This is a genomic window from Delftia sp. 60 (genome assembly GCF_002754395.1).
GTDB lineage: Bacteria > Pseudomonadota > Gammaproteobacteria > Burkholderiales > Burkholderiaceae_C > Comamonas > Comamonas acidovorans.
Genome location: NZ_PEFD01000001.1, coordinates 6,223,923 through 6,278,834, shown reverse-complemented (window position 1 = coordinate 6,278,834; position 54,912 = coordinate 6,223,923). Strand labels below are relative to the sequence as shown.

The following is a 54,912-nucleotide window of genomic DNA, read 5'->3' as shown; positions in this document are numbered from 1 at the left end:
AATTTGCGTAAGTCGTGATCCGAACAGTCCACGCACCAGCAGTTGCCCCCACGAGCATGAGCCAGAGCCCCAGTTCCCAACCCATCCGCTTCTATCACCGCGGCCAGATCGTCGAGGTACAGGGGCCGCATCCCACGCGCTCGGTGCTCGACTGGCTGCGCGGCGACGCGCGCTGCACCGGCACCAAGGAGGGCTGCAACGAAGGTGACTGCGGCGCCTGCACCGTGGTCATCGCCGAGCTGGCCGAAGACGGCGCGCCCGACGCGGTGGGCGGCCTGCAGCTGCAGACGGTCAATGCCTGCATCCAGTTCCTGCCCACGCTGCACGGCAAGGCGCTGTTCACGGTGGAGGACGTCAAGGGCCAGTGCGCCGGCAAGCAGGGCTGTGCCACCGGCAAGCCCGCAGGCGGTGCCGAGCTGCACCCCGTGCAGCAGGCGCTGGTGGACTGTCACGGCTCGCAGTGCGGCTTTTGCACGCCGGGCTTCGTGATGTCGCTGTGGTCGGCCTACGAGCACCACCAGCAGGCCGGCACGCGCCCCTCGCGCCAGCAGCTGGCCGACGAGCTGTCGGGCAATCTGTGCCGCTGCACGGGCTACCGTCCCATCCTGGACGCAGGCCAGCGCATGTTCGACCTGCCCGCCACGCGCATGGCCACCGACCCCGTGGTGCAGGCACTGCAGGGCCTGCGCGCGCAGGATGCCGGCTTGGACTACACCGCGCCCAACGCCGCCCAGGGCGGCCGTGTGGACAGCTTCCACGCTCCGCGCACACTGGACGAGCTGGCCGCCGTGTGCGAGGCCAAGCCCCGCGCGCGCCTGCTGGCAGGCTCCACCGATGTGGGGCTGTGGGTGACCAAGCAGTTCCGCGACCTGGGCGACATCGTCTATGTGGGCGACGTGGCCGAGATGAAGCGCGTCGAGGAACGCCGCGGCGCGGGCAGCCTGGACGGCGGCGAGCTGTACATCGGCGCCGGTGCCTCGCTGGAATCGGCCTGGTCGGCGCTGTCGCAGCGCTTCGAGGGGCTGACCGACGTGTGGCTGCGCTTTGCCTCCGTGCCCATCCGCCATGCGGGCACCATGGGCGGCAACGTGGCCAATGGCTCGCCCATTGGCGACTCCCCGCCCGTGCTGATGGCGCTGGACGCGCAGATCGAGCTGCGCAAGGGCGCACGCGTGCGCCGCATGCCGCTGCATGACTTCTATCTGGACTACATGAAGAACCAGCTGGAACCGGGCGAGTTCGTGCAGGCACTGGCCGTGCCGCTGGACGCTGCACGGCGCCAGACCCGTGCCTACAAGATCAGCAAGCGCTTTGACTGCGACATCTCGGCGCTGTGCGCGGGGCTGGCCATCGAGCTCGATGGCGAGGTGGTGAAGTCCGCCCGCCTGGCCTTTGGCGGCATGGCTGCCGTGGTCAAGCGTGCGGCCCTGGCGGAGGCGGCCATCGTGGGCCAGCCCTGGGACCAGGCCGCAGTGAAGGCCGCCCAGGCCGCGCTGGCCCAGGACTTCAAGCCCATGTCCGACATGCGCGCCAGCGCCGACTACCGGCTCAAGGTGGCGCAGAACCTGCTGCAGCGCCTGTGGCTGGAGACACGTCCGCAGCAGCCGCTGCCGCTGCAGGCCACCAGCGTCTGGAGCGTGATGCCCCACGCAGTGCACCAAGGAGCCTGAAATGAACCGCCCCATCGATCCCTCCCTGCTGCACTCGTCCGAGGCCTTTGCGCATTACCTGAAGAACACCGCCTTCCGCGTGGACGAGCGTGCCGAGGCCGGCGCCCACACCCAGGGCCAGCGCGTGGGCATCAGCCGCCCGCATGAATCGGCGCATCTGCATGTGGCCGGCGAAGCCGCCTACATCGACGACCTGCCCGAGCTGGACGGCACGCTGCACTGTGCGCTGGGCCTGTCGCCCGTGGCCCATGGCCGGCTCAATGCGCTCAGGCTGGATGCCATCCGCGCCATGCCCGGCGTGGTGACCGTGCTCACGGGCGAGGACATTCCCGGCGTCAACGACTGCGGCTCCATCATCCACGACGACCCCATCCTGTGCAGCGGCGAGATCCGCTACCTGGGCCAGCCGCTGTTCGCCGTGATCGCCGAAAGCCGCGAGGCGGCGCGCCTGGCTGCGGCCCAGGCCAAGGCGGCGGCCGACATCGCGGCCGAGCCGCCCGTGCTCACGCCCCAGCAAGCGCATGAGCTGGGCCAGTACGTGCTGCCGCCCATGCACCTGGCGCGCAGCACGAATGAAGGCGGCGCGCGCCGCGCCATGGACGAGGCGCCGCACCGCCTGAAGTCATCGTTCTACGTGGGCGGCCAGGAGCAGTTCTACCTGGAAGGCCAGATCAGCTACGCCATTCCCAAGGAGGACGGCGCCGTCCACCTGTACTGCTCCACCCAGCACCCCAGCGAGATGCAGCACCTGGTGGCCCATGCGCTGGGCGTGGCCTCGCACGCCGTGCATGTGGAGTGCCGCCGCATGGGTGGCGGCTTCGGCGGCAAGGAGTCGCAGTCGGCCCTGTTCGCCTGCGTGGCCTCGGTGGCCGCGACGCGGCTGCGCCGCCCCGTCAAGCTGCGCCTGGACCGCGATGACGACTTCATGATCACGGGCCGCCGCCACTGCTTCTGGTACGAGTACGAGGTGGGCTACGACGACGAGGGCCGCATCCTCGGCGCCGAGATCTCCATGGTCTCGCGCGCCGGCCACTCGGCCGACCTGTCCGGCCCCGTGATGACGCGCGCGCTGTGCCACTTCGACAACACGTACTGGCTGCCCGATGTGTCCATGCACGGCTACTCCGGCAAGACCAATACGCAGAGCAATACGGCGTTCCGCGGCTTCGGCGGCCCGCAGGGCGCGATCGCCATCGAGAACATCATGGAGACGGTGGCGCGCGAGCTGGGGCGCGACGCGCTCGATGTGCGCCGCGTCAACTTCTACGGCAAGACCGAGCGCAACGTCACGCCCTACAGCCAGGTCGTGACCGACAACGTGATCCACGAGCTGGTTGCCGAGCTGGAGACCTGCAGCGACTACCGCGCGCGCCGCGACGCCATCGCCGAGTTCAACGCGGCCAGCCCCGTGCTCAAGCGCGGCCTGTCGCTGACGCCGCTCAAGTTCGGCATCTCCTTCAACGTCAAGCACTTCAACCAGGCTGGCGCCCTGGTCCATGTCTACAACGACGGCTCCATCCTCGTGAACCACGGCGGCACCGAGATGGGCCAGGGCCTGAACACCAAGGTGGCCCAGGTCGTGGCGCATGAGCTGGGCGTGGGCTTCGGGCGCGTGCGCGTCACGGCCACCGACACCACCAAGGTGGCCAATACCTCGGCCACGGCGGCATCGACGGGGGCCGACCTCAACGGCAAGGCCGCGCAGGACGCGGCGCGCCAGATCCGCGAACGCCTGGCCGCCTGCGCCGCCGAGCGCCATGGCGGCCGTGCCGAGGACGTGCGCTTTGCCAACGACCAGGTCCACGTCAACGGCAAGGTACTGGATTTCAAGGCCGTGGTGGGCGAGGCCTACATCGAGCGCGTGCAGCTGTGGTCCGACGGCTTCTATGCCACGCCCGGCCTGTCGTGGAACAAGGACACCATGCAGGGCCGGCCCTTCTTCTACTACGCCTACGGCGCGGCCGTGAGCGAGGTGGTGGTGGACACGCTGACCGGCGAGTTCAAGCTGCTGCGCGCCGACGTGCTGCACGACGTGGGCCGCTCGCTGAACCCCGCCGTGGACGTGGGCCAGGTCGAAGGCGCCTTCATCCAGGGCATGGGCTGGCTGACCACGGAAGAGCTGGTCTGGCACCCGCAAAGCGGCAAGCTCACCACGCACGCGCCCAGCACCTACAAGATCCCGACGGCCAACGACTGCCCGCCCGTGTTCAACGTGCGGCTGTTCGAGGGCGACAACTTCGAGGACTCCATCCACCGCAGCAAGGCCGTGGGCGAGCCGCCGCTGCTGCTGCCGTTCTCGGTGTTCTTCGCCATCCGCGACGCCGTCTCGGCCGCGGGCGGGCACCGCAGCAACCCCCCGCTGCAATCGCCGGCCACGCCTGAATCCATCCTGCGCGCCATCGAGGCCGTGCAGGCCGCCGGGAGCTGAGCGGACCGGCGCCGCCCCCTCATTCCTTGAATCCGCGCGCAGCGATGCGCGCCACCAGGTCCATGGCCGCCCGGCAGGGTGCCATGCCTTGTGCCGGCCTGGACAGCCGGTGCTCAACCCTGGGCGCTTTCACAACCGTTGCGCCCCGCATGCGAAAACAACACGGAGACAATGCGATGAACTGGATGGAACGGGTGTTCAAGCTCAGTGAGCACGGCACCAATGTAAGAACCGAGCTGGTCGCGGGCCTGACGACCTTTCTGACGATGGCCTACATCATCTTCGTCAATCCCTCGATCCTGGGGGATGCGGGGATGCCCAAGGGGGCCGTCTTCGTGGCCACCTGCCTGATCGCGGCGCTGGGCACGACCATCATGGCGCTGTACGCCAACTATCCCATCGCGCTGGCGCCGGGCATGGGCCTGAACGCCTACTTCGCCTACGTGGTGGTGCTGCACATGGGCTTCACCTGGCAGGCCGCGCTGGGCGCGGTCTTCGTCTCGGGCTGCCTGTTCCTGCTGGTGACGCTGTTCGGCCTGCGGGAGCTGATCATCAAGGGCATACCGCAGTCCATACGCATAGCGATCACCGTGGGCATCGGCCTGTTCCTGGCGCTGATCGCGCTCAAGAGCGCGGGCATCGTCGCGGCATCGCCGGCCACCTTCGTGACCCTGGGCGACCTGCACAAGCCCGAAGTCATCCTGGCTTCGCTGGGCTTTCTGATCATCGTGGTGCTGGACCGCCTGAAGGTGCCGGGCGCCATCCTGATCGGTATCGTCGCGGTCACCGTGGCCTCGTTCTTCTTCGCGGGCAACGAGTTCCACGGCGTGTTCTCTGCGCCGCCCTCCATTGCGCCCACCTTCCTGCAGCTGGACATCAAGTCCGCGCTGACGGGCGGTATCCTCAACGTGGTGCTGGTGTTCTTCCTGGTCGAGCTGTTCGATGCCACGGGCACGCTGATGGGCGTGGCCAAGCGCGCCGGCCTGCTGGTGCCCAGCCGCATGGGACGATTCAACCGCTCGCTGCTGGCCGACAGTGGCGCCATCTTCGCGGGCTCGCTGCTGGGCACCTCCAGCACCACGGCCTATGTGGAAAGCGCGGCCGGCGTGCAAGCGGGCGGCCGCACGGGCCTGACGGCGCTGACCGTGGCCGTGCTCTTCCTGTGCTGCCTGTTCCTGTCGCCGCTGGCCGGCGTGGTGCCCGGCTACGCCACGGCGCCCGCGCTGTTCTTCGTGGCCTGCCTGATGCTCAAGGAGCTGACCGAGATCGAATGGGGCGAGACCACCGAGGCCATCCCCGCCGCCGTCACGGCCCTGCTCATGCCTTTCACCTACTCGGTGGCCAATGGCCTGGCCTTCGGCTTCATCACCTATGCCGTGCTCAAGCTGTTCACGGGGCGCGCCAAGGAAGTGCACTGGATGGTGTGGCTGATCGGCGGCGTCTTCCTCTTCAAGTTCGTCTATATCGGCGGCTGACGTAGCGCACTGTTTTTGGTGGGGGGCCCGCGCCTGGCAGCAATGCCTTGCGCGGGCCTTTTTGCTGGCGCTGCTTTTCCGCGGTACTCATGCGGGGTGGATGGCGCCCAGGATGCGCGGGCCGCGTGCGCCCGTCACGGCGGGCAGGTTGCCCGGCAAACCCAGCAGGGCCTGGCGCGCCAGCCAGGCAAAGGCGGCGGCCTCCACCTGCTGAGGCGGCAGGCCGCGCGCGGCCGTGGTGTCCACGGCCACGCCGGGCAGCAAGGCGGCGATGCGCTGCATCAGTTGCGTGTTGAAGGCGCCGCCGCCGCAGACCAGCAGCTCGCCGCCGCCACGCCCGAAGCGCTGCACGGCACCGGCGCAGGCGCGGGCCGTGAATTCGGTGAGCGTGGCCTGCACGTCGGCAGGGCGGGCATCGGCGGGGCTGGTTGCACTGGCGGAAAGATGGCCGGCCAGCCAGTCCGCGTGGAACAGGTCGCGCCCCGTGCTCTTGGGCGGCGGCTGCTGCAGGAAAGGCTCGGCCAGCAGGCGGTCGAGCAGGGCGGGCAGCACCTGGCCCGTGGCCGCCCATTGGCCGCCGTCGTCATAGGGCTGGCCGGTGTGGGTCTGGCACCAGCCGTCCATCAGCGCATTGCCGGGGCCGCAGTCGAAGCCCAGCACCGTGCCATCGCCCGCCAGCACGCTGAGATTGGCAATGCCGCCGATGTTGAGCACCAGCACCGTCTCGCCGGGCCGGCCGAACACGCCCTGGTGGAAGGCGGGCACCAGTGGCGCACCCTGGCCGCCCGCGGCCACATCGCGGCTGCGCAGGTCGGCCACCACGGCAACGCCGCTGAGCTCGGCCAGCAGGGCCGGGCTGTTGAGCTGCAAGGTGTAGCCCGTGCCGTCGAACATCTGCGGCCGGTGGCGCACGGTCTGGCCGTGGGCGCCAATGGCGGCGATCTGCGCGGGCGCCAGGCCCGTGGCCTGCAGCAGTTCCCGCACCACCTCGGCATAGCTGCGCGCCAGCGCATTGGCCGCCAGCGCCGCGCGGTGGAGCTCGTCGCGGCCATCGGGGGTGTTCAGCGCCAGCAGCTCGGCGCGCAGCGCGGCGTCGAACCCCCGGCTGGCATGCCACAGCACCTGCGTGCCTTCGGCAAAGTCCACAAGCACGCCGTCCACCCCGTCGAGCGAGGTGCCGGACATCAGGCCTATGCAGTAGCGGTGGGCGATGGGGGAGGGGATGGGCTGGTTCATGCCGGCAATGGTAGCCCTGCGGCCTGGGACCCACGATCACAAAAGGATGCGCCTGAAACAACAAAGGCTGCCAGGGCAGCCTTTGCGTGATCGCAGCGATGGTTCAGCGTTCGCTGGCCAGGGCCAGTGCTTCGTTCGATGCCTGCAGCTCGATGCGCATCTGCGCGGCCATCTTGTCGAAGGCGGCGCGGCCGGCCTTGGAGACGGGGCGGGCGGCATCGGTGGCCTGGACGATGGTCATGGGATCGCGGTGCTCGCCGTTGACGCGGAACTCGAAGTGCAGGTGCGGGCCGGTGGCCCAGCCCGTGGAGCCCACGTTGCCGATGATGTCGCCCTGTTCCACGCGCTGGCCGCGCGTGACGCCGATGTGGCTCAGGTGGGCGTAGACCGTGGTGTGGTTGTTGGCGTGGTCCACGAAGATCACGTTGCCATAGCCGTTCTGCACGCCCGCGAAGGAGACGGTGCCGTCGCCCACGGTACGCACCTTGGTGCCCGTGGCAGCGGCGAAGTCCGTGCCCAGGTGGGCGCGCCAGGTCTTGTGGATGGGGTGCATGCGCATGGCAAAGCCGCTGCTGATGCGCGAGAACTCCACGGGGGAGGTCAGGTAGGCCTGGCGGCGGCTCTTGCCGTCCATGGTGTAGTAGTCGCCCTTGGCCTTGCCCTCGTCCTGGAACCACAGCGCCTGCACGACCTTGCCGTTGTTGTGGAATTCGGCGCTGAGCACGCGGCCTGCGCGCAGCGGCTCGCCATCGGCTTCCAGCGATTCGTAGACCACGGAGAAGCGGTCGCCCTTGCGCAGGCTGCGGCGGAAGTCCACGTCGCCCTGGAAGATGTCGGCCATCTGCATGGCCACGGCATCGGGGATGGAGGCCGCGTCGGTGGCGGCAAACAGCGAGCTGCGGATGATGCCGCCGGCCAGGCGGGGCGAGGCCGTCAGCTTGCCCGTCTCGATGCGGGTGCTCAGTTCATTGTTCTTGCGCTCGACCACAAGGCGGCGGAAGCTGCCGTCCTCGTCGGGCGCCCAGCGCACGGTCAGCTGCGACAGCTGGTGGTCGGGCGTGGTCTCGGCCGTCACCAGGCGGCCGGCGCGGCCCAGCACATGCTGGCGAACCTGGTCGTTGCCGCGCATGAAGGCGGCGGCGGCCGGATCGGCCACGCCCAGGCGCTGGAGCAGGGTTTCGGCGGTGTCGCTGCCGCGCGTGTATTCGGAACGGTACAGGGACATGCCCTGCACGCTGTCGGTCAGCTCGGCCAGGGTCTGGCCTTCGGCCAGCGATTCCACGGGCGTGGAGAGCATGCGCACCGGCAGGTCGGCCGGATCGGGTCCCAGGTTGGCCACGGCGAAGGCACCGCCGCCGCCCGTGAGCAAGATGGCTGCCAGTGCCGCGGTGACACGCTTGGGGTGTTGCTGGATCACGGAGGTCAGCCGCGCAACAAGAGCACCGCTGGCATGGTTCAAGCCATATTTCACAACATCAGATCCTTGGGTTGCGCGCATCCGGCCCTGCGGGGGACGGACAGCATCGCAGCGGCGGGATACGCTCTCCAGACGGGCAACAAGTCCGCGCTCTGCGGTGCGGATAGGCGGGCGTCTAGAATTCGCCGCAGCGGGAAAATCCCCGGAGTATACCGACGCAGTCCTACGCGGCCTGGCGAAAAACCCTTATGAATCAATCTGCTGTTACAACATACCCGGTCACCGACGGTGTAAGCCAAGCGCTTGAAACCACCCTGCGCGGCGTGGATGAGCTGCTGCCCCAGGCGGACTGGGTGCAAAAGCTGGCCCGTTCCGAGGCCACCGGCGTGCCGCTGCGCATCAAGCTGGGCCTGGACCCGACGGCGCCCGACATCCATCTGGGCCACACCGTGGTGCTCAACAAGATGCGCCAGCTGCAGGACCTGGGCCACCAGGTGATCTTCCTGATCGGCGACTTCACCACCCTGATCGGCGATCCTTCGGGCCGCAACAGCACGCGCCCGCCGCTGACGGCCGAGCAGATCAAGGTCAACGCCGAGACCTACTACACCCAGGCCGCCAAGGTGCTGGACCCCGCCCGCACCGAGGTGCGCTACAACAGCGAGTGGTGCGACAAGCTGGGCGCGCGCGGCATGATCGAGCTGTCGGCCAAGTACACGGTGGCCCGCATGATGGAGCGCAACGACTTCCACCAGCGCTTCACCGACGGCAGCTCCATCAGCCTGCACGAGTTCCTCTACCCGCTGCTGCAGGGCTATGACTCGGTGGCGCTGCGCGCCGACCTGGAGATGGGCGGCACGGACCAGAAGTTCAACCTGCTCATGGGCCGCCATCTGCAGCAGGAATACGGGCAGGACACGCAGTGCGTGCTCACCATGCCGCTGCTGGTGGGCCTGGACGGCGAGCACAAGATGTCCAAGTCCAAGAACAACTACATCGGCATCACCGAGGACGCCAACACCATGTTCGCCAAGGTGCTGAGCATCTCGGACACGCTGATGTGGAACTGGTACACCCTGCTGTCGTTCAAGAGCCTGGCCGAGATCGCCGCGCTCAAGGCCGAGGTGGAAGGCGGGCGCAATCCCAAGGACGCCAAGGTGCTGCTGGCCAAGGAAATCACGGCGCGCTTTCACAGCGCGGCGCTGGCCGATGCGGCCGAGCAGGATTTCAACAACCGCAGCAAGGGCGGCATTCCCGACCAGATCGACGAGGTCAGCCTGTCGGGCGCGCCGCTGGGCATCGGTGCCCTGCTCAAGCAGGCCAACCTGGCGCCATCGACCAGCGAGGCCAACCGCCTGATCGACGGCGGCGGCGTGCGCGTGGACGGCACGGCCATCAGCGACCGGGGCCTCAAGCTCGAAGCCGGCACCTATGTGGTGCAGGTGGGCAAGCGCAAGTTTGCGCGCGTGACGCTGGGCTGATGCCCGCGCCGGGCCATGCGCCCGGCTGCACAGGAATGAAGGACGCCGGCATGCCCGCGTCCTTTTTTCATCGCCGGGCCGCCCCAAGATGAAAACGGCCCCTTCTGGGGAGCGTGGGGGCATTTTTCAAGCCGGGGGCGATTCGACGGTTTCGCGCGTGACCTCGGCCTGCTCCTGCAGCCACCGGCAGAAGGCGGCCACCTCGGGACGCGCGGCGCTGCGCGGGCCCACGATCAGCCAGTAGGCCAGCGGCGATTCCAGCCGGTGCGCGGGCAGCACCTCGACCAGGTCGCCAGCCGCCAGCGCATCGGCCACCAGCGGCAGCCGCGCAATCGCCAGGCCCTGTCCGGCCAGGGCGGCCTGCACGATCTGGTGGGCGTAGTTGAAGTACAGCCAGCGCGGCGGCTGCAGCTGGTCGCAGCCCTGCACGCCGAACCAGCGCTGCCAGCCCAGCCATTCCAGCTGGGGCATGCGGTGGGCGTCGCCGGTCTCGATCAGCGTGTAGCGCGCGGCATCGGCCGGCGTCCTGAGCGGCGGGCCGCCGGCCAGCAGGCGCGGGCTGGCCACCACGGCCAGCTGCTCGCCGAACAGGCGCTGCGCCTGGGGCCAGCCGTCGCCCGCGCGGCCGTAGCGCAGGGCCAGGTCCACGTCGGTGGTGTCCAGGTCCATCACGGTGTCGCTGGTGTCGATGCGGATGTCGATATCGGGCCAGGCGCGCTGGAAGGACTCCAGGCGCGGGATCAGCCACATGGCGGCAAAGCTGGCCCAGGTGGTGATGGCCACGCTCTTGCGGCCCACGGTCTGGCGGATCTGGCGCACCGAGGCGTCGATCTGCTCCAGCGCAGGCGCCACCGAGCGCAGCAGCTGGGCGCCGGCCCCGGTCAGCTCCACGGCGCGCGTGTGGCGCAGGAACAGCGGCACGCCGACTTCATCCTCCAGCGACTGGATCTGGCGGCTCACGGCCGACTGCGTCAGCGACAGCTCGTCGGCTGCCGCGCGGAAATTCAGGTGCCGGGCCACGGCCAGGAAGGCACGCAGATGGCCGGCTCCGATGGCGCGTGTGCGCAGCAGGGGAACGGGTGCAGTGGTGGCATGGGGCATGGCGCCGCCAGCATACGTCAATCGTGTGACCGGCCGCAGCCCTTGGCGGGCAGATAATCGGCGGCGTTGCCGGCACAGGTTCTGGCGTTTTGGATGAATCACCTATGACAGCACCTCTGGATCTCGTCATCATGGCCGCGGGCAAGGGCACGCGCATGAAAAGCCGCCTTCCCAAAGTCCTGCAGCGCCTGGCGGGGCGCCCGTTGCTGGGCCATGTGCTGTCCACGGCGGCGCAGCTGGATGCGCGCTCGGCCGTGGTGGTCACGGGCCACGGCGCGGACCAGGTGGAGCCCGCCATGGCGGCGGCCTGCCAGGGCGGCTCCATGGCGCTGAAGTTCGTGCGCCAGGAGCCGCAGCTGGGCACGGGCCACGCGGTGCAGCAGGCCGTGCCCGCGCTGGCGGGCGACGGCATGGTCATCGTGCTCTCGGGCGATGTGCCGCTGACGCAGGCCGACACGCTGCGCGCCCTGGTCGATGCGGCCGATGGCCAGCGGCTGGCCCTGCTGACCGTGCGCCTGCCCGATCCCACAGGCTACGGCCGCATCGTGCGCGGCGAAGACGGCACGGTGCAGCGCATCGTCGAGCAAAAGGATGCCAATGACGCCCAGCGTGCCATCCAGGAAATCTACAGCGGCATCATGGCCGTGCCGGCCCGCCACCTGGCCGGCTGGCTGGCCCGCCTGACCAATGACAACGCCCAGGGCGAGTACTACCTGACCGACGTGGTCGCCATGGCCGTGGCCGACGGCGTGCCTGTGGTCGCGCACTGCATTGCCGACCCGGTGCAGGTGGCGGGCGTCAACAGCCCGCTGCAACTGGCCGAGCTGGAGCGCGCCCACCAGGGCGCCCAGGCCCGTGCGCTGATGGAGCAGGGCGTGCGCCTGGCCGACCCCGCGCGCTTTGACCTGCGCGACGACCCGCGCACGGGCCGCGCCGCACGCCTGGCCTGCGGGCAGGATGTGGAGATCGACGTGGGCTGCATCTTCAGCGGCCATGTGGAGATTGGCGAAGGTGCGCGCATCGGCGCCTATTGCAGCATTGCCAACGCCACGATTGCGGCGGGCGCCGTCCTCCATCCGTACACGCATGTCGATGGCGAGAAGGCCGGCGTCAGCGTGGGCGAGGGCGCCCTGGTCGGCCCGTTTGCGCGCCTGCGCCCCGGTGCGCAACTGGGCCGCGAAGTGCACATCGGCAACTTCGTCGAGGTCAAGAACTCCGTGCTGGCCGATGGCGCCAAGGCCAACCACCTGGCCTACCTGGGCGATGCCACGGTGGGCGAGCGCGTCAACTACGGCGCCGGCTCCATCACGGCCAACTACGACGGCGTGAACAAGCACCGCACGGTGATCGAGGCCGACGTGCACATCGGCAGCAATTGCGTGCTGGTGGCGCCCGTCACCATTGGCGCGGGCGGCACGGTGGGCGGTGGCTCCACGGTCACCAAGAGCACCGAGCCCGGCGTGCTCACGGTATCGCGGGGCAGGCAGGTGAGCATCACCAGCTGGAAGCGCCCAGTCAAACTGCCCAAGTCCTGAGACTTCCGAGACACGTGGGCTCGAGGGCCCGCATCGCCGGCGGGTCCCGTACGGGGTACGCCGATTTGCCGAATCTCCTGACCCTGACCCTGTCCATGCCATGACGGAACCTTTCGCACCCCATCCGCCTCCCGACCCCGCCGCCGACCTGCAGGGCCCTCCCCGCACGTTGCAGGATGCGCTGGAGCGCCTGGCCCAGCGGGAGCAGGAACTGCAGGCCCTGCGCGCCGCGCAGCAGGAATGGCTGCATGCGGTGTCGCACGACCTGCGCGCGCCGCTGCGCCATGTGCTGTCCTTCGGCCCCCTGGTCGATGAGCTGCTGTCGCAGGCCGCGCCTTCGCCGCAGGAGCTGCAAGAGGCGCGCGGCTTCCTGCAGACCATGGACCAGTCGGCGCGCCGCATGGGCGGCATGCTCGATGGCCTGCTGGCCCTGTCGCGCGCCGCGCGCACGCCCATGCAGTGGCAGCCCGTCGCCTTGCAGGAGCTGCTGGAGCAGGCGCGCACGGCGGTGCTGGCGCAGCCGCGCTGGGCGGCCTGCGGCGCGGCTGCGCGGCTGCAATGGAGCCTGCCGCAGCAAAGTCCCGCCGTGCGTGCCGACGCGGCCCTGCTGCGCCAGGTGCTGGAGGCGCTGCTGGACAACGCCGTCAAGTTCACCCGGCCCGTGGACCAGCCGCGCATTGCCATCGATGTGGAACGCCATGCCGACGGCGGCATCACGCTCAGCGTGACGGACAACGGCGTGGGGTTCGATCCCTCGCGTGCGGGAGCGCTGTTCGGCATCTTCCAGCGCATGCACCGCGAATCCGAGTTCCCTGGCCTGGGCACGGGCCTGGCCCTGGTGCGCGGCGTGATGCGCCGCCACGGCGGCGAGGCCACCATCCGCGCCACGCCCGCGGGCGGCTGCTGCGTTTGCCTGAACTGGCCCGGCGGCGAAGTGCGGCGCGCCGATCGCGGGCTCTGAGACCGCCTGCCCTCAGATCAGCGTGTCGTCCGGCTCGGGCTGGTGCGTGGGGCGGGAGTCCCTGGTGTCCGGGCCCGTGTCGGAGCCTGTATCGGGGTCTGCGTCCGAGCCTGTTCCCGCTCGGGCAGGCGCGCTGCCGGCCATCAGCGGCGCGGCGGGAATCACCTGGTCGCGCCCGGCATCCTTGGCGCTGTAGAGCGCGCTGTCGGCCGCATTGATCCAGTCCTTGACCGACAGAAAGCTCGGGTCCGCCGCCGCCACGCCAATGCTGGCGCTCACGCGCAGCTGGGGATGCTCGCGCACGCGCAGCTGGCTCAACTGGTTGCGTATGCGCAGCGCCACCGCATAGGCGTCGTCCAGCTGGGTGTGCATGCACAGCACGGCGAACTCGTCACCGCCATAGCGGCCCGCCGCGTCGTGCGAGCGCAGGCAGTGCCGGATGGTCAGGCCTATGGCCTGCAGCACCTCGTCGCCCACGGTGTGGCCAAAGCTGTCGTTGATGCGCTTGAAGTGGTCTATGTCCACGATCAGCAGGCAGGCCGAGGCCTGCGTCTGCCGGTAGTCGCGCAGCGCGGCGCGGGCCTTTTGCCACCAGTAGTCCCGGCTGTACAGCGTGGTCAGCGGGTCGATGCGGCTGAGCACCTGCAGCTTCACGTTCTGGCGCGCCAGCTTGCGCACCAGCTGGCGCGTGGACCAGCTGGAGAACACGCTGTGCAGCAGGAGCAGGGGCAGCATGCTCAGCTGCACGGCCAGGCTGGCCTCCCAGTCGGGCACGGGCCGCAGCAGCAGGGCCACCAGCGCGGCGGCCAGCAAGGTGGCCACCAGCGATTGCAGCCAGCCGTCGCGCGTGGCCGTGTGGTTGCGGTCGGCAATGCTGATGGCCAGCAGCGCAATGCTGGGCAATGCGCAGAAATGCATCACGGGAATCCAGCTGCCGATGATCAGCGCGTCTATCTGCAGATTGGCGTGTTCGGCGCGGTGGCTGTCACGGCTGTGGCGGGCGTGCAAAAAGGCGATGTGCGGCCAGACCAGGGCGCTCACCAGCACAAAGCCCCAGACCGCCGGGCTGGCGCCCATCTCGGTCATGGCCGTGCCCACGACGAGGCCGCCCAATGCCATGCTGGAGACGCGCAAGGGGTAGGTTCGGCGATGGATGCGCTGGCGCAAGGACATGGCGGTGCGAGCCGAGTGCGCGCCGATTGCCTAGCGCGTCAGAAAGTGTTGTTGCATCAATTTGTATCATTGTCCCCGTGCGTGCGCAACGCCTTAAAGTTTAACGTTGCCCAAAGTTGGCGTTCGGGACACATTGCAGGCCTGTTGTCCTACGCGGCCCCGATGCAGCGTAGCTTCCTGATGAGCACAAATACTCACAAAATCAAGGCTCCTGGCCTCATTCGGCGGCCGTTCCGGGATTTGTGGACGGCAGCGGCATGGCGGTGGAAAACTTGGCGCGCTTGACGCTGAAAAAACTCTTGACATTGCGCACGTTGGCGTCGCCCGTGAATAGCGCGCGGCTCAACTCCAGGTAGGCCGGCATGTCGGGCGCGGCCACCACGAGGATGAAATCAGGCCCGGCCGACACGCGCCAGCACTGCTGCACGGCCTCCAGCGCCACGGCGCGGCGCTCGAAGCTGTCCAGCGAATCACTGTCCTGGCGGTCCAGCGAGACTTCCACGATGGCCTGCAGCCCGTGGCCCAGGGCGGCGGCCAGGCGTTCCGGCTGGAGGATGGCCACCTGCCGCTCGATCAGCCCGGTCTCCTGCAACCGCCGCACGCGGCGCAGGCAGGTGGGCGGCGACAGCTGCAGCAGCGCGGCCAGGGCCTGGTTGCTGCGGCTGGCATCGACCTGCAGCAATTGCAGCAACCGCAGATCGGTGGCGTCCAGTTCTATGGAATTTTGTGTCATTGAATTCTGTGAATTGAAATAATATTTCTTGCGCTGGTTTTGATGAAATATTAGTTCAATAGATAAAGAAATTTGGCGAGAAATTTCTTTTCAACCTGCGTAGCATCCGTCGTCATCTCGAAACAAGGAGCTTGTCCATGTGTGGCATCGTCGCAGCGGTTTCCTTCCGCGATATCGTCCCCGTCCTCGTCCAGGGCCTGCAGCGCCTGGAATATCGCGGCTATGACTCCTGCGGCGTGGCCGTGCAGGCGCTGGACGCCCAGGGCGTGCACAGCCAGGGCCTGCAGCGCGCCCGTTCCACGGCGCGCGTGGCCGAACTCATGGCCCAGGTGCAGCAGGACAAGGTCATCGGCCACACCGGCATTGCCCATACCCGCTGGGCCACGCATGGCGAGCCGGCCGTGCGCAACGCCCATCCGCATTTCAGCCACGGCCCCGGCGTCTCGCCCGTGGCCGATGCCGACCAGCCGGCCCGCGTGGCCCTGGTGCACAACGGCATCATCGAAAACTACGAAGCCCTGCGCGCCGAGCTGCAGTCCAAGGGCTATGTCTTCGCCAGCCAGACCGATACCGAGGTCATCGCCCACCTGGTGGACAGCCTCTACGGCGGTGATCTGTTCGAGGCCGTGCAGGCCGCCACGCAGCGGCTGCATGGTGCCTTCGCCATCGCCGTCATGCACAAGGACGAACCGCAGCGCGTGGTCGGCTCGCGCGCCGGCTCGCCGCTGATCCTGGGCGTGGGCCAGGAGGGCGCCGAGCATTTCCTGGCCAGCGATGCCATGGCCCTGGCCGGCGTGACCGACCAGATCGTCTACCTGGAAGAGGGCGACATCGTGGACCTGCAGCCCGGCCGTTACTGGCTGGTGGGCAAGGGCGGCGAGCGCCTGGCGCCCGAGCAGCGCCCCGTGCGCACCGTGCACGCCCACAGCGGCGCGGCCGAGCTGGGCCCCTACCGCCACTACATGCAAAAGGAAATCTTCGAGCAGCCGCGCGCCATTGCCGACACGCTGGAAGGCGTGCAGGCCATCGTGCCCGAGCTGTTCGACGGCGCGGGCTCGGACGGCAAGGCCGGCACCTCGGCCTGGCGCGTATTCAAGGAAATCGACCGCGTGCTCATCCTGGCCTGCGGCACCAGCTACTACAGCGGCTGCACGGCCAAGTACTGGATCGAAGCGCTGGCCGGCCTGCCCTGCAGCGTGGAAGTGGCCAGCGAGTACCGCTACCGCACCAGCGTTCCCCATCCCAAGACCCTGGTCGTCACCATCAGCCAGTCGGGCGAGACCGCCGACACCCTGGCGGCACTGCGCCACGCGCAGAGCCTGGGCATGAAGCACACGCTGACCGTCTGCAACGTGGCCACCAGCGCCATGGTGCGCGAATGCGAGCTGGCCTACATCACGCGCGCCGGGGTGGAGATCGGCGTGGCCTCCACCAAGGCCTTCACCACCCAGCTGGCGGGCCTGTTCCTGCTGACCCTGGCCCTGGCCCAGTCGCAAGGGCGCCTGAGCGAGGAAAAGGAGCAGCAGTACCTGGCCGCCATGCGCCACCTGCCCGTGGCCCTGCAATCGGTGCTGGCGCTGGAGCCCCAGGTCATCAGCTGGTCCGAGGACTTCGCCAAGCGCGAGAACGCGCTCTTCCTGGGCCGTGGCATCCACTACCCGATTGCGCTGGAAGGCGCGCTCAAGCTCAAGGAAATCAGCTACATCCACGCCGAGGCCTATCCGGCGGGCGAGCTCAAGCACGGCCCGCTGGCCCTGGTGGACAGCGCCATGCCCGTGGTCACGGTCGCGCCCAATGACGAGCTGCTGGAAAAGCTCAAGAGCAACATGCAGGAAGTGCGCGCGCGCGGCGGCGTGCTCTATGTGCTGGCCGATGCCAAGACCAACATCGAGAGCAGCGAAGGCATGCACGTCATCCGCATGCCCGAGAACTACGGCGCCCTGAGCCCCATCCTGCACGTGGTCCCGCTGCAGCTGCTGGCCTACCACACGGCCTGCGCACGCGGCACCGACGTGGACAAGCCGCGCAACCTGGCCAAGAGCGTGACGGTGGAGTGAAGTAGAGGGTTGGGGGCACCAGGGCGCAGGTCGTGACCTGCCCTTGGTCCTTTGTTGTCCCTGTGCGAAATGTCCGTCGGACACCTGGCGGCTGGCCTACCTGCGGTATCGCAACATGGGGCTGCGCACGCTCTGGCCGGTCCTACGGCTGAGCCGCATGTCTGGTCCCACACTGGTTACCAGCGCAGTGCATATCTGCGCTGCAGTCGGGCGCTTCGTTTGACGCGCCTCTTTGACCACCATGTGAAGGAGATACCCATGGCTCAGCAAAACGACCAGCAACAGCAGCAGCAAAACAACCCGCAGCAGCAGAACCCGAACCAGCAAAACCCGGGACAGCAGCAGCAGGACAACCCCCAGCACAAGCAACCTGGCCAGAACCAGCCAGGCCAGCAGCAGCCCAATCAGTCCCGCTGACGGGCTGGGCGGCGTTCCGTTTGACGTGAGGATGGAACCATGAAACAGCTTCTTCCCACGAGAGGCCCGCTGCATCCGGTCCATGTTCCCATGCAGATGGGGCAACCCATCACGGACAGGAACTACAGCCAGATGCAGTGCAAGGCGAACGTCCGCCAACAAGGGCAGCCTTTGCGCCAGCCACAGCAACGCTGATTGATCGCAGCCAGCGCTGGTGCAGCGCTCCCTGGAACCGGCCGCCTTCGGGCGGCTTTTCCGTGTCGAGGGCCTGCCCCTGGCCGGGGCCGCCGAAGATCTCACCGCAAAATGACGCCTTTCCAGCATCAACCCCCAAGGATTTCAACGATGACACTGCAGCGCCCCTGCTTCGTTTTGCCGACCCTGGTGCTCGCCCTGGGATTGTCAGGGTGTGCCGCGCCGCCTTCCAGCGGGCAGCTCGAGAAGGAGGAAGCGGAGCAGGCAAAGACGCTGTGGGTGATCAGCGAAGCCTTGAAGGCCAACATGGCCGTGGTGCTGGTGGCTGATCTGACGCCGCACAAGTCGCTGGCCGACGCCGATGGCATGTCGAAGTGGACTCCCAACGTGGTCTGGACCCATGAGGACAAGCCGGAGATCGTGTTTGGCCGCAAGTTCCAGAACAACGCGCTGCAGCGCGACCCCAAGACCACCTATCTGTTCAAGGCCTTCGAGGTCCATGTGCTGCCGCCGGGCAAGTACCTGATGACGGGGGGTGACGACTACCGTCTCAATGCCCAGCTTGACCAGCTGGGCGCCAAGGCCGGGGCCACCGGCTCAGGCCGCGGCACCCTTGGAACGGCCACGCTGTCGCCGGAAACCTATCGCCAGTTCTATACCGAGATGAACTGGAAGGAGGGCACGACGCACTCGCAAAGCCGGATCGAGAAGTACTGCACCACGGTGCACCGCGCCTCGGGCAATTGCGTGGCCTGGGGCGAGCGCATGGTCACCGACAGCACGCCGGGCATGGCGGCGGGCTACTACCAGGACACGGATTCGCGCGACATTCCCGCACTCAAGGTCCAGGTGCGCGTGCCGCCCAGGCAGGCGCTGGCCAGCTTCACGCTGGAGGGCGGCCAACTGGTGCTGAGCCAGCGTTCGCACCTGAAGACGCCCAGCTACCAGTTCCGACAGGCCGGCTGCCGCAAGGTGGCGGCCGAGAAGGTGGAATGCCCGCTGGAAGACTTCACCGTCCACACACTGCCGCCGCCCATGGAGTTCACGCGCAACTATCTGGCCACGCGCGCCAATCTCAACGCCGAGCAGGAAAAGCTGATGGCACGCCTGGTGCCCATGCAGGTCACCACGCTGGGCCGCCAGGGCGCGGCCGACCCGGTGTGGGGCACGCCGATCTCGCTGCGCAAGGGGCCATGAAGCCGGGGCGCAGCCGGCGCCCGCCTATCGGCGCCGCCGGGTTGCGCACCTTGGCTGAAAGGCTCGCATGCTTGAAGGAGCCAGTCAGCCTCAGTACTTGAACCTGGCACTCACCATCAGCGTGCGCGGGCTGCCGAAGCTCAGCAGCTGCGCGTTCGGTGTGGTGCCCTGGACGTAGTCCTTGTCCAGCAGGTTCTTGATGGCCAGGCTCAGGCCCCATGACTTCGCTTCATAGCCCAGGTTCAGGTCGAGCAGGGTGTACTTGGCCAGGTTGACGAAGGCCGTGCCGCGCTGCGCCGTGCGGGCACCCTGCATGCGCAGGCCTGCGCCCATGTTCCAGCCCAGGCGGTCGGGGTTGAAGTAGTACTGCGTGAAGACGGAGCCCGCGTTCTTGGGCACATGGTTGATGCGCTTGCCGATTTCGCTGGCCGTCAGGCTTTGGGACGTCCGGGCCGAGGGAATGTAGCTGTAGGCGGCCGAGACATTCCATTGCCGCGTCAGCGAGGCGACGACTTCCGCTTCGAAACCCTTGGTGGTCTGCTCGCCGGTCTGGACGGCGTAGCCCAGCGTGGCGTCGTTCTCGGTGACGTTCTTGCGCCGCAGGTCATACACCGCCAGATAGCCTTGCACGCGCCGGTCCAGGGCCTGGAATTTCACGCCCAGTTCGGTCTGCTTGCCCTCTTCGGGATTGAGCAGCGTGCCGTTGATGCCGGCATCCGTCACGGGCATGAAGGAGGTGGAGTAGCTGACGTAGGGTGCCAGGAACTCGCTGGCCTGGTACATCAGCGAGGCGCTGCCCGTGAAGGCGGTGTTGCTGTTGCTGACGGAGCCGCCGGCCAGCCTGTCCTGGATTTCCACGCGCGTCCAGTCATGGCGGCCATTCAGGCCGACGATCCATTTCTCATCGATCTTGATGGTGTTGCGCAGGTACAGGCCCACGTACTGGCTGTAGGTCAGGTTGTGAGAGGGCTTGCCCTCCTTGATGGAGGTGACGCCATAGACCGGGTTGTCGGCGTTGAAGGGGTTGATGTTGTCCACGCGCTGGTAGTAGTCGCTGCGCTCTCGCATCATGTCGATGCCGGCGGTCAGCTCGTAGTTCACGCGGCCGAATCGGAAGTTGCGCTGCAGGTAGTTGTCCAGGGCGATGTTGACGTCCTGCTTGTCCTGGTAGTTGATCTGGCGCGCCACCAGGGGGAACCTGGCATTGGCCGCCGCAAAGACCGAGTTGCTCAGGCTGCTGCCCTTGGTGAGCGCGAAGTTCTGGCGGAACACCCATTCGTTGTCGAAGTAGTGCGCGTAGTTGGCGCCCAGGCGGTAGGAGTCCACCTCGTAGCTGCGGTCGGGTTCGCCGATGAAGACATTGCGCCCGTACTTCTCGTAGTTCTGCGGAATGCCCTGGTTGCGGATGTAGTTGCGGTGCTGGTAGCTGGCGATGACGGACAGCTCGTTCCTGCCGTCCAGGTCGAAGTTGTACGAGCCCGCCAGGTACTGGTTCTTGAAGTAGACGTAGTCCGTGGGATCGTTCTGGTCGGATGCGCGGCCCACGATGCGGAAGGCGCCCTTGCGGCTTCCGTCGGGCGAGTAATTCAGGTCGAAGTTGGCCTCCTTCAATCCATAGCTGCCCACGCTGATGCCGGCGCGCGAGAACGACTCGGCCTGCGGGCGCTTGGTGGTCAGGTTGACCAGGCCGCCCGGCAGGGCCAGGCCGAAGCCCACCGAGGTGGGGCCCTTGACCACTTCGATGGAGCCGATGCCGAAGATGTCCTCGGAGCGCAGCACGTTGGTGGAGGTCTGCGCCCGCAGACCGTCCACATAGGTTTGCGCGCTGGAGATCTGGCCGCGGATGATGAAGTCATCCCAGCCGCGCCGGCCGTACGAGCCGGACGCAACGCCGGCCACGCTTTCCAGCGCCTCGGCCACGGACCTGACCTGTTTTTCCTCGATCTGCCGCTGGGTCACCACGCTGATGGACTGCGCGGTCTCGAACAGCGGCGCATCGGAGCGCAGCACGCCCGTGGTTTTGCGGGCGACGAAGTTGTCTTCGTTGTTCTGCTGCTTCTCGGCCTGGATATGCACGGTTTCCAGTTGCGTGGACGGTGCGTCGGCGGCCTGGGAGAAGGCCATCACGGGGATGGCAGCCAGGGCAAGGCACAGGCAGGAACGGGGCATGCCGGCAATGGGGGGGAGGGTGTGGAAGGAAGAAGGCATGCGCAATGGCCAGTCAATAGAGGAAAAAAGCGTTTGGCGGGGCGTTCGGCGAGGCGATAAGCGGCGGAGATAAGTTCATGGAGGTGATGCGTGATGCGCGGCATCGCATGCGGCTGCGGGCCGGGACAGACACAGAAAAAGGAAAGGCCGGGGGCCGGGCTGGCGCCCGCTCAGAACTCGACCGTGGCGCGCAGCAGCACCTGGCGCGCGTCGCCCATCGAGATGAAGTAGGTGTTGGCGCTCGACGGGTAGTAGGTGCGGTCGAACAGGTTCTTCACGTTGAGCTGAAAGCGCGTCCTGTAGCCGTTGATCCGCGTGTCATACGTGGCAAAGGCATGGGCCACGGTGTAGCCCGGCAGCCAGAAGGAGTTGGCCGAGTCGCCGGGCCGCCTGCCCACGTACTGCAGGCCGCCGCCCACGCGCAGCCGGCCCTCGCCCAGCACACCGCCCAGCACATCGCCCAGCACATCGCCCAGCACATCGCCCAGCACATCGCCCAGGACCTGGCCGAAGTCGTACACGGCCGACAGCGAGGCCGTCTGCCGCGCCACGTTCCACAGCTGGTTGCCCTGGTAGAGCGGGTCCTGCGTGGTCTTGGCATCCACATAGGCAAAGGCCGCGATGGCGCTCCAGTGGCGGCCCAGCTCGCCGGCCACATCCACCTCCAGCCCGCGCGATCGCGCCGCGCCCGAGGTGCGCCAGTCGGTCAGCTTGGTGGCGTCGTTGAACTGCGAGACCAGCACGTTCTTCTTGCGGATGTCGAACAGCGCCAGCGTGCCGGTGAGCTGCCCTGGCAGGTCCAGCTTGGCGCCGGCTTCCCAGGACCGGGCCTCCTCGGGCGCCACGCCCGAGTCGATCACGGTGCCGCTGGCCAGCGGCGCGATGGTGGAGGTGGGCCTGAGTGATTGCGAGTAGTTGCCGTAGAGCGACAGGCCGCCGGCCAGTCGATAGACCAGGCCGGCGCGCGGCAGCCAGGCCGTGCCGTCGGCCTGGGTGTTGGCCTTGAACGGGCGGCCCCGGCCGGCGGTCTGGCGCCAGGTCTGGTAGCGCAGGCCGGTGGTCAGCACCCAGCGGTCGCCCAGGTGAATGGCGTCCTGCAGAAACAGCGACTGGTTGTGCAGCTGGTCCCTCTGGTCGCTGTCGCTGGCCGAGACGGTGGCCGAGGGCTGCTCCAGCCCGTAGGCGGGATTGGTGTAGCTGAAGGTGGAGGTGACGGCCTGGCGCAGCAGGTCGGAGCGGTAGATCAGCCGGTACTCGGCATCGGCGCCGAACTGCAGGTCATGGCGCAGGCCGGCCAGCTGCACGCTGCCGTCCACATAGGCCGAGCCATAGCTGTCGGTGCTGAGTGCGCCGTGCGTGGCGTCGTTGCTGCGCTGCAGGGTGCCGCGCGCGGTGTTCACGCCGTTCACGCGCAGCTGGTTGGCGTCGTAGATCTCGCGGTTGTAGCTCAGGTTCAGGTGGGCGGCCCAGCCGCTGCCCAGGCGGTGGTCCACGGAGAGCTGGGCCAGGTGGGTCTCGCCCGTCATCTGGTTGAAGGGCTCGTCCAGCCGGCGCGTGGCCGGAAGGTCCAGCGGGCGCCGGGTGACCGGGTCCAGCGCCGTGCCGCGATCGAAGGGCGTCAGGTACTTGCGGTACTCGTACCAGAGCACGGCCTGCGTGTCGTCGCCATACCAGGCCAGCGACGGCGCCACCAGCGTCTCGCGGTGCTGGCCGAAGTTGCGCCAGTAGTCCTCGTCCACATGGTCGACGACCAGGCGGTAGGCCAGACCGTTCTCACCGATGGGGCCGGTGGTGTCCAGCGTGGCGCCCGTGCCGTTGCGCCCGCCCGCGTAGCCCGAACCCTGCAGCGACAGCGCCGTGCGCTGGCGCAGCTGCGGCTTCTTGCTGACCACGTTGATCACGCCGCCCGGGTCCATGAGGCCGTACAGCAGCGAGGACGGGCCCTTGATCACTTCCACGCTCTCGGCGGCGGCGTTCATGCCGCGCCCCTGCACCAGAGGCATGCCGTTGTGCATGACGGAGCCGTCGCGGTTGGTGCCGAAACCGCGCTTCATGATGGTGTCCTGCGTGCTGGCCAGGGTGTTGCCCTGGGTGACGCCGCTGACATTGGCCAGCGCCTCGTCCAGGTTGCGCGGGCGCTGGTCGCGGATCACCTGGGCCGGCACCACGTTGACCACCTGCGGGATCTCCAGCACGGGCGCCGTGGTGCGCAGGCTGGAGGCATCGGGCGTGGGCTGGTAGCGCTCGTCGGCATCGACCGGGGCAGGGGCCGCCCGGGCCACGACGCGCACGGCGGGCAGCTCGGTGGCGTCGGCCGCTGCAGCGCCTGCCGTGGCGGGCATGGCCGCCTTGCGCACGATGAATTCACCCGCGCCGCCTTCCACCGCCTCCAGCCCGGAGCCCGCCAGGATGGCCGCAAAGCCCGCGCCCACGGTATAGCTGCCGCGCAGGCCGCCCGACTGCCGCTGGCGCGTGCTGGCCGGGTCATAGGACAGGGCCACGCCTGCGGCCGCCGCAAACTGGCCCAGCACCGAGGCCAGCGGGCCGGCCCCGATCTCATAGGCCCTGGCGGCCTGGCGGGTCTGCGCCAGGGGCTCGGCCGCATGGCCGGGGGCCGCACATGCCACCGCCGCAGCCAGCAGGCAGGTCAGCGCCGCGCGGGCGGGTGTCGGTGTGAAGGGCGTTTGCATTCGGGTTTCCTGGCCATGAACAGCGGTGAGACAAGGGCTTTCATGAAGGGAGCCGAACGAGATCGCAAAAGATGAAAATGGGCCGCGAAGTTTTTTGCGCGGCATGGGGAAATGGCTGACCCTGGCTGGCCCTAGACGGGCACCAGGGTCAGCCAGTAGCGCGACAGGCCGGCCGCGCGCACCGGGAAGGCGCGCGTGATGACGGCCAGCGCCTTGTCCGTGTCGGCCAGCGGAAACACGCCGGACACGCGCAGGCCGGCCACGGCCGGGTCGCAGGCCAGGCGGCCGGGCCGGTAGCGTGCGAGTTCGCGCACCACGTCGTCCAGCCGCCAGCCGTCCACGATGAGGCTGCCGCCCACCCAGCTGACCTGGGCCGGGTCGGCGGCCTGGGCGGGCAGCATGCCGTTGCGGCTGAAGCTGGCCTGCTGGCCGGCCTGCAGCCGCAGGCTGCGGCTGGGATCCTGCAGGGGCTGGATTTCCACGGCGTCCTGCAGCACGCTCACCACGGTGTCACCGCCCTCGCCGCCCTCGCTGCGCACGGTGAAGCGCGTGCCCAGCGCCAGGATGCGGCCCTGCGGCGTGTGCACCATGAACGGGCGGCCATCCTTGGCGCCCGCGCCGGCCCCGGCGAGGGAATGGGCGGTCTGCACCAGGATCTCGCCCTCGCGCAGCACCAGCAGCCGGCGCGTGGGGTCCATTGACACGTCCACCGAGGTCCTGGTGTTCAGCGTCAGCTCGGACCCGTCGGCCAGCGTGACGGTGCGCCGCTCGCCCGTGCCGGTGCGGTAGTCGGCCAGCCAGGAGCGCACGCCGCCCTGCCCGCCGGCCAGCTGCCATGACAGGCCCGCCACGGCCCCGCTGCCCACCAGTGCGCCGATGCCGCGCAGCACCCGGCGGCGGCTGCGCCGGCTGGCCTGCAGCGTGGAGGCGGCCAGGTGGCCCGGCACGCGCTGCAGCATGGACTGCAGGGCGTCGAAATGCCGCCATGCGCGCTGGTGCTCGGGGTGGGCCTCATGCCAGCGCTGCCAGGCGGCACGGTCGGCGTCGGTGGCATCGCCGGAGCACAGGCGCGCGTACCAGGCAATCGCTTCCTGGCGGATGCGGGCCTGTGCCTGGGCTGGGGTGGTGGTGTGGGTGGGCGAATGTGCAGCCGCGTCCAGTGCGCTGTCGCTGTTCGAGGGCAAGACCGTCATGCGCCGTCTGCCACGATGAGGTAGCAGTGCTCCAGCGCCTTGAGCATGTAGTTGTTGACGGTGCGCACGGTCACCTGCAGCCGGGCAGCGATCTGCGCATAGGTCAGGCCTTCGAGCTGCGAGAGGATGAAGGCCTGGCGCACGGCGGGCTTCATGCCGTCGAGCATGGCGTCGATGGCCACCAGGGCCTCCAGCACGATGGCGCGTGCTTCGGGCGAAGGCGCCTGCGGCTCGGGCAGGGCAGCCAGCGATTCCAGATAGGCCCGCTCCAGCGCCCGGCGCCGGTGAAAGTCCACCACCAGGCCGTGCGCGATGGTGGTCAGGTAGGCGCGGGGGTCCACCGGGTCCGCCCGCTCCTTGCGGCCGAGCAGGCGCACGAAGGTGTCGTGGGCCAGGTCGGCGGCATGGTGGGAACAGCCCAGTTTTCTGCGCAGCCAATCGCGCAGCCATCGGTGATGGTCACGATAGAGCGACTGGACCTCGTTGTGCAGCGCGAATTCGCCGGATGACATGCTGACCCCCACCATCGCAAGGAGGATCCCCTTGGCATCAATGACTCAATGCGATTGGTTCTCATTCTATCCGCTGGCGTGCGCACTGCCGGGGCGCCGGGGGCTATCCCCTTTTGCGATGTCGAAGGCCGCCTGCCACCAGGCCTGCAATGGCCAGGGACAGCAGCGCCAGTGAACCAGGTCCGGTGGCCGGCACGGTGGCCGGCGTGGCGGAGGCCGCGGGCACGGCAATCATGATCGGATCGTCGATGCTGCCGGGCGCGGGATCGTTGTCCCCGGTGACACGTGCGGTGGAGGTGCCATCGTTGTCGGTGACCGCAAACCCGATGTTCGCGCCGTTCACGCTTGCATCCCATGGCTGCCATTGCCCGTCCACCAGCTTGTAGAGCACGGCGCCCGGGGGCACTTGCCTGGGCAGCGTGAGCGCCACGCGGAGTGTTCCGCCGTTCGTGCAGCCGGTGGCCTTGAAGGCGATCTGGCCGTACGGAAAGCCGAAGCCCGGGGGGGCGCCGCTGGACGGCGCTGCCGCATTCGTCGGCATGCCATCGAAGCCGCAGTCCGCGCCGGACAGGTGCATCGCCACGGTCCCTGCGGCAAGCTGCAATGAGGCCGAGTCCGCCTGGTAGCTGAACTGTGCCGTCGCGCTTGCGGGGCTGGTGCCCTCGGGGGTCGTTACCGAAACCGCCACGGTGCCCGGGGAACCCGCGGGGGCGGTAGCCGTGATCCGGGTGGCGCTGTCCACCGTGAAGCCCGTGGCTTGGACCGCGCCAAACCGGACCGCGGTCGCTCCCGTGAAGTCGCTGCCGGACAGGATCACCGAGCTGCCTCCCGAGGCTGGGCCGCGTTGCGTGGACAGGCCTGTGATGGCGGGAGCGCCCGCATAGCTGAACCGGGCCGAGCCCGTGACCGCAGAAGTGCCGCCGGGACTGGTCACCGTCAGATCGACGGTCCCGCTGCCGGGGGGTGAAATCGCGGTGAGCTGCGTATCGCTGAGCACCGAAACGCCGCTGGCGTATTGATGGCCGAATTTCACCGTGCTAGCGGCGCTCAGGTGGGTTCCGGTGAGGGTGACCTGTGTGCCTCCCGCGCTCGGGCCCGTCGCCGGGGCCAGCGAGGCGACGGTCGGTGCCTCGGCATAGGTGAAACGGTCTCCGGCGCTGGCGGCGGAGGTGCCGCCGATGGTGGCCACGGTGACATCGACGGTGCCGGCGGCGCCCGCAGGCGCCATGGCGGTGATCTGCGTGTCGCTGAGCACCGTGTAGGCGGCAGCGGCGGCGCCGAACCGCACGGCGCCGGTGGCCGGTGCCGCGGAAAAGCCGGTGCCGGTGAGCGTGACCGCGGTGCCGCCGGCCACTGGCCCCGCGGCGGGGCTGATGGCGGTGAGGGTGGGCGCGGCCACATAGGTGAACCGGTCGGCCGCGCTGGCGGCGGAAGTGCCGCCGACGGTGGCCACGGTGACATCGACGGTGCCGGCAGCGCCCGCGGGCGCCATGGCGGTGATCTGCGTGTCGCTGTGCACCGTGTAGGCGGCGGCGACACCGCCGAACCGCACGGCGCCGGTGGCCGGTGCCGCGGAAAAGCCGGTGCCGGTGAGCGTGACCGCGGTGCCGCCGGCCGTCGGCCCCGCGGCGGGGCTGATGGCGGTGAGGGTGGGCACGGCCACATAGGTGTACCGGTCGGCCGCGCTGGCGGCGGAGGTGCCGCCGATGGTGGCCACGGTGACATCGACGGTGCCGGCGGCGCCCGCAGGCGCCATGGCGGTGATCTGCGTGTCGCTGAGCACCGTGTAGGCGGCAGCGGCGGCGCCGAACCGCACGGCTCCCGTGGCCGGTGCTGCAGCGAATCCCGTGCCGATCAGGGTCACCGGGCTGCCCCCGGCGGTGGGGCCGGCCACGGGGCTGATGGCCGTGATGGCAGGGGCTGCCACATAGGTGAAGCTGCCGCTGGTGGATGCGCCATTGGCGGCGGTCATGAGTTTGATGCCCACGGCACCCGGTGAATGCGCAGGTGATGTCGCCGTGATCTGTGTGTCGCTATCCACCTGGAAGTGAAGCGCGTCCGTATCGCCGAACTGGACGCCGGTGACGTCCAGAAATCCTGTGCCATCGAGCCTGACCGGCGTGCTTCCTGTGGCCGGGCCGGCAGAGGGAAGAATCTGGTTGACGGTCGGCATGGCAATGGCATCCACCTTGACCGCGAATAGATAGCCTAAGGCGCCGGAGGATGCCCCGGGAATGACCCTGGGTCCGAGATAGATGCCGTATCCGGCGCTGCCACTGCAATTGCAGTCGAAGATGATGCGCACAGATGTGTTGGCATACGCAGGGTAGGCACCTGTGAACCTGTAGGTATCGCCGATGGTTTCCTGGTAATCGAGCTGTTGGCAGTTGGCAGAGGCGCTGTCGCAAAGTTTCAGTCGCGGGAATCCGCCGCCAAATACTTCAAAAATGCGAACGGATACATCGGAGATGATGACATTGGTTTCACCCGTCCTGAATTCCTGGTATCTGGGATAGCTGCCGTTCGCCCAGACATTGCCTGTGGCCGCATCGAGAGTGGACAGCAGTGTCCTGATCGTGGCCGCATGGGCACCGGACGCCGATAGAAGGATGGCAAGCAGTACCCATGAGATGGGCAGCCAACGCAGCGCATGGATGGAAAGATGCCTTCTGTTTTTTTCTGGCATGGTGTTCTTGGCTGTTGGATGTCGGGTGGATTGGGGACGGCCGGGCGCGGCCGCCATGCAGGCTGCAAACCGGGCGCGGCTGCCTGCGGCTATCTTGCGGGAGGGGCGGCCCGAAGGCTTGACCGTGCGTTGGTCCGCCGCTTGACCCAGCATCCGGCTCTCAGGCCATGAGCCCGAGAAGCCAGTCTGCGTATTCCACCGATGCCGCCGTGCTGGCGGCGGAGGGTGACATGCGCGCCGCGTGCGCCGCCTCGGCCATGGCCCGCACATCGCTGGGCGTGTGGCCGAACGCGGCGCGGAAGGCGCGGCTGAAGTGCGCCTCGCTGGCAAAGCCCAGGCGTGCGGCCACCTCGGCAATGCGCAGGCGCCGGTAGGCGGGATTGGACAGCGTGTGGAAGGCCCGCTGCAGACGGCGCTGCTGCACATAGCGCATCACGCCGCCCAGGGGCTCGAAGAGGTGGTAGAGCCGGTGGCGCGAAATGCCGAAGCAGCGGCACAGTGCCTCGGGCGAGAGCGGCGTGCCCAGGTTCCGCGCGATATGGCGCTGGATGCGCTCCAGCGTGGCGGCATGCACCTCGGCGCGGGCTTCGGCCAGGGTGCGCTGGCTGGGGCGCAGGCAGGCGGCCAGCATTTGCAGGGTGGCGTGCACCACGTCATCGGCCTGCGCCGGGCCGATGGAGGGCAGGCGCCGGTGCAGTGCGCCCAGGTGGTCTGCCAGCAGGCCGCCGAACAGGCTGTCGGCGGCCAGCACGGTGCCGTGGGGGCCCGGGCCCGGGGACCCGCAGGCAGCCTCGCCCAGCCTGCGGGGAACGATCAGCGAGAGTACATGGGAGTCCTGGGCCACGGTGTGCTGGGTGCGGGCCATGTCGAAGACGACCACGTCACCGGGGCGGACCCGCAGTTCGCTGCCGTCGCCATGCTGGCCCACGAAACCCCCTGCGCGGTACCACTGCACCAGGTAGTGGTCCAGGCCGTCGTGGGCGGCGCGTGCCTGGCCGCGCGAGAAGCGCTGCGCGCCGAAGCGCAGGTCGCCCAGCAGCAATTGGCCCAGGTGGACCGCATGCACCGAGGCATGGAAGCGCCCTGGCGACGCGCCGTGCTCCAGCGGCGCCACGTCGAAAAGCACGGAGATGCTGCTGCGCCACGCCTCGAAGCGGTCTGCCTGCGCCAATTGGTCGGTGGCGAACGTCGTGCTGGGCAGGGCTGTGGCCGGGGGCTGCATTGCGAGGTATCAGCGCAGTAAAAGACAGGACCTGGCAGGACAATCCCGCACGGCGCGGGGTGTTGCCGTGGTCGCCAGGCCGCAACTATACAGGCGCCCCCGGCTGTGTTTCGCAGGAGTCTCGAAGGCGGCACGATGCGCAACAGGGAGCCCGCGGGGACCGGCTGCCGGCCATGCTGGAGCCGGGTCGACGCATCGCAGCTGTCGCTGCGCGGCCTAGGTCAATCCGCCGCCGCCAGCCCGTCGAACGTGGTGCTCGTCACCCAGTCGATGATTTGCGCGTGCGTGTACTGGCCCGATTCCTTGAGCAGGGCCACCACCGGATCGCAGGCCCGCGCGAACAGCGTGTAGAGCACCAGCTCGGCCGGCAGCGCGGGCTGCAGCTGGCCGCTGGTCTGGGCCTCGGTGATCCAGATGCTCAGGCGGTTGCTCAGGGCGATCAGCCGGTCCATGTAGGCATCGTTGGATTGCAGGGAGGCGCTGAGGTTGGAGTTCTGCGCCGGCAGGGAGGGCATCTCGCCTTCCAGCTGGGTCTGCATGGCCCAGCACGTCACGGCCTTGAGCTGGTCCAGCGGGCGCACCGGCGTGCCGGCCTCGGCGGCCTGGGCCGCCGTGTCGCGCAGGCCGTCCACAAAGGCCAGGGCGCGGTCCAGCACGCCCACCATGGCGGCGCCCGCCAGTTCTTCCTTGGAGGTGAACAGCTTGTACAGGCTGGCCTTGGCCATGCCGGCCTCGGCCGCGACCTCGTCCACCGTCATGGCGTCGTAGCCCTTGGTGGCCAGCAGCCGGTTGACGGCCGCCACGATGGCCTGCTCGCGCACGCGCTGTATCTGTTCTTTGATGGAGGAGCGGCTAGTCATAGCGATATTTTAGACCTCGCAGGTCATATCTGATACCAAATAGTGCAAAGCGGGTATGTTTGGTTTATAGTTTGAACTCATCAGTTCACGATTTGGTCTTTGTGGTCTAGTCGGGCTGTTCAACCAAGAAGGGCGCCTCCATGCATCGCATTGCTGTCATCGGTTCGGGGATTGCGGGGCTGGCCGCAGCGAGCCGCCTGGCCGCGGCGCCGGGCGGGCCTGCCGTGACCTTGCTGGAGGCGGGCGGCCATTTCGGGGGGCACGCCAACACGGTGGACCTGACGCTGGGCGGCGTGAGCCAGGGCGTGGACACCGGATTTCTGGTCTTCAACCACCGCACCTATCCGCTGCTGACGCGTTTGTTCGAGCAGCTGCAGGTGCCCACGGCTGCCGCCGAGATGTCGTTTTCCGTGCAGGTGCCTGAGGCCGATGGCCGCGCGGGCCTGGAATGGAGCGGCAGTTCGCTGGGCGGCGTGTTCGCGCAGCGGGGCAATCTGCTGCGCCCGCGCTTTCTGAAGATGCTGGCCGAGATCCTGCGCTTCAACCGCCTGGCCACGCGCATCGCCCAGGAAGGCGATGAAGCGCGGCTGCGCAGCGCCATCGGCGATTTTCTGGACGACCACGGCTTTGGCGCCGCCTTCCGTCAGGACTACCTGCTGCCCATGATGGGCTGCATCTGGTCCTGCCCCACCGACCAGATGCTGCGCTTTCCCGTGGCCACGCTGATCCGCTTTTGCCACAACCATGGACTGATCCAGGTCACGGACCGGCCGCAGTGGCACACGGTGCGCGGCGGCTCGCGCCAGTACGTGCGGCGCATGGTGGCCGCGCTGCTGAAGGACGGCCGCCACGAGGCGCGCCTGAATGCGCCCGTGCTGGGCCTGCGCCGCGCGGCGCACGGCGCGCTGCTGCAGACGGCGAACGGCACGGAGCCGTTCGACGCCGTGGTGCTGGCCTGCCACAGCGACCAGGCCCTGCGCCTGCTCGGCAGCGATGCCACGCCACAGGAGCGCAGCGTGCTGGGCGCCATCCGCTACCAGCCCAACCAGGCCGTTCTGCACACCGATGCCAGCGTGCTGCCGCGCAGGCAGGCGGCCTGGGCTGCCTGGAACTACGAACGCGCGGCCGACCCGGGGCGGGACCAGGCCGGCGTCTGCCTGCACTACCTGCTCAACCGCCTGCAGCCCCTGCCGTGGCAGCAGCCCGTGATGGTTTCGCTGAACCCGGTGCGCCCGATCGATGAAGGCCAGGTCCATGCGCGCATCGAGTACAGCCACCCGGTGTTCGACCTGGCGGCCATCGAGGCCCAGGGCCGCGTGGCCGGCGTGCAGGGCCAGCGCCGGACCTGGTTCTGCGGCGCATGGTGCGGCTACGGCTTTCACGAAGACGGCCTGCGCTCGGGACTGGACGCGGCCGATGGCCTGCTGCGTGCCCTGCCGGCCTTGCCCGTCCTGCCCGCCAGCGCGGCCTTCGAAGGGGTCGCATGACGGCCCGCCCCCTCATCGGCTTCGGCCATGTCTGGCACCGCCGCCTGCGGCCTGTCGAGCATGCCTTCCGCTATCCCGGCTACTTTCTGATGCTGCCGCTGCGCAGCCTGCGCACGCAGCCGGACGCCGCGCTGCGGCGCAACCGGCTGGGCTGGCTGAGCTTTCATGACAGCGACCACGGCGAGGGCGGCTGCGACGCACTGGCCTGGTTCGAGCAGCTGCTGCACAGCGAAGGCATAGCCGACGCCGATGGCGAGGTCTGGCTGCACACCTTCCCACGCGTGCTGGGCTACGCGTTCAAGCCCGTGAGCTTTTGGTATGCGCACCGCGCCGACGGCTCGCTGGCCGCCGTGCTGGCCGAGGTCAACAACACCTTTGGCGAGCGCCACGCCTATCTGCTGGCGGGGCCGGACCTGGACTGGGGCCGCGAGCAGGTGGCGCGCAAGCAATTCCATGTCTCGCCGTTTTGCGAGGTGCGCGGCGAGTACCGCTTCCGCTTCGAGCGCGGCGAAGACCGCACCCTGGCGCGCGTGGACCTGCACGACGAGGACGGCCCGCTGCTGCAGACCAGCGTGGGCGGCGTGCTGCACCCGCTCGACGGCGCCACCGTGCGCCGCGCCTTCTTCGGCACGCCCCTGATGACGCTGGGCGTGGTCGCCCGCATCCACTGGCATGCGCTGCGCCTTTGGGCCAAGCGCGTGCCTTTCCATGGCAAACCCTCCGAGCCCAAGCGCTTCGTCACACGATGAACACTACCGCCGCCCCCCTGCTGAGCCCCTCCGCGGCAGCGCCGCGCCGCACGCCTGCACGGGCGCGCCGGGTGCTGAACCTGCTCGAACGCCTGCCCCACGGGCAGCTGGACCTGGAGCAGCCCGATGGCCGCCTGCTGCACCTGCCCCGCCCGCCGTCGGGGGCTGCCGATGCGCATTGCGTGCTGCACGACTGGCAGGCGCTGGAGCGCACGCTCAAATCGGGCGACATCGGGCTGGCCGAAGGCTATATCGCCGGCGAGTGGGACAGCCCCGACCTGGCCGCCCTGCTGAGGCTGTGCATGGCCAACCGCGACCATGTGCAAAGCTTGGTCTATGGCAGCTGGTGGGGCCGGCTGGGCTACCGCCTGCGCCATCTGCTGCAACGCAATACGCGGGCCGGCAGTGCCAGGAACATCCATGCCCATTACGACCTGGGCAATGATTTCTACCGCCTGTGGCTGGACCCGGGCATGAGCTACAGCGCGGCCTGGTTCCAGGGCCGCACGGGCCAAGCGCTGCGCAACGCGGACCTCCAGCAAGCCCAGCAGGCCAAGCTCAGGCGCACGCTGGACGAGGTGCGGCTGCAGCCCGGCCAGCGCCTGCTGGAAATCGGCTGCGGCTGGGGCGGGCTGGCCGAGGCGGCGGCGCAGGAGTTCGGCGCCCGGGTCACGGGCGTGACCCTGTCGCGCGAGCAACTGGTCTGGGGGCAGCAGCGCATGCAGCAGTCGGGCCTGGCCGACGCGGTGGAGCTGCGCTACCAGGACTACCGCGACCTGCCCGCGCGCCATGCGGGCGAGCCCTTCGATGCCATCGTCTCCATCGAGATGTTCGAGGCCGTGGGCCGCGAATACTGGCGCGGCTACTTCCAGACGCTGCGCGACTGCCTCAAGCCCGGGGGCCTGGCCTGCATACAGACCATCACGCTGCGCGAGGACCTGTTCGCGCGCTATCTGCGCTCCACCGACTTCATCCAGCAGTACATCTTCCCGGGTGGCCTGCTGCCCAGCATCCCCGCCTTCGAGCAGGAGGCGCGGCGCGCCGGCCTGGTGGTGGAGCGCCGCATGGCCTTTGGCTGCGACTATGCGGAGACGCTGCGGCGCTGGCGCCAGTCCTTCGAGGAGCGCCTGGAGGCCGTGCGTGCCCAGGGCTTTGACGAACGCTTCGTGCGCATCTGGACCTTCTACCTGGCCTACTGCGAGGCGGCCTTCGACACCGGCAACACCGATGTCGTCCAGTTCACGCTGCGCAAGCCCCTGCCATGACAGCCCCGCAACCTCACGCGCGCCGCGCCCCCAGTGCACCCCGCCGCAAGGCCCTGGCCTGGGGCGCCGCCTGCGTCCTTGCCCCTTCATTGATCACCATGTCCAACGCCCTGCACGCCATCACCCCGACCGCCGAACTTCCGGCCGAACTGCGCAGCGCCCTGCCGTCTGCGCGCCTGATGGGCACGGCCGTGCTGCGCTTTTTCGGCCTGCGCGTCTATGAGGCGCGGCTGTGGGCCGCGCCCGGACTGCTGCCCGAGGACTACGCCCGCCACCCGTTTGCGCTGGAGCTGGTCTACGACCGCAAGCTCGAAGGCGCGGCCATTGCCGAGCGCTCCATCGCCGAAATGCGCAGGGTCGGCAGCTTCACCGAAGAGCAGGCCCGCCAATGGCTGGACCTGATGAAGCAGGCCTTTCCCGATGTGGTGGCCAAGGACCGGCTGCTGGGCCTGAACGACGGCCAGGGCGATGTGCGCTTTTTCCACAACGGCCGGCAGACGGCGCAACTGCGCGATGCCGACTATGCGCGCCTGTTCTTCGGCATCTGGCTGGCGCCGCAGACCTCGGCGCCTGCCATGCGCACCTCGCTGCTGGGCCAGGGCTGAACGCCAGCGGACCATGCCATGACCTCCGTCCCCGCCCCCGCTCCTGCCCCCGTGCTGCCCTGGCGCACAGGGCTGGCCTATGGCGGGCTGGCCGCGCCGCTGGCCTTTGTGTCCCTGCCCCTGTATGTGAACCTGCCCTACCACTACGCCAGCGTGGCCGGCGCGCCGCTGGCCGGGCTGGGCGCGGTGCTGCTGGCCACGCGGGCGCTCGATGCCGTGGTCGATCCGGCCATTGGCCGCCAGGCCGACAGGCTGCTGCGCGGCGGTGTGCGGCCGGCCTGGCGGGCGGCTGCGCTGGGCAGCCTGCTGATGGTGCTGGGTTTTGGGGCGCTGTGGCATCCGCCGCGCGGCGCCGAGGCCGCCATGCTGGGCTGGCTGGCCGGCAGCCTGCTGGTGTGCACGCTGGCCTACAGCTTCGTCACCATCCTCCACCAGGCCTGGGGCACCCGCTGGGGCGGCCAGCCCGCCTGGCGTGCCCGTGTGACGGCCTGGCGCGAGGGCGCCACGCTGGCGGGCGTGCTGCTGGCCAGCGTGCTGCCGGCCGTGATGGGCCTTGACGCCACCAGCGCCGTGCTGGCGCTGGGCCTGGCGCTGGGGCTGATGGGGCTGTACCGGCTCCGGGCGCCCGTGGCTCCTGTGCCCCATGTGTCCCATGTGTCCCATGTGTCCCATGTGTCCTCTGCGCCCCGCATGCCGCAAGCGGAGTCCCCGGCCTCGGCCGAGCTGGCCTCTTCCACTTCTCCGTGGGCGGATGCCGGGTTTCGCCGGCTGCTGGCCATCTTCATGCTCAATGGCGTGGCCGCGGCCGTTCCCGCGACCTTGCTGCCCTTCTTTGTGGCCGACAGGCTGCAGGCGCCTGCACTGCAGCCCCTGCTGCTGCTGTGCTTCTTTGGCGCGGCGGCCCTGGGCCTGCCGCTGTGGGTGAAGGCCGTCTCGCGATGGGGCCTGGCGCCCAGCTGGCGCGCGGGCATGCTGGCCAGCGTGCTGGCCTTCGGCGTCACGCCCTGGCTGGGCGCGGGCGACAGCATGGCCTTTGCCGTGATCTGCCTGGCCAGCGGGCTGGCCCTGGGCGCGGACCTGGCCTTGCCGGGCGCACTGCTCACGGGCGTGATCCACGAGTCCGGCCAGGGCGGCCGGGGCGAGGGCCGCTACCTGGGCTGGTGGACCTGCGCCACCAAGCTCAACCTGGCCCTGGCCGCAGGCCTGGCCCTGCCCCTGCTGTCCGCCGCGGGCTACCGCAGCGGCGGCACCGACCCGGCCGGGCTGCAGGCGCTGGCCTGGGCCTATGGCGGGCTGCCCTGCCTGCTCAAGCTGGCGGCGGCGCTGCTGCTTTGGCGCGCCGAGCGATTGCATTCTTCCTGGAGTCACACATGAGCCACATCACCCACTGCGCTTCGTTTTCGCCGCTGCGGCGCGTCTGCCTGGGGGCGGCCTTGGCACTGTCCCTGGCGGGCTGTGCCGGGCCTTCGGTCCAGGACTACGCCAAGGAGCAGCCGCAGCTGGACCTGCGCCAGTATTTCAACGGGCCGCTGACGGCGCATGGCATGTTCACGGACCGATCGGGCAAGGTGGTCAAGCGATTCACCGTGCGCATGACGGGCCGCTGGAATGGCGACGAGGGCTCCCTGGAGGAGCACTTCGTCTACAGCGACGGCAGCACCCAGGAGCGGGTCTGGCATATCCGCCACCTGGGCGACGGCCGCTACAGCGGCCGGGCCGACGACGTGGTGGGCGAGGCCCAGGGCCAGAGCGCGGGCAATGCCATCCGCTGGAGCTATGTGCTGGCCCTGCCCGTGAATGGGCGGGTCTGGAACGTCCACATGGATGACTGGATGTACCTCATGGACGGGCGCACCCTGCTCAACCGCACGGCCATGAGCAAGCTCGGCGTGCACCTGGGCGATGTGACGCTGTCCTTTGTCAAGGAGTGATGGCCATGCCGCTGTTCTCGCGCGGGCTGAACCCGCTGCTGGCTGACTGGAAGGGACGCTCGGCATGGGTGGTGGGCGCCTCCTCGGGCATAGGGCGTGCCACGGCCGAGGCGCTGCACCGGCAGGGCGCCCGCGTGATCGTCTCCGCACGGCACGGCGGCGCGCTGCAGGACTTCGTGCGCGGTCGCGAGGGCTGCCTGGCCCTGCCGCTGGATGTGACCGATGCCGCCGCCGTGGATGCGGCCGCCCAGGCCGTGCTGGCCCACGCGGGCGGGGCGCCCGACCTGATCCTCTACTGCGCAGGCCACTACCGGCCCCTGCGCGCCACCGAGTTCGACCTGGCCGAGATGCAGCACCACCTGGCCGTGAACTATGGCGGCGTGCTGCACCTGCTCGATGCCGTGCTGCCCATGCTGCTCAAGGCTGGCCGGGGCCATCTGGCCCTGGTCGGCTCGGTGGCCGGCTACCGGGGGCTGCCCATGTCCCTGGCCTACGGCCCCACCAAGGCGGCGCTCAACAACCTGGCGGAAAACCTCTATCTGGACCTGCATGGCCTGGGCCTGGGCGTGTCCATCATCAATCCCGGCTTTGTCGATACGCCGCTGACGGCGCAAAACAGCTTCAGCATGCCGGCCCTGATCGGCGCCGACGAGGCGGCCCGGCATATGCTGCAGGGCTGGGCGCAGGGGCGTTTCGAGATGAATTTTCCGCGTCGCTTCACGCGCTGGGTGCGCCTGCTGCGCTGCCTCCCCGACGCCTGGTATTTCTCTGCGGTCCGCCGCTTCACCGGAGCATGAAACCCATGAGCAGCGGCATACCCGATCCGCGACTGGCCCGCTTGGCCCAGGCCTACGAGACCCTGCGCCGCGACAACCTGCCGGCGCTGCTGTCCCTGTATGCCGAGCAGGCCCTGTTCAAGGACCCGTTCAACGAGGTGCGCGGCCACGCTGCGATCGAGCGCGTGTTTGCCCACATGTTCGAGCAGCTCGACCGGCCCCGCTTCGCCGTCAGCCACGGCGCGGTGCAGGGCGACAGCGGTTTTCTGCTGTGGGAGCTGGGCTTTGTGCGGGCATCCGGCCAGCCCATGCACATCTGCGGCACCAGCTATCTGCAGTTCGATGGCGACGGGCTGGTGGCGACGCACCGGGATTTCTGGGACCCGGTGGAGGAAATCTTCGCCAAGGTTCCCGTGCTGGGCGCCGTGGCCAGGGCGCTGCAGCACAAGCTCAGGGCGCCGCAGTAAGCAGCCGGGCCAGCTGCGCCAGGGCGCCGTCCAGCGCGTCGAAACGCGGCGCACCCAGGCAGATGCGCAGCCCGCTGGCCTGCTCCTGCGGGTCCACCATGAGCGAGCCCGGATCGGTCAGCTTCAAACCCAGCGCCGCTGCGGCCGATACCAGGCGGCCGGCGGCTTCGCGCTCCATGGGCAGCCAGGCGTTGTAGGCCTCGGGGTGCAGCACCAGGCCGGAGCCACTCAGGTGTGAGGCGAGGTGTGATGCGGCCAGCCGGCAGCGCCGCTGTGCCTCATGGCGCAGGTCGGCCTGCAGGGAAGCGACCACGCCGTGCGACAGCCATTCATCGATCACGGCGCAGGAGAGGGCCGAAGGCGCCATGGACATCTCCTGCACAAGCTCCACAGCCGCGCCGCACAGCGAAGCGGGCAGCACCAGCATGCCCACCTGCAGCCCCGGGCCCAGGGACTTGGACAGCCCGTTTACATGCAGCGTGATCTCGGGCGCCAGCGTGGCCAGATGGGCCAAGGGTGCGTGATCGGGCAAGCAGGCGGCATACACGCCGTCCTCGATGATCCAGGCGCCTGCGCTGCGGCAGATGTCCACGATCGCCTGCCTGCGCTCCGCGCCCATGGTGGCCGTGGTCGGGTTGTGCAGCGTGGGGGTGAGGTAGACCACCTTGCCTTCGGCGGCGGGAATGCCCTCCAGCGCATCGGCCAGCGCCTGCGGCAGCAGGCCCTGCGCGTCGATGGCCAGGCCCTGTAGGGCCCAGCCCTTGCGCCGGGCCAGGGCAATGGCGCCGGGGTAGGTGATGCGCTCGGTCAGCAGCCGGCCCCGGGGCTGGCAGACCAGATCGAAGGCCAGCGACAGCGCCTGGCGCGCGCTGCTGGTCAGCACCATGTGGTCGGGTTCCACGTTCAGGCCCAGCGTCTGCAGCCAGCGCACGAGCACGCGGCGATGCTCCAGGTGGCCCTGGGGCGGGGCATAGAAGTTGAAATGATCGGCATCGATGCTGCGCGCAATCCCGGTCAGCGTACGAGCCAGAACGCGCGCACTGATGGCGGCCGGCGGCGCGTTGGAAGACAGGTCGATGTCCTCGCCAGCCTGCGCCTGCTGTGACGCCACGAAGGTGCCCCGGCCCTTGACGCTGCGTGTCAGCCCCCGGCGCTCCAGCAGCGCATAGGCCCTGGTCACCGAGCCCAGGCCGATCTGCAGCCTGTCGGCCAGGTCCCTGTGGGCGGGCAGGCGGTCGCCGCCGGCGAGCTGGCCTTCGACGATGTCGTCGGCCAGGGCACGCGCCAGCCGCTCGGCGGCACTGGCTTCAATGCGCGCAAGACGGGGCGTCCAGGGGGAGGGCAGGAGCATGGTCGGGGCAAGGAAAAAATGAGTGTGCCGTGACACTATTTCATTTGTCGATAGTGTAACGTTCGCTCCATGTTCAGCCACATCACCGTCGGCGCCCGTGATCTCGAGCGGGCCGGCCGCTTCTATGACGCGGTGCTTTTCCCGCTGGGACTGCAGCGCCGCGCTGTCCAGCCCGATGGCGGGCCGGCCGCGCTGTGCTGGGTGGCGCCGCCGGCGGCCTTGCCGCGCTTTTATGTCTACAGCCCCTTCAACGGCGAGCCGGCCACGGCGGGCAATGGCGCCATGGTGGCCTTTGTGGCCCCGTCGACCGACGCGGTGGACGCGGCCCATGCCGCCGGCCTGGCCCGGGGCGGCAGCGACGAAGGCCCGCCCGGCCCGCGCCCGCACTACGGCGATGGCTACTACGGCGCCTACCTGCGCGATCCCGACGGCAACAAGGTCCATGTGGTGCATCGCGCCGATGTGCAGCCGTAGCGCAGATCGGGCCCGTCGCCCGTCTCCCTTTCTTTTCCTTTCCATGCAACAAGGACTGTCTTCATGAGCATTGCCGTTCATATGGTCGACGTTTTCGCCAGCGGCCCGCTGTCCGGCAATCCGCTGGCCGTGATCACCGGTGGGCAGGCGCTGACCACCGCACAGATGCAGCAGCTGACACGCTGGTTCAACCTCTCCGAAACCGCGTTCCTGCTGCCGCCCACGCAGGCGCAGGCCGACTACCGCGTGAGGATTTTCACGCTGGACCGGGAGATGCCTTTTGCCGGCCATCCCACGCTGGGCAGCTGCCATGCCTGGTTGTCCCAGCGCGGTGCGCCCAGGAACGCAGGCCACATCGTCCAGGAGTGCGGGGCGGGGCTGGTGCAGATACGGCAGGAGCATGGGCGGCTGGCATTCGCCGCGCCGCCCATGCTGCGCTTTGGCGCGCCCACCGCCGATGAGCTGGATGCCGCGCTGCGCATGCTGGGCATCACTGCCGAAGAGGTGCAGGCCGCCTCGTGGATAGACAACGGCCCCGGCTGGCTGGGCATCCGCCTGGCCTCGGCCGAGCAGGTGCTTGCGCTGAACCCGGCCCGGCAGTGGCCCACGCGCATGGACGTGGGCGTGGTGGGGCCCTATGCCAGGGGTGTCGGCGGTGCCAGCCCTGTCGCCTGCGAGGTGCGCGCCTTCTTCTCCGATCACCAGGGCGCCATCGTCGAAGACCCCGTCACCGGCAGCCTCAACGCCTCGCTGGCGCAGTGGCTGTTTGCGACAGGGGTGATGGACAGCGACTACATTGCCGCCCAGGGCCGCTGTCTGGGCCGTGACGGCCGCATCTTCCTGACCCGTGACGGCACGGGCCAGGTCTGGGTGGGCGGCACGGCGCGCACCCATGTCGAAGGCGCACTGAGCGGCCTTTGATCCACACCGAAAGAACCCACGAATGACAGCGATACAAGAGAGCCCGCGCGCTCCCGTCTCATCGGCCAGGGCCAACCTGAAAATGCTGGTGCGCTACAAGGCCTGGGCCAACGGCCTGACCTTCAAGAGCGTGATGGAACTGCCCGAAGGCGAGGCCCTGAAGCAGCGCCCCACGAGCTTCGGCAACATGGTGCGCACGCTGAACCACGTCCTTGTGGTGGAGGACATCTTCAGGCACCACCTGCAGGGCCGCAAACATGGCTACACCATGCGCAACACCGACCACACGCCCACGCTGCCGGCGCTGTGGGAATCGGTGCAGGAAATGGACCGCTGGTATGTGGAGTTCGTCGACGCATGCCCGGACGAGGAACTGGCGAAGGTCGTGCACTTCGAGTTCGTGGGCGGCGGGCAGGGCGCCATGACGCGCGAGCAGATCGTGCTGCACGTGGTGAACCACGGCAGCTACCACCGTGGCTTTGTCAGCGACATGATGTACCAGGTGCCCTTCGTGCCGCCGGCCAACGACCTGCCGGTGTTCCTCAGGGACTGCTACCGCGTGGACGAGACGGCCTGCGGTTGAGGCAGGGCCAGGGCCTGCTGCGCCAGGGCGCCCTGGAGCACGGGCAGCTCAGGTGGCGCGTCGCCGGGCAGGGTCCATCCCTGGCGCAGCGCACCGGCAAAACCGTCGGCCACGCGCGAGTAGGCGCGGCCGCTGGTCATCACCCGGGGCCGGGCCGACCAGGCGATGCGGGCGCCGCCGGCCGCCAGGCGGTCCACCAGGTCCTGGTCCTCGCCGCAGGTGCGTGCGTCGAACCCGCCGGCCTGGCGGTAGTGCCAGGCTGAGATGCCCAGGTTGGCGCCGTGCACGTGGCGGTGGCCGTCGCGGTCCGTGTAGGTGGTCTCGAAGTGCCGCCGCGCCGTGTCCGCCTGGACGCCGTGGGCCGACCAGTCGGCCACTTGCACCGTGCCGCAGACCACGTCGGACTGAAGCGCCAGCTGGTCTGCCAGCCAACTCTGGGAGACCGTGGTGTCGGCATCCGTGAAGGCCAGCCAGCGGGCGCCCAGCAGCAGCAGGTACTCCGACCCCAGCGCGCGGGCCTTGCCCACGTTGCGCGCGGCAATCGGCAACGGGATGGCGGGCCAGCGGCGCACGGCCGATTCGGTGGCGTCCTGGCAGCTGTCCAGCACCACGACGACGGCCACGGTCTCGCCTTGCAGGTCGGCATGGGCGGCCGCGCAAAACACGCTGTCCAGGCAGCGGCCTATGAGGTCTTCCTCGTCATGGGCTGGGATGCACACGCCGATCATCTGTCCGTCCTTTCAGGGGTTTTCTGCCAGATGTCCAGCTGGAAATCCGGCTCGCTGTGGCTCAGCAGCAAGTGCAGCTGCGCATGGGCCGACACGCTGTCATGCAGGGTGCGAGTGGTCTGCAGGTGATCGTGCGCCCCATGCCGCCAGTGGCACATGAGCCAGTGCCCGCCGCCCTGCAGCGAGGCCAGGCACTGGCGGTTGAAATGCGCCAGTGCCGCGTCGTCGAAGTAGTAGGCGAGCTCCGAGACCACGATGAGATCGAAGCCTTGCTGCGGCACCTGGGGCACCTGTGGCCATTGCCAGGGCAGGGGCAGGGCCTGCAGGTCCAGGCGTGCGCGGTCCTGCGGTGCAATCCGCTGGCGGCACAGATCCACGGCCCTGTCCGAGAAATCGACGGCGCACAGCCGGTCGCAGCGCTGCAGCAGGCGCTGCGTGGCCTCGCCATTGCCGCAGCCGGGCTCGAAGCCGTGGGCATAGCGCTCGCGCGGAAGGGCGGCCAGCAGCAGGTCGCGCTTGCGCCGCTCGTACCAGCGCGATGCGACCTGCCAGGGGTCGGGGTCGGCCTGGTACATCTGCTCGAAGTGCTGCCTGGCGCCGTTCATAGAAACACCACTTCAAACGGACGCAGCAGGCGCTGCGTGGCCCAGGACGGCAGGACGGCGTCGCGGCCCGTGGACGGGTCTGGCAGCAGCTGGCTGCGAAAGCACGACAGGGCCTTGCGCTTGAGCGCCAGTTCCTGCGGCGCCAGCGCAATGGCGGCGGCGCGGTGCCAGGGCACGCGCGCGTCGCCGGGCTCGGCCCAGTGCCAGGCCCAGATCGGCAGCTCGAAGAGCCGGCAGCCCGCGTGCCGGGCCGCCGTGGCGCAGGCCTGGCCAGTGACCTCGTGGTCCGGGTGGCCGTCTTCGCGCCAGGTGCACAGCAGTGCGTCCGAGGGCTGCAGCAACTGCTCCAGCCGCTGCAGCAACTGCGCTGCATGCTCGGCGATATGGCCGTCGGGCAGGCCCAGCCGCAGCACCTGCGCCTGCGGCGCAAGCAGGGCCAGGGCCTGGGTGCTCTCCTGCACGCGCTCGCGCACCAGACGCTGCGGCGGCCACAGCGTCGAGTCGGGGTGGCTGGCTCCGCCATCGGTCACGGAGACGATGAGGCAGAGCATGCCCCGCTTGGCACAGCGGTGCAGCAGGCCGGCGCAGCCCAGGATTTCGTCATCGGGGTGCGGCGCGACGATGACGACGCGGCGCCGGCCGTCCAGCAGGTCGTCCATGGATACCTGCGCTGGCCGGCGTTGCGCAAACCAGGCCTGCCAGCGCGATTCGGGCGTGCCCCGGCCCTCGATGAGGCGCGGCTTCACAGCATCCATGCCGCGCCTCCCGGTGCCTGCGAGGCCTGTGCCTTCTCGGCCAGCAGGCGGCCCAGCGCCGCCTGGTCACGCTCGGCATGGCTTTGGCGGATGAAGACGGGCAGGTCGGCCATCAGCTGTGCCAGGCCCCTGTTCTTGCACAGCGGGCCGGGACCGATGGCGCGCGGCACGCGCCGCAGCACCTCTTCGGCGGCGGCTTCCACGGCCAGGCGGGCGCGGCTCACGGCCAGCAGGCAGGGGTCCGAGGGCGTGGCATCGATGCAGGCCGCAGCGTCGCGCAGCAGGCCGGCCGCGCTGGCCAGGACCACGTCCAGCGCACCCAGGTGGGCCTGGCGGTGCGGGTCCTCGCCTTGACCAACGGCCTGCTGCAGATGGCTGGCGATGCGCGCTGCCGCGCCATGCCAGCAGGCCGCAACGCCTGCGCCGCCATGGTGAAAGCCGGGGCGGCTCAGGTACTGGCCCGGGGCCCCGACCAGCACGCCAGTGGCACCGTCGAAGTGCACATCGGCGCTGGCGCTGGCGGCCATGCCCACGGCCTGCCAGTGGCTGTCGTCCCTGCGAATGCCGGGCTGGTCCATGGTGACGGCGATCAGGCAGCGCTGGCCGTCCGCCAGCCAGCCGCTGACCAGGGCGCGGTCCACGGCGCGGGCGCCGGAGCACCAGGGCTTGTGGCCGGACAGGCGAACCGCCGAGCCTGCCTGCAGCGTCGTGCGTTGCGTGGCGTCGGGAGATGCCGCCGTGGCCTGCACGCGCTCGCCCGGCGGCTCGGCGCACCAGACGGCCCAGCGCAGTCCCTCGGTGGCCAGGTCGGCCTGCAGTTCGGACAGGATGGCCAGGGCATCGGTATGACCTTCATAGAGCTTGGCCAGGCCCAGGCTGTGGGCAGCCACTTCGGCCAGTGCTCGCCAGCGCTGCAGCGTGTGACCATGGCCCGGCAGCGGCAGGCGGTCGGCGCCCTGCGCTACCAGCAGGGCCAATTGGTCCGCCGGCGACAGGTCCGCATGGCCGCGCAAGGCCTGGGCCAGCGTGTCGCTGCATGTCCACGCATTGGCGTGCTCGTCGTTGTGCTGGGCCATCACCGCTCACCTTCCTTTTTCGTGCCTTGCGCAGCCTGGAATTGGGGGGCGACGCCAGGCGATGCCATGGTGCCGGGAGGATGAACGCGGCGCCGCAGGAGCAGGAAGGCATTACCTGTCGGAGATCACCGACCGGCAGGCGTCCCGTTCCACACCGTCGGCAGGGCAGGCGGCCAGTTCCAGGCGCAGCGGTGCCTGCTCCTGCCTGATCGAGGGAACGGGGATGCCGAAGCCTTCCCTTTCCCTGTGCTCCATCGGCCTGGCCTCTTTCAACGCAGACATAAAGGCCTTGCGCCACCAGTGCACGTCCTGCTCGGCAATGCGCTGCAGCAGCCGCTGGTGCCGCTGGCGCCTTTCCTGCAGCGGCATCTGCAGGGCCTGCTGCACCACGGCTGCCGTGCCGTGCACGTCGTAGGGATTGACCAGCAGCGCCTCCTGCAGCTGCTCGGCAGCGCCGGCAAACCGCGACAGCACCAGCACGCCCGGGTCGGCCGGCTCCTGGGCCGCCACGTATTCCTTGGCCACGAGGTTCATGCCATCGCGCAGCGGGGTGACCAGGCCCACGGCCGCCGCGCGGCACAGGCCCGGAATGCCGTCGCGCGGCAGGGTCTGGTGGATGTAGCGCACGGGCATCCAGTCCAGCTCGCCGTAGTCGCCGTTGATGGCGCCGCACAGCGATTCGAGTTCACGCCGTATGTCGGCATACGCGTCCAGGCCCTCGCGCGTGGGCGAGCCGATCTGGATCAGCGTGGCGCGGCGGCGCTGCTCGGGATGGCGGGCCAGCAGCTCCCGGAAGGCGCGCAGGCGCTGCGGCAGGCCCTTGGAGTAGTCCAGCCGGTCTATGCCCAGCAGCAGGCGGCGCTGGGCGTACTCGTGCTTCATGCGCTCGTACATGTCCCGCGAGGCGCCGCCCTGTGCAAGCGCCATGAAACCTTCCACATCGATGCCTATGGGGAAGGCGCGGCAAACCAGGCGCTGGCCATGGGCGCGGAATGCGCCGTCGCCCAGGGCCTGGCCGCCCGCCTCCTCGCAGACATAGCGCTCGAAATGCTGCACGTCCTGGCGGGTCTGCAGGCCCACCAGGTCATAGGCGAACAGGCAGCGCATCAGCCATGCATGCTCGGGAATGGCCGCCAGCAGGGTCGGCGGGGGCAATGGGATGTGCAGGAAAAAGCCGATGCGCTGGCGACAGCCCAGGGCGCGCAGCTCGGCCGCCAGCGGGATCAGGTGGTAGTCATGCACCCAGAGGATGTCGTCCTCTGCCAGCAGGGGCAGCAGCCGGCGCGCAAGCAGCTGGTTCACGCGGCGGTAGCCGGCCGCAAGGCCCGTGTCGAAGTTCGCCAGGTCCAGCCGGCCATGGAAGACAGGCCACAGCACGCCGTTGCTGTAGCCCGCGTAGTAGCTGTCGTGGTCCGCGCGGTCCAGGTCCACCGTGGCCAGCGTGACCTTGCCGGCCTGGGTGCGGTGCACATGGCCGGCAGGCGCTGCCTGGGCACCGTCGTCGGTGACGGTTCCGCTCCAGCCGAACCACAGGCCGCCCGTCTGCCGCAGCGCATCGCCCATGGCCACGGCAAGGCCCCCGGCTGCAGTCCTGCCCGGATCGGCCACGCGGTTGGAGATCACCACCAGCCGGCTCATGGCAGGGCCTCCGCGCAGGTCTGTGCCGCCAGGTGCATGCATGCGGACTGCAGCCAGGCGTGCACGGCCTGCGGGCTGTCCAGCCGGTGGCGGGCCCCGCTTGCGCCTTCGCCCACCTTGATCGCCATGCCGCCCAGCGCCTGCACCACGGCAAAGCCGCTTTCATCGGTGACATCGTCGCCCACGAAGACGGGGACGCGGCCAGCGAATGGGCTTTCGCGCAGGAAGGCCGCAATGGCGCGGCCCTTGTCCACGCCCGCAGGCCTGACCTCCAGCACGCATTTACCGTGTAGCAGCTCCAGACCGGGCAGGTGCCGCAGTGCGCGGCTCAATGTATCCAGGCACAGCGCCGCCAATTCTGGCGCGCGCCGGTAGTGCAGTGCGACCGAGGAGCGCTTGCGCTCCACCAGCAGGAAGGGATGATCGGCCGCCAAGGCATTGCACAACTGCAGCACGGTCTCTGGCATGGCCAATGGCTGCGGGTGCAGACGGCCTGCGGCATCCCGCCGCTGCAGGCCATGCTCGCAGGCGGCGGGCAGGTACAGCGGCGCCAGGTAGCGGTCCAGCACCTCGATCTGACGGCCTGTGATGATGGCCAGCGCGCCATCGAGCCGGCCCTGCAGGCCGGCCAGCAGCGGGAGCAGGGCGGGATCCGGCCTGATGGCGTCCGGTGTCTCGGCCAGGGGCACGAGCGTGCCATCGAAGTCGAGGAACAGCGCGGATCTGCAGGTGGGGAGCGGAGGTGTTTCCATGGAGAGACCAAGGTATCGAGTGCCGCGTCCATCGGCCGTCAGCCGAGCGCTTGTGCGGGGATCGGCCATGCGCCGCAGTCTCTCGATGAAAGCGGCCCGGTCAGCCCATGAGCGCCGGCACCAGGCGCAAAATGGCCTCGCCCAGAATGCCCTGCAGGGCTGCGGCCTGCCAGAGCAGGCCCACGTTGTCCAGCGTGGCGCGCGCCCCGGGCTGCAGATGGCCGGACCATGATCGGGCCAGCAAAAAGCCGCCCAGCACCATCATCAGCACGCAGTGAAAGCCCTGGTAGGCCACGATGACGCCCACGGCCGCGCTCCAGCCGTCCGCACGCGGTGAAAGCCCCGCATCCAGATGGCCTGCCAGCGACAGACCAAAGGCCCCCACCGCGCACACCAGGGCCCCCAAGGCGCAGGCACGCAGCAGGCGCTGCCTGTGCGGTCCGTCTCCCAAAGGTGAGCGCGTGCAGTGCCGCAGCAGCAGGGCACTGGCGGCCAGCAGCAGCACGTTGGCCATTGCCCGGGAGGGCGCGGGCAGGGCCGCGCCCGGCGGAGGGCAGACCTCCAGCGCCATCGACAGGTGGATGTAGGCATAGGCGAAGGAGGCGAAGACCGTGAAGTCCACCGTGCACAGGATGAGCACGGCCCACCAGGAATGCGATCGCCTGCCGGCCGGCTGCACGGGCAGGAAGATGCCCGTGGCCACCTCGGCCCGGGGGCCGGCGCAGTGCGGTCCAGCTGCCAGATCCAGGCCAGCATGGCGGCGATGGCGCCCAGGCCGCAGGCAAAGGCCAGCGCCACCCATTCCACGGTCAGCAGCAAAAAGAAGGCGGCCGTGCCCGCTGCGGCCAGCAGCGGCGGCCAGCCGTCGGTGGGCAGGCGCAGCAGTTGCACGGGCCGGGCGCTGCGCGCATCGGTGAGCAGGGTTTCCCGGCCGCCGAAGACGGTGCCGGGCAGCCAGTAGCGGCCTTGCTCCACTTCCTGCGCCAGCGATGGCCGGTCCCACAGCGGCTCGGTGCCGCGCACTTCGGGAATGCTGCGCACGCCGTACTCGCGCGGCGGCAGCCATTCCAGCGTGCCTGCGCGCCAGGGATTGCCATGGTCGCGGTCCGGCCGGCGCACGGCCCGGGCCACGTCGATGAACAGCAGCAGCACGCCCAGCGCAAAGATGAAGGCGCCTACGGTGGACAGCAGGTTCAGCCCGTTCCAGCCCAGCGCGTCCGCGTAGGTGTAGACACGGCGCGGCATGCCCAGCAGGCCTGTCAGGTGCATGGGGAAAAAGGCGATGTTGAAGCCGCCGAACAGCAGGGCGAATATCCAGCGTCCCAGCCGCTCGGACAGCGCCGCGCCGTTGAACACGGGCAGCCAGTAGTACAGGGCCGCGAACACGGGGAACACCATGCCGCCGATCAGCACGTAGTGCAGGTGGGCGACGATGAAGTAGCTGTCATGCGCCTGCCAGTCGAACGGAATCACGGCCACCATCACGCCCGTCAGCCCGCCCAGAACGAAGATGAAGTGAAAGCCCAGCAGGAACAGCGTGGGCGTGTCCATGCGCACGCGGCCCTGCCAGAAGGTGGCAATCCAGGCGAAGACCTGAAGCCCGCTCGGAATGGCCACCACGAAGCTGGCGATGGAAGTCAGCAGCAGCGCCGTCAGCCCCAGGCCGGCCGCGAACATGTGGTGTATCCACAGCAGCAGGCTGACTACGCCCACGCCGGCCAGCGCCCAGACCACGGCGCGCTGGCCCACCAGGGGCGTGCCTGCCATGGCGGGCACCATCATGGACACCATGCCGGCCGCAGGCAGGAAGATGATGTAGACCTCCGGGTGGCCGAAGAACCAGAAGAGATGCTGCCAGAGCACCGGGTCGCCGCCGGACTGCGGATTGAAGAAGGGCCAGTCGAAGGCGCGCTCCAGCTCCAGCAGCGTGGTGGCCGCGATCACGGCCGGGAAGGCGAACACGATCATCAGCGCGCTGACCAGGGTGGCCCAGGCGAACACCGGCATCCGGCCCAGCGTCATGCCCGGTGCGCGCGTGAAGAGGATGCCGACGATCAGTTCGATGGCGCCCGCAATCGCCGAGATCTCGATGAAGCCGATGCCCAGCAGCCAGAAGTCCGCGCCGATGCCGGGCGAGTACTGCTTGTTCGTGAGCGGCGGGTACATGAACCAGCCGCCATCGGGCGACACGCCCCAGAAGATGGTGCAGAAGAACGCCAGGCCGCCGATCGCATAGGCCCAGAAGGCATAGGCGGACAGCCGGGGAAAGGGCAGGTCCCGGGCGCCCAGCATGCCCGGCAGCAGAAAGACTGCAATCGCCTCCACCACGGGCACGGCGAACAGGAACATCATCACCGTGCCGTGCATGGTGAACATCTGGTTGTAGGTGGCGGCGTCCAGCAGGTCGTTGTCGGGCACGGCCAGCTGCACGCGCATCACCAGCGCCAGGATGCCGCCCAGCACGAAGAACAGCAGAGCCGTCACGATGTAGAAGGCGCCGATCTGCGTGTTGTTCACGGCGCTGAAAATGCGCCAGCCGCGCGGGCGTGCCCAGGCACGCTCCAGTGCTTCGCGCTCGCCGGCGGGGCGGGGCAGGGCGCTGGGAAAGCCGTGCGGCGGGGCAGCATCTATTTCAGGGTGCTCAGCCATGCGGCGATGTCTTCCAGTTCGTGGTCGGGCACACGCCCGGCGCCCGAGGGCATGCGCGCCCCGGCCTTGAGCTGCTGCGTATGGGTGATCCAGGAGCGAAGGTTCTGTGGCGTGTTGGGCAGGCTGGCGGCGGCCAGCGACAGGCGGCCGCCCACATGGGTCAGGTCCGGCCCCAGGCCGCGCGAGGCCTCGTCGGCCACGCCGCGCACGCGGTGGCAGAAGCTGCAGCGGTGCTTCTCGAAGGCCTGCAGCCCCGGGTGGTTCACGGCAACGGAGGCGGGCCGCGCCTGCGCGGCGGACCAGCGCTCGAACGCCTGCGGCGCCACCACCAGTACGTCGAGCGCCATGCGCGCATGTTGCTCGCCGCAATACTCGGCGCATTGCCCGCGCCAGCGGCCCTCGGCTGTGGGCTGTACCAGCAGGTGCTGCAGACGGCCCGGCACCATGTCCATTTTTCCGCCCAGTGCCGGCACCCAGAAGCTGTGGATCACATCGCCGCTGGCCAGCGCGAAGTACACGGGCCGGCCCACGGGCAGCCGGACCTCGTTGGCCGTCACGAACTCGGCGCCCGTGCGCGGATCGCTGTAGCGTATGTCCCACCACCACAGGTGTGCCGTCACGGTCACCACCAATGCGTCGGCCGGGGGCATGGGGCGCCAGTCGGGGCGGCGGCTTTCTCCGTAGAAGAACAGGGCTGTCAGCACGGCAACGGGCAGGGCGATGCCGCCACCGACCAGCCACAGGCGCACGCGCACCGGGCGCGCGCGGCCCAGTGACAGGGCCAGCAGCAGCATCACGCCCAGCAGCAGCGCTGCCGCGCCCACGGACAGCACGGCACTGAGTTCTCCGAACGAGGCCGCCTGCACGCTGCCCGCATGCAGCGATGACTGGGGGTGGCGGCCGCCGTGCCGCTCATTGGAGGCTGCCCAGGTAGGCCGCCATGTCGCGCGCCTGCGCGGCCGATACGCCCAGCGACGGCATGGTGGTGGAGGGCACCAGTGCCTGCGGGTGCACGATCCAGGCGCTCAGGAGGTCCGGAAGGTTGGGCAGCCGCCCGGCGATATAGCTGCGCCGCCCGAAGCCATCCAGCGGCGTGGCGTCCCGTCCCCGGGCATCGGCCACGCCAGGAATGCTGTGGCAGCTGCCGCAGCGGTACTGGGCCAGCAGGAGCCTGCCGCGCTCGACCGAAGCGCTTTCCTCGCCAGCTGCCGCACCGCCGCACGCAAGCCAGAAAGCGGCACACAGGCTTGCGGCGACTCGCTGGCGCCGGTGCAGGAAGGAGGGGAGCGCCTCGGGCATGGGGAAATTATTCCGCGTCCCCAATCAGGATCTGCTGACATTCGCGCAGCAGGGCGGGTAGGACAATTTCTCATGGCCTCCACCAAGCTGCGCACCGTGGCACTCACGCTTTTGGCCGTTGCCTGCGCGGCAGCGGGGCTGGCTGCCGCCCTGGTGTCCAGCGGCGTCTACAACGTGGCCGCCAATCGCCAGCACCTGAAGCCGGTCTACCAGTTGCTGGACATTGCCATGCGCCAGTCCGTGCGCTACCACGCGCGGGGCCTGGAGCCGCCGCGCGCGGCGGACGAAGCCATGCTGGCGCGCGGTGCGCAGTGCTATCGCCAGCACTGCGTGCAGTGCCACGGCGGCCCCGGCGTGGCCCAGGGGGCGGCGGGCCAGGGCATGCAGCCGCTGCCCGGGCCCCTGATCGACGCCACGCAGCGATGGAGCGCCGGCCAGCTGTACTGGCTCACGCGCAACGGGCTGAAGATGACGGGCATGCCTTCCTGGGAATTTCGCCTGTCGGAGGACGATCTCTGGGCGGTGGTCGCCTTCGTGCAGAAGATGCCGCAGCTGTCGCCGCCGCAGTTCGCCGCGATGGCGGGGCAGGACTGGGTGGTGGGCTCCGCAGGACACGCGGGCCGGGACGATGTCTTCCAGCCGTGCAGGCCGCCCGTGCGGGCGCTGCGGCCCGGTGATGCCGTGCGCGGGCAGCGGGCCCTGTACCAGTACGCCTGTGTGGGCTGCCACACGGTGGCGGGCCAGGCCCAGGCCAGCCCGCAGGTGGGGCCGCCGCTGGACGGCATGGCGCGCCGCACCCGCATTGCCGGCGTGCTGGACAACACGCCCGACAACATGGTGCGCTGGCTGGTGCAGACCGACGCCGTCAAGCCGGGAACCGCCATGCCCGCCATGGGGGTCGCCGAGCAGGATGCACGGGACATTGCTGCCTACCTGGCCAGCTTGCGCTAGCGCTGGCTCAACGCTCGGCCTTGATGGAGCCGCGGATGTTGGTGATGGCCAGGCAGGCCTGCAGCGTCACCAGTGCCCAGGCGCCGGAGGACCATCCCCACAGCGCCCACAGCACATTGCTGAGCATCAGGATCCAGAAGCCCACATTGCGCCGCCCGGCGGAACGCGAGCCCACCCACCATGCGCCGATGAGGGAGGCCGCAAAGGCAGGCCACTGGAGCCAATCGGGAATGTCTGGCATGGGTTCTACTGGATGGAGTGCAGTCAGGCCGCCTCAGTTGCCGGGCCGTGCCGGGTCGTCCTCGTCGATGGAGTGGCATTCCTTGCAGGCTCCGCTTTCGCGCGCGCGGGCGGCCAGGTTGACATAGAAGGCCGCCACTTGCTGCAGCTGCTCCTCGTCCAGCCCCTCGATGCCGATCATGCGGTTGCTGGCAATCTTGTTGGCTGCCAGCAGCTCGTTGAGCTTCAGGTGCAGGGCCACGCTGTCCTTGTTCTGGCTTTGCTGGATGAGGAACACCATCAGAAAGGTCACGATGGTCGTGCCCGTGTTGATGACCAGCTGCCAGTTCTCCGAGAAATGGAACATCGGCCCCGCCACGGCCCATACGGCCACGCAGATCAGGGCCACGCAAAAGGCCATGGGCGTGCCGGCCCAGCGCGTCACCCTGCTGGCGAAATGATCGAAGGCCGACAGCAGGCGCGAGTGGTCGGCATACGAGGCACTGCTGGTCTCGGGCATGGAGCCCAGGGCGTCTCCCGGTGTGCGGCGGCTTGGTGTGGAACTTGTGCTTTGCATGGGGGAAAACCGTCCGGAAAAATCGATCAAGGCTGCTTGCGCACCATCTTCTTGCGCTGCTCGGCATCCAGTCCCGGCGTCTGACGCATGTCGGTATCCACCTGGCCGGAAACAATGTCGTCATGGGCTTGGCGCATCACCGGATCGGGCGCATCGCTGGTGGCGTCCAGGCTCTGGTCGCGCTCGTGCGGAAGGCGCAGGCCTTGCTCGGATGCGTCGGCTGCATCGGATTCACCGGGCGCATGCGGCGCCTTGCCCACCTGGCCGGGCAGCTTGGTCTTGCCATCGCCCGACGGCTTCGCCTGTGTGGGTGCAGAGGACTTGGATGCGGATGGGGTCTTGTCTTTCATGGCGTCTTCCTTTCGTTCGCGGGCCTGCGCAGGCGGCGCTTGGGTCATGGTCTCTTCGCCCGTGCGCAGCCGCCGTGGGACCACGCCGAAAGCGCAGGAACGAAAAGATGCCTCGCGCATGAACGCCGTTCTCAGGCACGTCGTTTGCCCTGTGGGAGACGCCCCACGCCGGCGGGCGCCCATGACCCGCTGCCTGGGCCTTGCGCGCTGCCTAGACTGGAAGTCCGGCCCTGCAGCGATGGGGCCCGGCACCCTAGACAAGGAGCGCGATATGAGCAGCGACAGACAGGAGCCCGGCAAGGGCAAGGTGGAGAACGATCACAACCGCCAGGGCGCGAAGCCGCCCACGCAAAGGAACGAAGGCCAGCGAACGCCCGAAAGCCGCCATGACCGCGAGGCCCATGTCGGCAGCGGCAACCAGGCCCAGACGCGCCAGAACAAGGGCGGCGGACCAGGCGGTGACCGCGGCGCTGGATGAATTGCCGTTTCCTCGCGACAAGGGCACCCTCGGGTGCCCTTTTTTTTTCATGGCGTGCGAGGGTGCATCAACGCCCGTTCTTGCGGTCGCTGGGGCCATTGCGGTCGGACAGGATTTCGGCGGGCGGCCTGAGGCTGCCGCTGTCCGCGCCCTCGGCCTGCCATGTGCCGCCTTCGCGCTGCGTGTTGCCGCGCGGGTGGCCCATGTCGGTTCCATCGTCGAAGTTCAGCGGGCCGTCCTGCGGCATGTCGTCGAAACGGTGCGCCGAGGCCTCGGCGATGGAATCGGCCACATCCTTTTCCGCGCTCAGGTGCTCGTTGATGTCCTTGCCTTCGGGCAGGTCGGCGCTGGCGTCTTCGCTGCGGTCGATCCGGGGAGTGTCGCTGCCGGTGGCAGCCGTGTTGTTCGGGGTGCGCATGGTGTTCTCCAAGGGGGTCCGGCCACCGTGGCCGGGTCATGGGCCAAGCCTGCCTGCGCGGGCTTGCAGCGGGGGTGGGCACAGCACTTTCCTGGAGGTAGGAGCGTGCCGATGCGCTCGGATGCAGTCCGATGCGGGAGGGCCGGCAGGCACGCCGATTGCCCTGTGTTTGCCCTGTGCCGGGGTGCGAAAAATGGCCACAGGGGACTGGCGCGATGTCCGCAAGGGCAGGGCGCTGCGTTCCTACGGCACATGGCCGCAAGCGCGCACGCCGGACGGCCGCTGCGGCCATCAGCATAGGAATCACTTTCAACTGCCAAGGAGCACATTCCATGACGCAATCGAACCCCGCAAACCGTGACCCGCTGTCCGACGCACCCGGCGCGCACCCGGTGGGCACCGGCATAGGCGCAGCAGGCGGCGCCGTCACCGGCGCTGCATTCGGCGCAATGGGTGGCCCCATCGGCGCTGCCGTGGGCGGCGTGGCCGGTGCCGTGGTCGGCGGGCTGGCCGGCAAGGGTGCGGCCGAGGCCGTGAACCCCACGGTTGAAGATGCCTACTGGCGCGATGCCTACCAGAGCGAGCCCTATTACGTGGCTGGCCGCAGCTACGAGGAATACCGTCCCGCCTACGAGCTGGGCTGGAACGCTGCCGCCGCACGCCGCGATGCCGACTTCGATGCCTTCGACGCCGAGTGGGAGCGCGAATGGACCACACGCCGTGGCGCCAGCCATCTGGACTGGGACCAGGCCCGGCCCGCAGCCCGCGCCGCCTGGGCGCGCGCAGGCAGCCGTGATGTTCGTGACGAGACGGGCACCATCGTCGCCCCCGCCTATACGGGCGATATCGACAACGACGATGTGGTGGACGTGCTCAACGACCTGCTTGAATCCTGCCGCGATGGCGAGTACGGCTTTCGCACCTCCTCCGAGAACGCCGACTCGCCCGACCTCAAGGCCCTGTTCATGCGCCATTCCACCGAGTGCGGTGTTGCCGCGCGGGAGCTGGAAGCGGAAATCCGCAGGCTCGGCGGAGAGCCGGCATCGGGCGGCACGGTGGCCGGCGCGCTGCACCGGGGCTGGGTGTCCGTGAAGACGGCCCTGACCTCGCAGGACGACAAGGCGGTGCTGGAGGAATGCGAGCGCGGCGAGGACTCCGCCCTCGCCCAGTACCGCAAGGCGCTCAAGCAACCGCTGCCACCGGCCGTGCGCGTGGTGGTGGAACGCCAGGCCCAGGGTGCCCAGCGCAACCACGATGAAGTGCGCGACCTGCGCGACCGTTACCGCAGCGCAGCCTGACCGCGCATCCCGCGCACCGCGCGGGCCACAGCATCGTCAGCCGCCCACGCCATAGGGTGCAAA

General features: G+C 69.1%; 49 protein-coding genes and 1 pseudogene (1 of these 50 cut by a window edge). 23 read left to right on the top strand and 27 right to left on the bottom strand.

The genetic code is table 11. The features are described 5' to 3' along the window. The first annotated feature begins 56 nt into the window (after nt 1–56). The 3 genes from xdhA to CLV01_RS28180 all read left to right on the top strand — a co-directional run bounded on the left by xdhA (nt 57) and on the right by CLV01_RS28180 (nt 5,573). Entirely contained in the window at nt 57–1,670 is a 1,614-nt protein-coding gene (gene xdhA, locus CLV01_RS28190; protein ID WP_099732675.1) for a xanthine dehydrogenase small subunit, read from the top strand. 1 nt (nt 1,671) lies between these two features. Further along, nucleotides 1,672–4,098: a xanthine dehydrogenase molybdopterin binding subunit gene (xdhB, locus tag CLV01_RS28185; protein ID WP_099732676.1), complete on the top strand. Its 2,427-nt coding sequence runs from the start codon at nt 1,672–1,674 to the stop codon at nt 4,096–4,098. Nucleotides 4,099–4,274: 176 nt separating this feature from the next. Then, nucleotides 4,275–5,573, top strand: coding sequence for an NCS2 family permease (locus CLV01_RS28180; protein WP_012207705.1), 1,299 nt, complete (start codon nt 4,275–4,277; stop codon nt 5,571–5,573). An 87-nt stretch (nt 5,574–5,660) separates the two neighbouring features. Here the strand turns inward: CLV01_RS28180 and CLV01_RS28175 are convergent, their stop codons facing one another. Beyond that, nucleotides 5,661–6,809 (bottom strand): anhydro-N-acetylmuramic acid kinase, encoded by a 1,149-nt coding sequence (locus CLV01_RS28175; protein ID WP_099732677.1) that lies wholly within the window; start codon nt 6,807–6,809, stop codon nt 5,661–5,663. A gap of 103 nt (nt 6,810–6,912) precedes the next feature. Continuing rightward, nucleotides 6,913–8,307 (bottom strand): peptidoglycan DD-metalloendopeptidase family protein, encoded by a 1,395-nt coding sequence (locus CLV01_RS28170; RefSeq protein ID WP_012207703.1) that lies wholly within the window; start codon nt 8,305–8,307, stop codon nt 6,913–6,915. A 167-nt stretch (nt 8,308–8,474) separates the two neighbouring features. Between CLV01_RS28170 and tyrS the strand changes: the two genes are divergently transcribed. Further along, nucleotides 8,475–9,707: a tyrosine--tRNA ligase gene (tyrS, locus tag CLV01_RS28165; protein ID WP_012207702.1), complete on the top strand. Its 1,233-nt coding sequence runs from the start codon at nt 8,475–8,477 to the stop codon at nt 9,705–9,707. Nucleotides 9,708–9,833: 126 nt separating this feature from the next. Here the strand turns inward: tyrS and CLV01_RS28160 are convergent, their stop codons facing one another. Further along, the gene (locus CLV01_RS28160) at nt 9,834–10,808 is read right to left on the bottom strand and encodes a LysR substrate-binding domain-containing protein (protein WP_012207701.1); all 975 of its coding nucleotides are present in this window, start codon (nt 10,806–10,808) and stop codon (nt 9,834–9,836) included. A gap of 104 nt (nt 10,809–10,912) precedes the next feature. Between CLV01_RS28160 and glmU the strand changes: the two genes are divergently transcribed. Beyond that, on the top strand, nt 10,913–12,343 hold the full coding sequence (glmU, locus tag CLV01_RS28155; protein WP_034397314.1) for a bifunctional UDP-N-acetylglucosamine diphosphorylase/glucosamine-1-phosphate N-acetyltransferase GlmU: 1,431 nt from the start codon (nt 10,913–10,915) through the stop codon (nt 12,341–12,343). 100 nt (nt 12,344–12,443) lie between these two features. Continuing rightward, entirely contained in the window at nt 12,444–13,304 is an 861-nt protein-coding gene (locus tag CLV01_RS28150; protein WP_012207699.1) for a sensor histidine kinase, read from the top strand. Between the two features lie 12 nt (nt 13,305–13,316). Here the strand turns inward: CLV01_RS28150 and CLV01_RS28145 are convergent, their stop codons facing one another. Continuing rightward, nucleotides 13,317–14,477 carry a sensor domain-containing diguanylate cyclase gene (locus CLV01_RS28145; RefSeq protein WP_099732678.1) on the bottom strand — a complete coding sequence of 387 codons (1,161 nt, stop codon included), beginning with the start codon at nt 14,475–14,477 and terminating at the stop codon, nt 13,317–13,319. Nucleotides 14,478–14,694: 217 nt separating this feature from the next. Further along, nucleotides 14,695–15,210, bottom strand: a complete 516-nt coding sequence (locus tag CLV01_RS28140; RefSeq protein ID WP_065347279.1) for an Lrp/AsnC family transcriptional regulator — start codon at nt 15,208–15,210, stop codon at nt 14,695–14,697. Nucleotides 15,211–15,347: 137 nt separating this feature from the next. Here CLV01_RS28140 and glmS point away from each other — a divergent pair, with 137 nt between their 5' ends. From glmS to CLV01_RS28125, 3 genes are all read left to right on the top strand, one after another. Then, complete coding sequence (glmS, locus tag CLV01_RS28135) at nt 15,348–17,267, top strand: glutamine--fructose-6-phosphate transaminase (isomerizing) (RefSeq protein WP_099732679.1); 1,920 nt, start codon at nt 15,348–15,350, stop codon at nt 17,265–17,267. Between the two features lie 258 nt (nt 17,268–17,525). After that, complete coding sequence (locus CLV01_RS29280) at nt 17,526–17,684, top strand: hypothetical protein (RefSeq protein WP_180288463.1); 159 nt, start codon at nt 17,526–17,528, stop codon at nt 17,682–17,684. A 345-nt stretch (nt 17,685–18,029) separates the two neighbouring features. Continuing rightward, a complete protein-coding gene (locus tag CLV01_RS28125) occupies nt 18,030–19,076 on the top strand; it encodes a hypothetical protein (protein WP_099732680.1) in 1,047 nt (348 codons plus the stop codon). A gap of 90 nt (nt 19,077–19,166) precedes the next feature. Here CLV01_RS28125 and CLV01_RS28120 read toward each other — a convergent pair whose 3' ends face one another. From CLV01_RS28120 to CLV01_RS28090, 7 genes are all read right to left on the bottom strand, one after another. Further along, nucleotides 19,167–21,245: a TonB-dependent siderophore receptor gene (locus tag CLV01_RS28120; RefSeq protein WP_257221551.1), complete on the bottom strand. Its 2,079-nt coding sequence runs from the start codon at nt 21,243–21,245 to the stop codon at nt 19,167–19,169. Nucleotides 21,246–21,454: 209 nt separating this feature from the next. Continuing rightward, on the bottom strand, nt 21,455–23,974 hold the full coding sequence (locus tag CLV01_RS28115) for a TonB-dependent siderophore receptor (protein ID WP_099732682.1): 2,520 nt from the start codon (nt 23,972–23,974) through the stop codon (nt 21,455–21,457). A 131-nt stretch (nt 23,975–24,105) separates the two neighbouring features. Further along, nucleotides 24,106–25,167: a FecR domain-containing protein gene (locus tag CLV01_RS28110; protein ID WP_099732683.1), complete on the bottom strand. Its 1,062-nt coding sequence runs from the start codon at nt 25,165–25,167 to the stop codon at nt 24,106–24,108. Then, nucleotides 25,164–25,679: a sigma-70 family RNA polymerase sigma factor gene (locus CLV01_RS28105; RefSeq protein ID WP_012207690.1), complete on the bottom strand. Its 516-nt coding sequence runs from the start codon at nt 25,677–25,679 to the stop codon at nt 25,164–25,166. The genes CLV01_RS28110 and CLV01_RS28105 overlap by 4 nt, the downstream gene beginning before the upstream one ends. 103 nt (nt 25,680–25,782) lie before the next feature. Next, nucleotides 25,783–27,852 carry an IPT/TIG domain-containing protein gene (locus tag CLV01_RS29790; protein WP_306563459.1) on the bottom strand — a complete coding sequence of 690 codons (2,070 nt, stop codon included), beginning with the start codon at nt 27,850–27,852 and terminating at the stop codon, nt 25,783–25,785. A gap of 673 nt (nt 27,853–28,525) precedes the next feature. Next, nucleotides 28,526–29,587, bottom strand: coding sequence for a helix-turn-helix domain-containing protein (locus CLV01_RS28095; RefSeq protein WP_099732686.1), 1,062 nt, complete (start codon nt 29,585–29,587; stop codon nt 28,526–28,528). A gap of 221 nt (nt 29,588–29,808) precedes the next feature. Next, entirely contained in the window at nt 29,809–30,447 is a 639-nt protein-coding gene (locus tag CLV01_RS28090; protein ID WP_034397292.1) for a TetR/AcrR family transcriptional regulator, read from the bottom strand. Between the two features lie 140 nt (nt 30,448–30,587). Here CLV01_RS28090 and CLV01_RS28085 point away from each other — a divergent pair, with 140 nt between their 5' ends. Genes CLV01_RS28085 through CLV01_RS28050 form a run of 8 tightly spaced genes read left to right on the top strand, consistent with a single transcriptional unit; the run spans nt 30,588 to nt 37,727 of the window. Then, a complete protein-coding gene (locus CLV01_RS28085) occupies nt 30,588–31,934 on the top strand; it encodes an NAD(P)/FAD-dependent oxidoreductase (protein WP_043825165.1) in 1,347 nt (448 codons plus the stop codon). After that, a complete protein-coding gene (locus tag CLV01_RS28080; protein ID WP_099732687.1) occupies nt 31,931–32,683 on the top strand; it encodes a DUF1365 domain-containing protein in 753 nt (250 codons plus the stop codon). The genes CLV01_RS28085 and CLV01_RS28080 overlap by 4 nt, the downstream gene beginning before the upstream one ends. Continuing rightward, entirely contained in the window at nt 32,680–33,948 is a 1,269-nt protein-coding gene (locus CLV01_RS28075) for an SAM-dependent methyltransferase (protein ID WP_099732688.1), read from the top strand. The genes CLV01_RS28080 and CLV01_RS28075 overlap by 4 nt, the downstream gene beginning before the upstream one ends. Beyond that, on the top strand, nt 33,945–34,553 hold the full coding sequence (locus tag CLV01_RS28070; RefSeq protein ID WP_099732689.1) for a hypothetical protein: 609 nt from the start codon (nt 33,945–33,947) through the stop codon (nt 34,551–34,553). Before CLV01_RS28075 ends, CLV01_RS28070 begins: the two co-directional genes overlap by 4 nt. A gap of 18 nt (nt 34,554–34,571) precedes the next feature. Continuing rightward, nucleotides 34,572–35,927, top strand: coding sequence for an MFS transporter (locus CLV01_RS28065; protein WP_099732690.1), 1,356 nt, complete (start codon nt 34,572–34,574; stop codon nt 35,925–35,927). Next, nucleotides 35,924–36,484 (top strand): DUF3833 domain-containing protein, encoded by a 561-nt coding sequence (locus CLV01_RS28060; RefSeq protein ID WP_099732691.1) that lies wholly within the window; start codon nt 35,924–35,926, stop codon nt 36,482–36,484. Before CLV01_RS28065 ends, CLV01_RS28060 begins: the two co-directional genes overlap by 4 nt. Before the next feature lie 5 nt (nt 36,485–36,489). Then, on the top strand, nt 36,490–37,281 hold the full coding sequence (locus tag CLV01_RS28055) for an SDR family NAD(P)-dependent oxidoreductase (protein WP_099735030.1): 792 nt from the start codon (nt 36,490–36,492) through the stop codon (nt 37,279–37,281). A 5-nt stretch (nt 37,282–37,286) separates the two neighbouring features. Continuing rightward, nucleotides 37,287–37,727: a nuclear transport factor 2 family protein gene (locus CLV01_RS28050; protein WP_099732692.1), complete on the top strand. Its 441-nt coding sequence runs from the start codon at nt 37,287–37,289 to the stop codon at nt 37,725–37,727. Here the strand turns inward: CLV01_RS28050 and CLV01_RS28045 are convergent. Next, entirely contained in the window at nt 37,711–39,078 is a 1,368-nt protein-coding gene (locus CLV01_RS28045; RefSeq protein ID WP_099732693.1) for an aminotransferase-like domain-containing protein, read from the bottom strand. The genes CLV01_RS28050 and CLV01_RS28045 overlap by 17 nt on opposite strands. Nucleotides 39,079–39,147: 69 nt before the next feature. Here CLV01_RS28045 and CLV01_RS28040 point away from each other — a divergent pair, with 69 nt between their 5' ends. From CLV01_RS28040 to CLV01_RS28030, 3 genes are all read left to right on the top strand, one after another. Next, nucleotides 39,148–39,552, top strand: coding sequence for a VOC family protein (locus tag CLV01_RS28040; protein WP_099732694.1), 405 nt, complete (start codon nt 39,148–39,150; stop codon nt 39,550–39,552). A gap of 63 nt (nt 39,553–39,615) precedes the next feature. Further along, nucleotides 39,616–40,473, top strand: coding sequence for a PhzF family phenazine biosynthesis protein (locus CLV01_RS28035; RefSeq protein ID WP_099732695.1), 858 nt, complete (start codon nt 39,616–39,618; stop codon nt 40,471–40,473). 22 nt (nt 40,474–40,495) lie between these two features. Further along, the gene (locus tag CLV01_RS28030) at nt 40,496–41,056 is read left to right on the top strand and encodes a DinB family protein (RefSeq protein ID WP_099732696.1); all 561 of its coding nucleotides are present in this window, start codon (nt 40,496–40,498) and stop codon (nt 41,054–41,056) included. Here CLV01_RS28030 and CLV01_RS28025 read toward each other — a convergent pair. The 9 genes and pseudogenes from CLV01_RS28025 to CLV01_RS27985 all read right to left on the bottom strand — a co-directional run bounded on the left by CLV01_RS28025 (nt 41,026) and on the right by CLV01_RS27985 (nt 50,558). Beyond that, the gene (locus CLV01_RS28025) at nt 41,026–41,784 is read right to left on the bottom strand and encodes a glycosyltransferase (protein WP_099732697.1); all 759 of its coding nucleotides are present in this window, start codon (nt 41,782–41,784) and stop codon (nt 41,026–41,028) included. The two genes, CLV01_RS28030 and CLV01_RS28025, sit on opposite strands and share 31 nt — an antisense overlap. Then, on the bottom strand, nt 41,781–42,389 hold the full coding sequence (locus CLV01_RS28020; RefSeq protein ID WP_071956938.1) for a class I SAM-dependent methyltransferase: 609 nt from the start codon (nt 42,387–42,389) through the stop codon (nt 41,781–41,783). The genes CLV01_RS28025 and CLV01_RS28020 overlap by 4 nt, the downstream gene beginning before the upstream one ends. Beyond that, entirely contained in the window at nt 42,386–43,144 is a 759-nt protein-coding gene (locus CLV01_RS28015; RefSeq protein ID WP_099732698.1) for a PIG-L deacetylase family protein, read from the bottom strand. Before CLV01_RS28015 ends, CLV01_RS28020 begins: the two co-directional genes overlap by 4 nt. Continuing rightward, nucleotides 43,132–44,220: an acyl-CoA dehydrogenase family protein gene (locus tag CLV01_RS28010; RefSeq protein ID WP_099732699.1), complete on the bottom strand. Its 1,089-nt coding sequence runs from the start codon at nt 44,218–44,220 to the stop codon at nt 43,132–43,134. Before CLV01_RS28010 ends, CLV01_RS28015 begins: the two co-directional genes overlap by 13 nt. A gap of 111 nt (nt 44,221–44,331) precedes the next feature. Beyond that, the gene (locus tag CLV01_RS28005; protein WP_099735031.1) at nt 44,332–45,858 is read right to left on the bottom strand and encodes an alpha,alpha-trehalose-phosphate synthase (UDP-forming); all 1,527 of its coding nucleotides are present in this window, start codon (nt 45,856–45,858) and stop codon (nt 44,332–44,334) included. After that, a complete protein-coding gene (otsB, locus tag CLV01_RS28000; protein ID WP_257221549.1) occupies nt 45,855–46,610 on the bottom strand; it encodes a trehalose-phosphatase in 756 nt (251 codons plus the stop codon). The genes CLV01_RS28005 and otsB overlap by 4 nt, the downstream gene beginning before the upstream one ends. A 100-nt stretch (nt 46,611–46,710) precedes the next feature. Continuing rightward, a pseudogene (locus tag CLV01_RS27995) lies at nt 46,711–49,259 on the bottom strand (cbb3-type cytochrome c oxidase subunit I). Beyond that, nucleotides 49,238–50,125, bottom strand: coding sequence for a cytochrome c oxidase subunit II (locus tag CLV01_RS27990; protein ID WP_257221548.1), 888 nt, complete (start codon nt 50,123–50,125; stop codon nt 49,238–49,240). The pseudogene CLV01_RS27995 and the gene CLV01_RS27990 overlap by 22 nt, the downstream one beginning before the upstream one ends. 46 nt (nt 50,126–50,171) lie before the next feature. Next, on the bottom strand, nt 50,172–50,558 hold the full coding sequence (locus CLV01_RS27985) for a c-type cytochrome (protein WP_047218768.1): 387 nt from the start codon (nt 50,556–50,558) through the stop codon (nt 50,172–50,174). A gap of 72 nt (nt 50,559–50,630) precedes the next feature. Between CLV01_RS27985 and CLV01_RS27980 the strand changes: the two genes are divergently transcribed. After that, nucleotides 50,631–51,509 carry a c-type cytochrome gene (locus CLV01_RS27980; protein WP_099732702.1) on the top strand — a complete coding sequence of 293 codons (879 nt, stop codon included), beginning with the start codon at nt 50,631–50,633 and terminating at the stop codon, nt 51,507–51,509. A 7-nt stretch (nt 51,510–51,516) separates the two neighbouring features. Here CLV01_RS27980 and CLV01_RS27975 read toward each other — a convergent pair whose 3' ends face one another. The 3 genes from CLV01_RS27975 to CLV01_RS27965 are packed head-to-tail and all read right to left on the bottom strand — an operon-like array spanning nt 51,517 to nt 52,655. After that, entirely contained in the window at nt 51,517–51,750 is a 234-nt protein-coding gene (locus CLV01_RS27975) for a hypothetical protein (RefSeq protein WP_013800488.1), read from the bottom strand. 33 nt (nt 51,751–51,783) lie between these two features. Next, nucleotides 51,784–52,305 carry a low affinity iron permease family protein gene (locus CLV01_RS27970; protein WP_043821626.1) on the bottom strand — a complete coding sequence of 174 codons (522 nt, stop codon included), beginning with the start codon at nt 52,303–52,305 and terminating at the stop codon, nt 51,784–51,786. A gap of 26 nt (nt 52,306–52,331) precedes the next feature. After that, on the bottom strand, nt 52,332–52,655 hold the full coding sequence (locus tag CLV01_RS27965) for a hypothetical protein (RefSeq protein WP_099735032.1): 324 nt from the start codon (nt 52,653–52,655) through the stop codon (nt 52,332–52,334). Between the two features lie 271 nt (nt 52,656–52,926). On the opposite strand from CLV01_RS27965, the gene CLV01_RS27960 reads away from it, so the two are divergent. Continuing rightward, the gene (locus CLV01_RS27960; RefSeq protein WP_013800491.1) at nt 52,927–53,133 is read left to right on the top strand and encodes a hypothetical protein; all 207 of its coding nucleotides are present in this window, start codon (nt 52,927–52,929) and stop codon (nt 53,131–53,133) included. 67 nt (nt 53,134–53,200) lie between these two features. Here CLV01_RS27960 and CLV01_RS27955 read toward each other — a convergent pair whose 3' ends face one another. Continuing rightward, a complete protein-coding gene (locus tag CLV01_RS27955) occupies nt 53,201–53,551 on the bottom strand; it encodes a hypothetical protein (RefSeq protein WP_043821710.1) in 351 nt (116 codons plus the stop codon). Between the two features lie 332 nt (nt 53,552–53,883). On the opposite strand from CLV01_RS27955, the gene CLV01_RS27950 reads away from it, so the two are divergent. Further along, nucleotides 53,884–54,849, top strand: coding sequence for a ferritin-like domain-containing protein (locus tag CLV01_RS27950; RefSeq protein ID WP_012207662.1), 966 nt, complete (start codon nt 53,884–53,886; stop codon nt 54,847–54,849). 36 nt (nt 54,850–54,885) lie between these two features. Here the strand turns inward: CLV01_RS27950 and CLV01_RS27945 are convergent, their stop codons facing one another. Next, nucleotides 54,886–54,912 carry the final stretch of a short-chain fatty acyl-CoA regulator family protein gene (locus CLV01_RS27945; protein ID WP_099732703.1) on the bottom strand. It continues 1,386 nt past the right edge of the window, so 27 of the gene's 1,413 nt are visible here — the last part of the coding sequence; its start codon lies beyond the right edge, outside the window — the gene reads right to left on this strand; the stop codon is at nt 54,886–54,888.

What these genes read in the sequence shown, in the direction of transcription:
- CLV01_RS29280 (WP_180288463.1), top strand. Translation starts at nt 17,526, where the DNA reads ATGGCTCAGCAAAACGACCAGCAACAGCAGCAGCAAAACAACCCGCAG.
- CLV01_RS28125 (WP_099732680.1), top strand. Translation starts at nt 18,030, where the DNA reads ATGACACTGCAGCGCCCCTGCTTCGTTTTGCCGACCCTGGTGCTCGCC.
- CLV01_RS28170 (WP_012207703.1), bottom strand. Translation starts at nt 8,307, where the DNA reads ATGCGCGCAACCCAAGGATCTGATGTTGTGAAATATGGCTTGAACCAT.
- xdhA (WP_099732675.1), top strand. Translation starts at nt 57, where the DNA reads ATGAGCCAGAGCCCCAGTTCCCAACCCATCCGCTTCTATCACCGCGGC.
- otsB (WP_257221549.1), bottom strand. Translation starts at nt 46,610, where the DNA reads ATGGAAACACCTCCGCTCCCCACCTGCAGATCCGCGCTGTTCCTCGAC.
- CLV01_RS28095 (WP_099732686.1), bottom strand. Translation starts at nt 29,587, where the DNA reads ATGCAGCCCCCGGCCACAGCCCTGCCCAGCACGACGTTCGCCACCGAC.
- CLV01_RS28050 (WP_099732692.1), top strand. Translation starts at nt 37,287, where the DNA reads ATGAGCAGCGGCATACCCGATCCGCGACTGGCCCGCTTGGCCCAGGCC.
- CLV01_RS28145 (WP_099732678.1), bottom strand. Translation starts at nt 14,477, where the DNA reads ATGTCCTTGCGCCAGCGCATCCATCGCCGAACCTACCCCTTGCGCGTC.
- CLV01_RS28055 (WP_099735030.1), top strand. Translation starts at nt 36,490, where the DNA reads ATGCCGCTGTTCTCGCGCGGGCTGAACCCGCTGCTGGCTGACTGGAAG.
- CLV01_RS29790 (WP_306563459.1), bottom strand. Translation starts at nt 27,852, where the DNA reads ATGCCGACCGTCAACCAGATTCTTCCCTCTGCCGGCCCGGCCACAGGA.
- CLV01_RS28080 (WP_099732687.1), top strand. Translation starts at nt 31,931, where the DNA reads ATGACGGCCCGCCCCCTCATCGGCTTCGGCCATGTCTGGCACCGCCGC.
- CLV01_RS28060 (WP_099732691.1), top strand. Translation starts at nt 35,924, where the DNA reads ATGAGCCACATCACCCACTGCGCTTCGTTTTCGCCGCTGCGGCGCGTC.
- CLV01_RS28120 (WP_257221551.1), bottom strand. Translation starts at nt 21,245, where the DNA reads ATGCCCCGTTCCTGCCTGTGCCTTGCCCTGGCTGCCATCCCCGTGATG.
- CLV01_RS28110 (WP_099732683.1), bottom strand. Translation starts at nt 25,167, where the DNA reads ATGACGGTCTTGCCCTCGAACAGCGACAGCGCACTGGACGCGGCTGCA.
- xdhB (WP_099732676.1), top strand. Translation starts at nt 1,672, where the DNA reads ATGAACCGCCCCATCGATCCCTCCCTGCTGCACTCGTCCGAGGCCTTT.
- CLV01_RS28030 (WP_099732696.1), top strand. Translation starts at nt 40,496, where the DNA reads ATGACAGCGATACAAGAGAGCCCGCGCGCTCCCGTCTCATCGGCCAGG.
- CLV01_RS28005 (WP_099735031.1), bottom strand. Translation starts at nt 45,858, where the DNA reads ATGAGCCGGCTGGTGGTGATCTCCAACCGCGTGGCCGATCCGGGCAGG.
- CLV01_RS27960 (WP_013800491.1), top strand. Translation starts at nt 52,927, where the DNA reads ATGAGCAGCGACAGACAGGAGCCCGGCAAGGGCAAGGTGGAGAACGAT.
- CLV01_RS28010 (WP_099732699.1), bottom strand. Translation starts at nt 44,220, where the DNA reads ATGGCCCAGCACAACGACGAGCACGCCAATGCGTGGACATGCAGCGAC.
- CLV01_RS28090 (WP_034397292.1), bottom strand. Translation starts at nt 30,447, where the DNA reads ATGACTAGCCGCTCCTCCATCAAAGAACAGATACAGCGCGTGCGCGAG.
- CLV01_RS28065 (WP_099732690.1), top strand. Translation starts at nt 34,572, where the DNA reads ATGACCTCCGTCCCCGCCCCCGCTCCTGCCCCCGTGCTGCCCTGGCGC.
- CLV01_RS27955 (WP_043821710.1), bottom strand. Translation starts at nt 53,551, where the DNA reads ATGCGCACCCCGAACAACACGGCTGCCACCGGCAGCGACACTCCCCGG.
- CLV01_RS27970 (WP_043821626.1), bottom strand. Translation starts at nt 52,305, where the DNA reads ATGCAAAGCACAAGTTCCACACCAAGCCGCCGCACACCGGGAGACGCC.
- CLV01_RS27975 (WP_013800488.1), bottom strand. Translation starts at nt 51,750, where the DNA reads ATGCCAGACATTCCCGATTGGCTCCAGTGGCCTGCCTTTGCGGCCTCC.
- CLV01_RS28020 (WP_071956938.1), bottom strand. Translation starts at nt 42,389, where the DNA reads ATGAACGGCGCCAGGCAGCACTTCGAGCAGATGTACCAGGCCGACCCC.
- CLV01_RS28140 (WP_065347279.1), bottom strand. Translation starts at nt 15,210, where the DNA reads ATGACACAAAATTCCATAGAACTGGACGCCACCGATCTGCGGTTGCTG.
- CLV01_RS27980 (WP_099732702.1), top strand. Translation starts at nt 50,631, where the DNA reads ATGGCCTCCACCAAGCTGCGCACCGTGGCACTCACGCTTTTGGCCGTT.
- CLV01_RS27985 (WP_047218768.1), bottom strand. Translation starts at nt 50,558, where the DNA reads ATGCCCGAGGCGCTCCCCTCCTTCCTGCACCGGCGCCAGCGAGTCGCC.
- glmU (WP_034397314.1), top strand. Translation starts at nt 10,913, where the DNA reads ATGACAGCACCTCTGGATCTCGTCATCATGGCCGCGGGCAAGGGCACG.
- CLV01_RS28015 (WP_099732698.1), bottom strand. Translation starts at nt 43,144, where the DNA reads ATGGATGCTGTGAAGCCGCGCCTCATCGAGGGCCGGGGCACGCCCGAA.
- CLV01_RS28150 (WP_012207699.1), top strand. Translation starts at nt 12,444, where the DNA reads ATGACGGAACCTTTCGCACCCCATCCGCCTCCCGACCCCGCCGCCGAC.
- CLV01_RS28045 (WP_099732693.1), bottom strand. Translation starts at nt 39,078, where the DNA reads ATGCTCCTGCCCTCCCCCTGGACGCCCCGTCTTGCGCGCATTGAAGCC.
- CLV01_RS28040 (WP_099732694.1), top strand. Translation starts at nt 39,148, where the DNA reads ATGTTCAGCCACATCACCGTCGGCGCCCGTGATCTCGAGCGGGCCGGC.
- CLV01_RS28160 (WP_012207701.1), bottom strand. Translation starts at nt 10,808, where the DNA reads ATGCCCCATGCCACCACTGCACCCGTTCCCCTGCTGCGCACACGCGCC.
- CLV01_RS28075 (WP_099732688.1), top strand. Translation starts at nt 32,680, where the DNA reads ATGAACACTACCGCCGCCCCCCTGCTGAGCCCCTCCGCGGCAGCGCCG.
- CLV01_RS28180 (WP_012207705.1), top strand. Translation starts at nt 4,275, where the DNA reads ATGAACTGGATGGAACGGGTGTTCAAGCTCAGTGAGCACGGCACCAAT.
- CLV01_RS28070 (WP_099732689.1), top strand. Translation starts at nt 33,945, where the DNA reads ATGACAGCCCCGCAACCTCACGCGCGCCGCGCCCCCAGTGCACCCCGC.
- CLV01_RS27965 (WP_099735032.1), bottom strand. Translation starts at nt 52,655, where the DNA reads ATGAAAGACAAGACCCCATCCGCATCCAAGTCCTCTGCACCCACACAG.
- CLV01_RS28175 (WP_099732677.1), bottom strand. Translation starts at nt 6,809, where the DNA reads ATGAACCAGCCCATCCCCTCCCCCATCGCCCACCGCTACTGCATAGGC.
- tyrS (WP_012207702.1), top strand. Translation starts at nt 8,475, where the DNA reads ATGAATCAATCTGCTGTTACAACATACCCGGTCACCGACGGTGTAAGC.
- CLV01_RS28035 (WP_099732695.1), top strand. Translation starts at nt 39,616, where the DNA reads ATGAGCATTGCCGTTCATATGGTCGACGTTTTCGCCAGCGGCCCGCTG.
- CLV01_RS28085 (WP_043825165.1), top strand. Translation starts at nt 30,588, where the DNA reads ATGCATCGCATTGCTGTCATCGGTTCGGGGATTGCGGGGCTGGCCGCA.
- CLV01_RS28105 (WP_012207690.1), bottom strand. Translation starts at nt 25,679, where the DNA reads ATGTCATCCGGCGAATTCGCGCTGCACAACGAGGTCCAGTCGCTCTAT.
- CLV01_RS28115 (WP_099732682.1), bottom strand. Translation starts at nt 23,974, where the DNA reads ATGCAAACGCCCTTCACACCGACACCCGCCCGCGCGGCGCTGACCTGC.
- glmS (WP_099732679.1), top strand. Translation starts at nt 15,348, where the DNA reads ATGTGTGGCATCGTCGCAGCGGTTTCCTTCCGCGATATCGTCCCCGTC.
- CLV01_RS28025 (WP_099732697.1), bottom strand. Translation starts at nt 41,784, where the DNA reads ATGATCGGCGTGTGCATCCCAGCCCATGACGAGGAAGACCTCATAGGC.
- CLV01_RS27950 (WP_012207662.1), top strand. Translation starts at nt 53,884, where the DNA reads ATGACGCAATCGAACCCCGCAAACCGTGACCCGCTGTCCGACGCACCC.